This is a genomic window from Sphingomonas prati (assembly GCF_014643515.1).
Taxonomy (GTDB): Bacteria; Pseudomonadota; Alphaproteobacteria; order Sphingomonadales; family Sphingomonadaceae; genus Sphingomonas_R; species Sphingomonas_R prati.
Window position 1 is genome coordinate 114,693 of the sequence record NZ_BMJP01000003.1, and the last position, 56,564, is coordinate 171,256.

A 56,564-nucleotide genomic window follows, 5' to 3' on the forward strand; every position below is an offset into this window, starting at 1 on the left:
TGCCGCGGACCTGGTCGACCTCGTCGTAGCTGATCTCCGGGAAGATCAGCTGTTCCTTCAGGCCGGTGGCATAGTTGCCGCGGCCGTCGAACGACTTGTCGGACAGGCCACGGAAATCGCGGACGCGCGGGAGCGCGATCGTGACGAACCGGTCGAGGAACTCGTACATCCGCTCGCGGCGCAGGGTGACCTTGCAACCGATCGGCATATGCTCGCGCAGCTTGAACTGGGCGATCGACTTCTTGGCCTTGGTCACGACGGCCTTCTGGCCGGCGATCTTGGTCATTTCGACCGCGGCCTTCTCGACCTTCTTCTTGTCCTGCGTGGCTTCGCCGACGCCCATGTTGAGCACGATCTTGCTCAGCCGGGGCACCTGCATCGGGTTGGTGTAACCGAACTTCTCGGTCATCGCCTTGACGATGCGGGCTTCGTAATCCGCCTTGAGGCGCGGCGTATAACGCTCGCTATTGGCTTCAGCCACCGATCTTCTCCCCGGACTTCACGGCCACGCGGACCTTCTTGCCGTCGTGCATCTCGAACCGGACGCGCGTGGGCTTGCCCGTCTTGGGATCCTCCAGCGCGACCTTCGACACGTGCAGCGGCGCTTCGAACCGATCGAGACCGCCCTCGGGCTGCCCCTGCGTCGGCTTGCGATGACGCGTGGCGATGTTGACGCCGGCGACGATCACTTTCGAATCCTTGGGCATCGCCTTGGTGATCTCACCATGCTTGCCCTTGTCCTTGCCGGACAGGATGACGACCTTGTCGCCCTTCTTGACCTTCATTCCGCTCATCACAGCACCTCGGGGGCGAGCGAGATGATCTTCATGTGGTTCTTCGCGCGCAACTCGCGGACCACCGGGCCGAAGATACGAGTGCCGATCGGCTCCTCGTTCTTGTTGACCAGGACCGCAGCGTTGCCGTCGAAGCGGATCGTGGAACCGTCGGGACGATGAATGTCCTTTGCGGTCCGCACGATCACCGCACGGTGAACGTCGCCCTTCTTAACCTTGCCGCGGGGAGCGGCTTCCTTAATCGATACGACGATGATGTCGCCGACCGTCGCGAAACGACGCTTCGAGCCACCCAGCACCTTGATGCACTGGACGCGCTTGGCACCGCTGTTATCCGCAACGTCGAGATTGGACTGCATCTGGATCATGTGTCAGTCCTCCTTCAGGCGGCTGCGACGGGCGTGGCATGGACATCGACACGGTCGAGCACCTTCCACGTCTTCAGTTTGGAAATCGGTGCGCACTCTTCGATCCGGACCGTCTCGCCTTCGCGGAACGTATTCGTCTCGTCATGCGCATGGTACTTCTTCGAACGACGCATGATCTTGCCGTACACAGGGTGCTTCACCTTGCGTTCGACCGAGACCACGATCGTCTTGTCGGTCTTGTCGGAGACCACCGTTCCGGTCAGCACGCGCTTCGGCATGGCTGGCGCTCCTTACTTGGCAGCCGAGCGGTTACGCTCGGTCTGGAGGGTCTTGATCTGCGCGATCGTCCGGCGGACCACACGAACCCGACTGGGCTTTTCCAGCTGGTTGGTGGCAGCCTGGAAGCGCAGGTTGAACTGTTCCCGCTTCAGCTCGGTGAGCTGCGTCGACAGCTGGTCGTCCGTAGCGGACTTCATGTCTTCAATCTTCGCCATGTCACTCGGCCTCGTGGACGGACTCGCCCAGACGGGCAACGACCTTGGTCTTGATGGGCAGCTTCTCCATCGCACGCTCGAAAGCGACGCGGGCGATCGGACCGGGGACACCGTCGAGCTCGAACAGGATGCGACCCGGCTTCACGCGGGCGGCCCAGAATTCGGGCGAACCCTTGCCCGAGCCCATGCGGACTTCGGCAGGCTTCGACGAGACCGGCACGTCGGGGAAGATGCGGATCCACAAACGCCCCTGGCGCTTGATGTGACGCGTGATCGCGCGGCGTGCCGCTTCGATCTGGCGTGCGGTGATCCGATCGGGCTCCATGGCCTTGAGGCCGAAGGCACCGAAGTTGAGCGACGTTCCACCCTTGGCGTCGCCATGGATCCGGCCCTTGAAGGCCTTGCGGAATTTCGTGCGCTTTGGTTGCAGCATGTCTTGTACCTTCTGACACCGTAACGACGGTCGATCAGGCCAACTGGATAAGGGGAGGCGCGGCCCTACGCGATTATCGCGCGGTGCGCCACCCCCTCATGTTCAGCGTGCCGGACGAACCCCCGAGGTCTGTGCTTCCATCATGAGGCGGTCCTGCGCGAGCGGATCATGACCAAGGATCTCACCCTTGAAGATCCAGACCTTCACGCCGCACACGCCATAGGCGGTGTGGGCTTCGGCCTCGGCATAATCGACGTTCGCGCGCAGCGTGTGCAGCGGCACCCGGCCCTCGCGGTACCATTCGGTCCGCGCGATTTCCGCGCCGCCCAGACGGCCGGCGCAGGTGATCCGGATCCCCTCGGCGCCGAGACGCAGAGCGGACTGCACCGCACGCTTCATGGCACGACGGAACGCGATGCGGCGCTCGAGCTGATCGGCGACGCCCTGGGCCACGAGCTTCGAGTCGATCTCGGGCTTGCGGATCTCGACGATGTTCAGCGACACGTCGCTGGTGGTCATCTTGCCGAGCGTCCGGCGCAGCTTTTCGATGTCCGCACCCTTCTTGCCGATGATCACGCCGGGGCGTGCGGCATAGATGGAGATGCGCGCGAGCTTGGCGGGACGCTCGATCACGACCTTGGAGATCGCGGCCTGCGGCAGCGAGGTCATGATGTGCTTGCGGATCTTCAGATCCTCGAGCAGCAGACGACCATAGTCGGCGCCTTCGGCGTACCAGCGGCTGTCCCAGGTACGGTTGATCTGCAACCGCATCCCGATCGGGTTGGATTTCTGACCCATTATTCGGCCTCCTGCTCGCGCACGACGATCCGGACGCGCGAGAATGGCTTGATGATCTGGGTCGAACGACCGCGGGCGCGCGTGGCGAACCGCTTCATGACCAGGCCCTTGCCGACCGATGCTTCCTTCACGACGAGGGCGTCCACGTCGAGATTGTGATTGTTTTCCGCGTTGGCGATCGCGGACGCGAGGCACTTGCGCACATCGACGGCCATCGCCTTGGTGGAGAACTGGAGGATGTTGAGCGCGTCGCTGGCCTTGCGGTTGCGGATGAGCGCCGCCACTAGGTTCAGCTTCTGCGGCGAACCGCGAACGGAGGTGGCGACCGCGAGGGCCTCCTTCTCGCCGACGCGGCGCGGGCTAACGGACTTCGACATCAGCGCTTGCCCTTCTTGTCCGCGGCATGGCCGGGGAAGTAGCGCGTGGGCGCAAACTCACCGAGCTTCATGCCGACCATGTCCTCGTTCACCGAAACCGGCACGAACTTGCGACCGTTGTAGACGCTGAAAGTCAGGCCCACGAACTGCGGCAGGATGGTCGAACGACGCGACCACGTCTTGATGGCACCACGGGTGCCGCCGTCTGACGCCGCCTCGGCCTTCCGCAGAAGGTGGAGATCGACGAACGGACCTTTCCATACGGAGCGGGCCATGATTACCTCTTCTTCTTCGCGTGACGCGAACGGATGATCATCTTGTCCGTGGACTTGTTCGACCGGGTGCGTGCACCCTTGGTCGGCTTGCCCCACGGGGTGACCGGGTGACGACCGCCCGATGTCCGGCCTTCACCACCGCCATGCGGATGGTCGACCGGGTTCTTGGCGACGCCGCGGGTCAGCGGACGCTTGCCCAGCCAGCGGTTGCGGCCGGCCTTTGCAAGGTTGGTGTTGCCGTTGTCCGGGTTGGACACGGCACCGACAGTGGCCATGCAGTCGGACCGGATATAGCGCTGCTCGCCCGAATTGAGGCGAACCATCACCATGCCCTTGTCGCGACCGACAACCTGCACATAGGTGCCGGCGGCGCGAGCGATCTGGCCACCCTTGCCCGGCTTCATCTCCACATTGTGGACGATGGTGCCGACTGGAGCCTGGCCGATTTCCATGGCGTTGCCCGGCTTCACGTCGGTACGCTTGGCGGCGACGATGACGTCACCCGGTGCCAGGCGCTGCGGCGCGATCACATAGGATTGTTCGCCGTCCTCGTAGTTGACGAGGGCGATGAACGCCGAGCGGTTCGGATCATATTCCAGGCGCTCGACGGTCGCGGGCTGATCCCACTTCCGACGCTTGAAGTCGATATGGCGATAGGACTGCTTGTGACCGCCCGCGATACCGCGTGCCGTCGCATGGCCCTGGTTGTTACGCCCACCGGACTTGCTCTTGCCTTCGGTCAGCGCCTTGACGGGCTTCCCCTTCCAGAGCGACGACTTGTCGACGAGGATCAGGCCACGGCGGGCCGGGCTCGTCGGGTTATAATGCTTGAGTGCCATATCGCCCTCAGATCCCGGTGGTGACGTCGATGGTCTGGCCGGCGGCCAGCGTCACGATCGCCTTCTTCATGTCGGAACGGGTATAGTCCTTACCCTTCCACTTCTTGGTCTTGCCCTTGACCAGCATCGTGTTGACGCCCGTCACGGTGACCGAGAACAGTGCTTCGACGGCAGCCTTGATTTCAGGCTTCGTCGCACTGGTCGCGACCTTGAACACGACCGCATTATGCTCGGAGAGCAGGGTCGTCTTCTCGGTGATGTGCGGCGCGAGGACGACGTCGTAGTGACGATCCTCGACCGACTTGGCGGCTTGCTTAGCCATTGAACCGCGCCTCCAGCTTTTCGACGGCCGCGCGGGTCAGGACCAGCGTGTCGTGCTTCAGAATGTCGTAAACATTGGCGCCCATGGCGGGCATCACGTTGATCGACCGCAGGTTGCCGCTCGCCATCGCGAAGCTCTGCTCCACCATGTCGCCGTCGATCACCAGCGTGGTCCGGCCGAAACCGAGTTCCGACAGCGATGCCGCCAGCGTCTTGGTCTTGGCGTTCTCCAGGGACAGCGTGTCCATGACGATCAGCTTGCCGTCCTTCGCCTTCGACGACAGCGCCATGCGCAGGCCGAGCGAACGAACCTTCTTGTTCAGCGACGGATTGAAGTCGCGGACCCGCGGGCCGTGCGCCTTACCACCACCGATGAAGATCGGGGCGCGACGATCGCCGTGGCGAGCCGTACCGCCGCCCTTCTGGCGACCGAACTTCTTGCCGGTGCGGGCAACGTCGGAACGCTCGCGCGCGCCACGTGCCGTACCCCGGCGCTTTTCCAGCTGCCACGTCACGACGCGGTGCAGGATGTCGGCGCGCGGATCGAGCCCGAAGACGTCGTCGGCGAGATCGATATCCCCGCCGGCTTCGCTGAGCGATGAGATCTGAACCTTCATGATCAGCCCTCCTGGCCATCAGTGGTGGTCGCAGGTGCTTCGGCCGGAGCCTCGGTCTGCTGAATGTTCGCGGTCGAAGCCTTGGGCTTCACCGAACCCGGCGTGGGGGAATCGGCATGCGCCGAAACCTTGACCGCGTCCTTCACCAGCAGCCAGCCGCCCTTCGAGCCCGGCACGGAGCCCTTCACGAAGATCAGGCCACGCTCGACGTCCGTCTGGACGATCTCGAGGTTCTGCTGGGTCCGGCGCTTGTCACCCATGTGACCGGCCATCTTCTTGTTCTTGAAGACCTTGCCCGGATCCTGGCGCTGACCGGTCGAACCGAGCGAACGGTGGGAGACGGACACACCGTGGGTTGCGCGCAGACCACCGAAGTTCCAGCGCTTCATGCCGCCGGCAAAGCCCTTGCCCTGCGTACGGCCGGCGATGTCGACCAGCTGGCCAACGGCGAAATGGTCGGCGGAGATTTCCGCGCCCACTTCGAGGAGGCTGTCCGCGTCGACGCGGAATTCGGCGACATACGCCTTGGGCTCAACTTCAGCCTTGCCGTAATGGCCACGCTGCGGCTTCGCCACATTCTTCGCCTTCGCGGTGCCCGCGCCCATCTGGACTGCGGTGTAGCCGTCGCGGTCGGCTTCGCGGTGCGAGATGACCTGCGCGCCTTCCAGGCTCAACACGGTCACGGGCACATGCCGGCCGTCGTCCTGGAACAGGCGGGTCATGCCCATCTTCTTCGCGATCACGCCACTGCGCATGATCTTGTCCTTCCCTTCAGAGGCTCCCAACTGCGCGGGAGCGTGATTACGAAAAAAGCCCCGCGCTGCTGCACGGAGCCCACCCTGGTCGTACCGATTATGCCCCCGTCCGGGCTGCTGTCCTGATCCGCCGGCAAACCGGTATCACAGAAGACGGGGACTCGGTCACCGGCAAGCCGGTCGGTATCCCTGCTCTTCCACCACGATCGACGAATCGATCATGAAAAAGCGACAGCGGGGTGAATCACCCCGCTGCGATGCGCATGCCTTAGGCGAGTTTGATCTCGACATCAACACCTGCGGCAAGATCGAGCTTCATCAGTGCGTCGACCGTCTGCGGGGTCGGCTGCACGATGTCGAGGAGACGCTTGTAGGTCCGGACCTCGAACTGCTCGCGCGACTTCTTGTCGACGTGCGGGCCACGGTTGACCGTGAACTTGTCGATGTGCGTCGGAAGCGGGATCGGACCCCGGATGAGTGCGCCGGTGCGACGGGCGGTGTCGGCGATTTCGCCGGTCGCCTGATCGAGCACGCGGTGATCGAACGCCTTGAGGCGAATGCGGATATTGGTGTCCATGTCCCTACCGATGCGAAAGAGCCTGCCCACGTGCCACGTTCCTGCCGGAACGGACGGGGCTTCCATTAAACGCGAACCGGCCGACTCCCCTGTTCGGGGGAGCCGGCCGGCTCGTTGAGGCAGTCTATATTACTTCGTGATCGAAGCGACAACCCCTGCACCGACAGTGCGGCCACCTTCGCGGATCGAGAAGCGCAGGCCCTCTTCCATGGCGATCGGTGCGATCAGCTTGACGCTGAGCTGCACGTTGTCGCCCGGCATCACCATTTCGGTGCCCTCGGGAAGCACGACTTCACCGGTGACGTCCGTGGTGCGGAAGTAGAACTGCGGGCGGTAGTTGGCGAAGAACGGCGTGTGACGGCCACCCTCTTCCTTCGACAGCACGTAGACTTCCGAGGTGAACTCGGTGTGCGGCTTGATCGAGCCGGGCTTGCAGAGGACCTGGCCGCGCTCGACCTCTTCACGACCAACGCCGCGAACCAGCGCGCCGATGTTGTCGCCGGCCTGACCGGAGTCGAGCAGCTTGCGGAACATCTCGACGCCCGTGACCGTGGTCTTGCGGGTGTCCTTGATTCCGACGATCTCGACTTCCTCGCCGACCTTGACGATGCCGGTCTCGACGCGGCCGGTGACGACCGTACCGCGACCCGAGATCGAGAACACGTCCTCGATCGGCATCAGGAACGGACGGTCCAGCGGACGCTCCGGCTGCGGGATGAACGTGTCGACGGCTTCCATCAGCTTGAGGACGGCCGAGCGGCCGATCTCTTCGTTGGTGCCGTTGAGCGCGCAGACGGCCGAACCCGGAATGACGGGGATGTTGTCGCCGTCGAAGTCGTAGGACGACAGCAGCTCGCGGATTTCCAGCTCGACGAGCTCGAGGATCTCGGCGTCGTCGACCAGGTCGACCTTGTTCATGAACACGACGAGCTGCGGCACGCCGACCTGGCGTGCGAGCAGGATGTGCTCGCGGGTCTGCGGCATCGGGCCGTCGGTCGCGGAGACGACGAGGATGCCGCCGTCCATCTGCGCGGCGCCGGTGATCATGTTCTTCACATAATCGGCGTGGCCCGGGCAATCGACGTGCGCGTAGTGACGAGCCTGCGTTTCGTACTCGACGTGGGCGGTCGAGATGGTGATGCCGCGCTCGCGCTCTTCCGGCGCCTTGTCGATGTTGTCGTAGCTGGTGAAGGTGGCGCCGCCGGTCTCGGCCAGCACCTTGGTGATCGCTGCGGTCAGCGAGGTCTTACCGTGGTCGACGTGACCGATGGTGCCGATATTGCAGTGCGGCTTGGTCCGCTCGAACTTAGCTTTCGCCATGATGTCCTACCTTCTTACGTTTGATGTCGGGCGCTTGCCCTTGGCTCATTTCCGGGGCGCGCCCACCCGCCGTGGACGCGCCCTTAGCGATGTTTTCCGGCTTAAGCCAGCTTAGCCTTCAGCTCTTCGGCGACGTTCGAGGGAACTTCGTCATAATGCGAGAACTGCATGCTGTACTGTGCCCGGCCCTGGGTGAACGAGCGGAGCTGGTTCACATAACCGAACATGTTCGCCAGCGGCACCATCGCCTCGACCACCTGGGCGTTGCCCCGGCTGTCGGTGCCCTGGATCTGACCGCGGCGGCTGTTCATGTCGCCGATGACGTCGCCCAGATAATCCTCCGGGGTGACGACCTCGACCTTCATGATCGGCTCGAGCAGCTTGATGCCCGACTTGACGGCCGCTTCGCGCATGCCGGCCCGGCCCGTGATTTCGAACGCCAGCGCGCTGGAGTCGACGTCATGGTAGGCACCGTCATACAGCGTCGCGGTGAAATCGATGATCGGGAAGCCGATCAGCGATCCGGTCGCCGCGATCTCGCGGATACCCTTCTCGACCGAGGGGATATATTCCTTCGGGACGTTGCCGCCCTTCACCTCGTCCTTGAAGATCACGCCCTGGCCGCGCTCGCCCGGCTCCACCGTGAACTTGATGCGGCCGAACTGGCCGGAGCCGCCCGACTGCTTCTTGTGGGTGTAGTCGACGTCGACCTTCTTCGCGAGCGACTCGCGATAGGCCACCTGCGGCGCACCGATGTTCGCCTCGACCTTGAACTCGCGCTTCATGCGATCGACCAGGATCTCGAGGTGGAGCTCGCCCATCCCCTTGATGATGGTCTGGCCGCTCTCGTTGTCCGAAGACACGCGGAACGACGGATCTTCGCGTGCCAGGCGATTGAGCGCGACGCCCATCTTCTCCTGGTCGGCCTTGGTCTTCGGCTCCACCGACAGCTCGATGACGGGCTCCGGGAATTCCATCCGCTCAAGGATGATCGGCGCATTGAGCGAACAGAGCGTCTCGCCCGTCGTGGTATCCTTGAGGCCCGCCAGTGCGACGATGTCGCCGGCATAGGCCACCTGGATGTCCTCGCGGTCGTTGGCATGCATCAGCAGCATGCGGCCGACCTTTTCCTTCTTGTCCTTGACCGAGTTCATCACGACCGTGGCCGTGTCGAGCTTACCCGAATAGATGCGGGCGAAGGTCAGGGTACCGACAAACGGATCGTTCATGATCTTGAACGCCAGTGCGGCGAAGGGGGCATCATCGGCCGGCGGACGCGTCTCGACGGTGACGCCGTCGAGCTTCAGGCCTTCGACCGGGGGAATGTCGAGCGGGCTCGGCAGATAGTCGACCACGCCGTCGAGCAGGGGCTGGACACCCTTGTTCTTGAACGCGGAGCCGCAGAGGACCGGCACGAACGAGAAGTTCAGCGTGCCCTTGCGGATCAGCGCCTTCAGCTGCGCGGTGGTCGGCTCGGTGCCTTCCAGATACGCGGTCATCAGCTCGTCGTCCTGCTCGACCGCCATCTCGATCAGCTCGGACCGGGCGGTGGCAGCGGCATCGGCGAGATCAGCCGGGATGTCCTGATATTCGAACTTCGCGCCCAGCGACTCTTCGAGCCAGATGATCGCACGGTTCTCGACCAGATCGACCAGACCCTTGAAGCCGCCCTCGATGCCGATCGGCAAGTAGAGCACGGCCGGACGCGCACCGAGGCGGTCCTTGATCATGTCGACGCAACGCTCGAACGACGCACCGGTACGATCCAGCTTGTTGATGAAGCACATGCGCGGAACCTTGTACTTCTCCGCCTGGCGCCACACCGTCTCGGACTGCGGCTCCACGCCGGCAACGCCGTCGAAGCACGCGACCGCGCCATCGAGCACGCGCAGCGAACGCTCGACTTCGATCGTGAAGTCGACGTGCCCGGGGGTGTCGATGATGTTGATGCGGTGGTCGTTCCAGAAGCAGGTCGTGGCAGCGGACGTGATCGTGATCCCGCGCTCCTGCTCCTGCTCCATCCAATCCATCGTCGCGGTGCCTTCATGCACTTCGCCGATCTTGTAGGACTTGCCGGTGTAATACAGGATGCGTTCGGTCGTCGTCGTCTTGCCGGCATCGATGTGCGCCATGATGCCGATGTTGCGATACTTGTCGAGCGGATGGCTGCGGGCCATGATGGTATCTCCGATGTCGGGGTTCGGAGCCCGAGGCCCCTCGCACAGACGATATAAGTAGGAACCGTGACGCTTTCGAGTCCCGGCCGCCGTCGCCGACGAGCCGGGGCGCGTGGGTCAGAAACGTGTCGCCGCGATGGACGACACCCCCCTGCCCGGCCGCTATTTTACCAGCGGTAGTGCGAGAAGGCGCGGTTCGCTTCCGCCATGCGGTGCGTGTCTTCGCGCTTCTTCACCGCGTTGCCGCGGTTGTTGGCGGCATCGAGCAGTTCGCCCGACAGGCGGCCCGACATCGTGTTCTCGCTGCGCGCGCGCGCGGCCGAGATCAGCCAGCGGATCGCCAGTGCCTGGGACCGTTCCGGCGGCACTTCGACGGGCACCTGGTAGGTGGCACCACCGACGCGACGCGAACGGACTTCGATGCCCGGTGCGATGTTGACCAGCGCATCGTGGAACACGGCGAGCGGCTCGCGCTTGGCGCGGGTCTCGACGGTTTCGAGCGCCGAATAGACGATGCCCTCTGCGGTCGACTTCTTGCCGTCATACATGACGGAATTCATGAACTTCGAGAGGATCACGTCACCGAACTTGGGATCGGGGAGGATGATGCGCTTCTCGGGACGACGACGACGTGCCATCAATTTTTCCTTTTAACTTCAGCCTGGGAGATCGAACATGCGCCCCGGCGGTGTGCCGGGGCATAAGGCGATCGGCTTACTTCGGACGCTTGGCGCCGTACTTGGAGCGGGACTGCTTGCGGTTCTTCACACCCTGTGTGTCGAGCACGCCGCGCAGGACATGATAGCGCACGCCAGGAAGATCGCGCACACGCCCGCCGCGGATCAGCACGACGCTGTGCTCCTGCAGGTTGTGGCCCTCGCCCGGGATGTAGCTGATGACTTCGCGGCTGTTGGTCAGGCGAACCTTCGCAACCTTGCGCAGCGCCGAGTTCGGCTTCTTCGGAGTCGTCGTATAGACACGGGTGCAGACACCGCGCTTCTGCGGGTTCTTTTCCATTGCCGGGACCTTCGACTTCTCCTTCTGGAGAACGCGTCCGTGGCGCACGAGCTGGTTGATCGTTGGCATGAAGCCCTTCACCTTTTAAAGTTACTTTACCGTGCCTGTTCGTGCGGGAATGCACGAAGGCCCCGGCGGTCATCACGACCGTTCCGAAGCCCTACACACATCGGCAATGTTCAAGCTGATCCGGATAAACCGAGCACGAAACCGCACCCGACCCGGTTCGGATCGCCGCGCGCTATACCGCGCAGGGCCGCACGGGTCAACGGGCGGGAACCTTTTGGCCCCTACCCTTGCCGACGATCAGGACGAGACAGGCTTGATGTAGATCGCCGCCAGCACCGGCCAGTCGCGGCGCAGGTCCGTCTCCACCTCCGCGATCAGCGCCTCGACGCGCCCGACCGCGACCGTGTCGTCGAAATCGACGTCCATGCCGAGGAACACGATCTCCGGCGCCAGGTGGACCGTCGTCACCTTCACCACGCGCACGACCTCCGAACGGCCGTCCACCGACGCGCGCACCGCGGCGATCAACGCGGGGTTCGCGCGCTCGCCGATCAGCAGGTCCTTCGATTCGCGGGCCAGCACGATCGCGACGAGCCCCAGCACCACGCCGATCGCGATCGACGCCACCCCGTCCCAGCGCGCATCGCCGGTCGCGTGGCTGATCGCCACGCCGAATCCCGCAAGCAGCAGCCCGACGATCGCGGCGCTGTCCTCGAACAGCACGATGAACGTCGTGGGATCCTTCGACCGGCGCACCGCCTGCCACCAGCTGAGGTCGCCCTGCGCCGCGACGAATTCGCGCCGCGCGACGAACCAGCTGCTCCCCTCCAGCGCCAGCGAGACCGCGAGCACGACATAGTTGATCGTCGGATCGCGCATCTCCTCCGGTTCGGAGATGTGCAGCACGCCTTCGTAGACCGAGAAGCCGGCGCCCACCGCGAAAATCAGGATCGCCACGACGAACGACCAGAAGTACAGCTCGCGGCCGTAGCCCAGCGGATGCAGGTCGTCCGCCGGCTGCTCCGACCGCTTGCGGCCGTAGAGCAGCAGCACCTGATTTGCCGAGTCGACGACCGAGTGGAAACCCTCGGTCAGCATCGCCGACGACCCGGTGATCCCGGCCGCCACGAACTTGGCCACCGCGATCCCCATGTTCGCGGCCAGCGCGGCGTACAGCACCAGATTGCCGCCTTTGCCCTCCTGCGATGCGCTCATGCCCTCGACCGTCCTTCCCTGTTACGTGAGCAGCGGATCCCGCACAGGCTGGACGTTCAGACGTCCCGTCCTATCTGCGATGCCATGCGCGCCGCCCTCCTCGCCCTGCTGCTCGGATCGGCGTGCCTCGGCGGCTGCTCCGATCTGATCCGCGACAAGATCTATCTCGCCCCCGACACCCCCGTAACCATCGGCAACTTCACAAGGTCCGCGCCGCAGGAAGTGCGCGTCGCGCTGCCCGGCACTGGGTCGTTGCAGGGCTTCTACTGGCCGGGCGAACGGACCGACCCGGACATCGTGGTGTTCTTCCACGGCCGGCGTGCCAGCCAGGGCGTCGGCGCGAAATATGCCGAGTATCTGTCCGGTCACGGCGATTCGGTGCTGGTCGCCTCCTATCCCGGTTTCGCCGGCAATCCGGGCCGGCCGAGCGAGACGTCGATGCGCGCGACGGCCCACGCGTTCGCGACCGAAGCCCGCCGCCTGAAGGGACCGCAGGCGCGGCTGTGGTTCGTCGGCCATTCGCTGGGCGCCGCCGTCGCGATCGAGGCCGCCGCGGACGAGGGCGCGGCGGGGGTCGTCGCGCTGTCACCCTTTACCCGGCTGTCGGCCGCGGCGCCGTGGGCGACGCGCGCGTTCGTCGTCGATCGGTGGGACAATCTCGCCGCGGTCCGTCGCCTGCGCGTGCCGCTCCTGCTGATCCACGGGCGGGAGGACACGATCGTGCCGGCCGAACAGTCGGCGGCGCTGCTCGATGCGGCCGCCGGGCCCGCCGTCCTCGTCGAAATGGCCGATCGCGCGCACAAGCCGCAGATGCACGAACTGGGACCGTTCATCACCGAGGGGATCGCGGCGATGGGATCGGGCGCTTTCGCCGGATGGCCGCAGACGACGACGCCCGGCTGGACCGTGCGGCGCCACGACCCATAACCGTATCCCGTCGCGGCTAGAGCGTCCGAACCGCCGGCCCGACCGGACGGGGTCTGGCGAACGCCGTGCAGAGCAGCATCCAGCCCGTCCCCACGCACCAGCCGGCGATGACGTCGCTTGGCCAGTGGACGCCGAGCACGACTCGCGACACGCCGACGAGCAGCACGAACAGGATCGCGACCGGCCACACCCGCTTCGGGCGCATGCCGTGCCGCACGAGCAGCCAGCCGATGCACAGGAACACCGCCGACGCGTTCGACGCGTGGCCGCTCGGGAAGCTGAGCGAGGTTTCGACCGCGAGATGGTTCAGGATGTCCGGCCGCGCGCGCCCGACGATCTGTTTCAGCCAGGCATTACCGACCAGCACGCCGATCGTGGTGGCGGCCAGCACGGCCGCCCCGGTCCAGTCGCGCCGCCACGCCAGCACGACGCCGACCGCGGCCGCGATGGGCAACCGCACCGCCGCCGACCCCGCGACGGTCGCGAACAGCAGCACCGCCACCGGCCACCCCGCCGCCCGCGCGGGCCCCGCCAGCCCGAGCAGCACCGCGGCATCGAACTGACGCAGGCCGCCCGCCTCCACCGCGAAACCGATCGCTGCGGCGACGAGCCACAGCGCCAGCACCATAAGCAGTCGCACCGGCAGCGTCACCGCCCGTGACCCCGGCGAACGGGGCAGCGCGTGCGCGTCCACCCTAGAAATGGATCGCCCGACCGTAGGCGCCCAGCACGCTCTCGTGCATCATCTCGCTCAGCGTCGGGTGGGCGAACACGGTCTGCATCAGCTCGGTCTCGGTCGTTTCCAGCTGGCGTGCGACGACATAGCCCTGGATCAGCTCGGTCACTTCCGCGCCGATCATGTGCGCGCCAAGCAACTCACCGGTTTTCGCATCGAACACCGTCTTCACGAAACCCTCGGCCTCGCCCAGCGCGATCGCCTTACCGTTGCCGATGAAGGGGAACTTGCCGACCTTCACCTCGTGGCCCAGCTCCTTCGCCTTGGCTTCGGTGAAGCCCACCGACGCGACCTGCGGCCGGCTGTAGGTGCAGCCCGGGATGTTCGCCTTGTCCATCGGATGGACGCCGGCATAGCCCGCGATCGCTTCGGCTGCGATCACGCCCTCGTGGCTCGCCTTGTGCGCCAGCCACGGTGCGCCGGTGACGTCGCCGATCGCCCAGATGCCCGCAACGTTGGTGCGGCCATACGGATCGGTTTCGATGTTGCCGCCCTTGGCGGTCGCGACGCCCAGCGCCTCCAGCCCGATATTCTCGGTGTTCGGCGCAATTCCGATCGCGACGATGACGTGGCTGTAGTCGCGGACCTCGTCGGTGCCGTTCACCTTGACGGTCGCCTTGATCCCGTCGGCGGACGACTCGATCTTCGACACGCCCGAGTTCGTCAGGATCGTCATCTTCTGCTTGGTCAGCGCCTTCAGCATGAAGTCGGACACATCGGCATCCTCGACCGGCAGGATCCGGTCGAGCATCTCCACGATCGTCACATCGACGCCCATGTCGCTGTAGAAGCTGGCGAACTCCACCCCGATCGCGCCCGAACCGATGACGAGCAGCTTGGTCGGCAGCACGGTCGGCGTCATGGCGTGGCGATAGGTCCAGATCCGCTCCCCGTCCGCCTTGGCGAACGGCAGGTCGCGGGCGCGCGCGCCGGTCGCGACGATGATGTCCTTGGCGGCCAGTTCGACCGTCTCGTCGCCGCGCTTCACGCTCAGCTTGCCCGGTGCGGTGATCGTGCCGACGCCTTCGACGACCGCGATCTTGTTCTTCTTCATCAGGCCCTTCACGCCTGCGTTCAGCTGCCCGGCCACCTTGCGGCTGCGCTCGACGACTTTGGCCAGGTCGAACGCGACATTTTCCGCGGACAGGCCGTAGGAGCCGGCATTCTGCATGTAGTGATAGATTTCGGACGTGCGGAGCAGCGCTTTGGTCGGGATGCAGCCCCAGTTGAGGCAGATCCCGCCGAGCCGTTCACGCTCGACGATGGCGACCTTCAGCCCCAGCTGCGCACCGCGGATCGCGGCGACATAGCCACCGGGGCCGGAACCCAGGACGATAAGGTCATATTGGTCGGCCACAAGCTGCTCCTACGGGTCGAATACGGGACGGACGGGCCGTCGTCGTAGTGCATCTAACGTCGCGAAGCTGACTTTGGAAGGTTGCGCCCCACGCCGCGCAGGGATAGCGCGAAATCCATGAAGGCCGCCCGTTACCTGCTCGCGCCCTGGTGGGCGATCCAGCTGTTCACCGGCGCGAAGTCGTTCGGCGACAATCCGCTGATCGGATCGCCCGCGCTCAACGCCCGCGGGCTCCACGTCCTGCGCATCCGGGCCGCCGCGGCGATGGCGACGCGGCGCCGCAAGCGGCTGGCGCACCTGCTGTCGGCGGAGGACCGCGCGGCGTTCGATCGCGACGGGTTCGTGCTGAAGCGCGATTTCCTGCCGCCTGCCCTGTTCGCGCAGCTCCGCGATCAGGCGCTCGGCTTTGCCGGCCCGACGCGCGAGATGGTGCAGGGCGACACGATCACCCGCCGTATCGCGCTCGATCCCGAAGCGCTCGCGGCCATCCCCGCCGCCCGCGCGCTGCTCGCCGATCCGGTCTGGCGCGGACTGCTGCGCTATGTCGGCAGCGCAGATGCCGAACCCGTCACCTACATCCAGACGATCCTGGCGCAGGTGAACGATGCGGAACCCGATCCGCAGACCAACCTGCACGCCGACACCTTCCACGCCACCGTCAAGGCCTGGCTGTTCCTGACCGATGTGGCGGAGGACGAGGGTCCGTTCGCCTATGTCCCCGGATCGCACCGCGATACGCCCGCGCGGCTCGCGTGGGAAAAGGCGATGAGCCAGCGCGTCACGTCCGGCGGCGACCGGCTGTCGTCGCGCGGGTCGTTCCGGATCAAGGCGGACGAACTGCCCGCGCTCGGCCTGCCGCCGGTCCAGCTGTTCGCCGTGCCGGCGAACACCTTGGTCGTGGCCGACACGCACGGCTTCCACGCCCGCGGGCCGTCGCTGCGCCCCTCGATCCGGGTGGAAATCTGGGCCTATGGCCGCCGCAATCCCTATCTGCCCTGGACCGGGTTGGATCTGCTCGGCCGCCCGGGCATCGCCGAACGGCGCGTGCCGTTGATGTGGGCCGCGCGCGACCGGCTGAAGAAAATCATCGGACAGCCGTGGCGCGATGTCGGCCGCAAACGCCCGGCCGATCCCGCCGCCTGATCCGTTACGGGACGGAGATGCAACTTATAAAGGCTTCATGCGATCCGTTCCGTCATAACCGTACGTAACTCGATCGCAGGCTGCGGCGACCGCGGCCCTCAACACCGGCTCGTCGGAGTCGAAAACGTCAGGAAGCTCGTTTCGCATGTTATCGTCGCTGCCCGTTCTGCGCGCGCCACCCTTTCCGGGGATCCGGCCGCAGGTGGCCAGCGTCAGCGCGATCCGCGTCGACCGCCGTCCGGAGAGCGTCACCGCCGACCGGGCCGACACGGATGCGCTGATCACCGCAGTCCGCACCGCGCGGGTCGGCGGCACCTTCTGGGGGCCGACGCCGCCGGTGCCCGACGGTCCCGCCACCGTGCTGCGCCCACGATCGGGCGACGATGCGCAAAAGCTGGCGACCGAGGCGCTGGACGTCGGTCCGGCCGGGCAGGTCGTGGCACTTCTACCGAAGGAAAGCTGGGCGCCCCGCGCGCAGCGTCGCCTCCGCAAGGACGGGATCGCCAGCACCATCGGCGACGTCGATCCCTGGCCGTTGCTGCGCCCCGACGTGCGGGTCATCGCGCACGGCGACGACGAACTCGTGCTGCTCGCGCAGATCGCCGGCGCGCAGGTCAGCGTGCGGTCGCCCGGCCGATTCGCGCCCGCCTCCCCGCGCCGCGCGCCGACGATCGCCGACCGGGTGTTCGCCGACATGGTCGCCGCGACCGTCTACCGCGATCCGATGACCGGCGACGCGACGGAGGCGATCGATGCGGTCGCAATGCTGGCCGACTGGCGCCGCGCGATCGATGCGAATCGCGGGATCGCGGTCGCCACCGGCATGGCACGCTGGAAACGCCGCGAGATCGAACGCTTCCTCTGGTCGGGCAGCCACCGGCCGCTGCGCTTCGTCCGCTCGGCCGCGACGGCGGTTCGGATCGCGAAACGCACCGGCGGCGTGATCGCCACCTGGCCCTCGCGCAGCCCGCCCGGCCTGACCGACGCCGCCGCGGCCGCCGGTGTGCCGGTCTGCATGGTGGAGGACGGCTTCATCCGCTCCGTCGGGCTCGGCGCCGCCTGCGTTCCTCCGCTGTCCGTCGCGCTCGACATGCATGGCATCCATTATGATCCGTCGCGCCCGTCGGACCTCGAATCGCTGCTCGCCGAAACGGAGTTTGACGACGCGATGCTCGACCGCGCCCGCGCGCTGATCGACTATGTCGTCGATCACGGCATCGGCAAATATGGCGCGGGCCGCAACGACGAGGCCGAGGAACGACCGTCCGGCGCCCGCCGCCGCGTGCTGGTGACCGGCCAGGTGGAGGACGATCTGTCGGTTCGGCTGGGCGGCGGCGATGTGCGCGGCAATTTCGACCTGCTGGCGCGCGCACGGGCCGCCGAGCTCGACGCCGACCTCTGGTACCGCCCGCATCCCGATGTCGATGCCGGCCTGCGCCGCGGTGCCGTGCCAGACGATCAGGCGCTGCTGCACGCCGATCGCGTCGTGCGCGGCGGATCGATGGCGACGCTGCTCGATCAGGTTGACGGGGTGCATGTGCTCACCTCGCTCGCCGGGTTCGAGGCGTTGTTGCGCGGCCGCGACGTGACCGTTCACGGACAGCCTTTCTTTGCAGGCTGGGGACTTACGCGCGACCTTGCGCCGCCAATCGTGCGTCGGAAACGACGATTGACTATCGTAGAACTGGTCGCGGGGGTTCTGATACTCTATCCCCGCTATCTCGACCCGCAAACCGGGTTGCCTTGTAGAGCGGAACGGATGACCGAAAGACTGGCCCATCAGAACCGCCCCGCCGGGACGCTGCTGACGCGCGTTCGGGGCATCCAGGGCCGGATCAGCCGACTGTGGCAAAAGGGATGATGGCATGAAGCATATCAAACCGGCGCCACGCAGCTTCCTGTTCCTGCAGGGGCCGCCCGGTCCGTTCTTCGCGCGGCTGGGTGATGCGCTCGCCGCGCTCGGACACGGCGTCCACCGCATCAACTTCAACGGTGGGGACCGGCGGTCCTGGCCGTCCGGCGCGGCGGATTTCCGCGGGTCGCTCGACGACTGGCCGCGCTTCTTCGAGGATTTCGTCCAAGCCAACGCGGTGACGGACCTGATCCTGTTCGGCGATTGCCGCCCGCTGCACAGCGCGGCGCACGGCATCGCGAAGCTCAACCACCTGCGCATCCACGTGTTCGAGGAAGGCTATATCCGGCCCGACTGGGTCACGCTCGAAGTCGACGGCGTGAACGGCAATTCGACGCTGTCGAAGGATCCCGACTGGTATCTGGAGGCGGCGCGCACGCTGCCGCCGCTGCCGACCTATCCCGGTGTCGCCTCGAGCTTCAAACGGCGCGCGAGCGAGGCGTTGTCCTATTACACGCAGAGCGTGCTGCAGAGCTGGCGTTTCCGGCAATATCGCTCGCATCGCGAAGGTATGGTGATCGTCGAGGGGCTGGGCTGGCTCAAGCGGTTCGGCACCGCAAAGACCGCGCGCGAACGGTCCGCGCAAATGCTCGCCCGGGTCGGCGAGAAACCCTATTTCGTCTTCCCGCTCCAGCTCAATTCCGATCACCAGATCCGCATCCACTCGCCGTTCGGCAACATGCGCGTCGCGATGGATTATGTGATCGAAAGCTTCGCGCGCGCGGCGCCGGCCGACGTCACGTTGGTCGTCAAGCAGCACCCGCTCGACAACGGGCTGATCGCCTGGCGGAAGCTCGCGCTCGCCGCGGCGAAGCGGCTCGGCATTTCGGACCGGCTGCTGTTCCTTGAGGAAGGCGACATCGCGCAACTCGTCGATGGCGCGCGCGGTCTGGTGACGATCAACAGCACGACCGGCACTCTGTCGCTCGGGGTCGGCGTGCCGACGATCGTGCTGGGCCATGCGGTCTACGACGTGCCGGGGATCACCCACCAGGGGTCGCTCGACGGGTTCTGGTGCGAACCGCTCGCGCCCGATCCGGAAATCTGGGACGCGTTCTGCCGCGTTCTGCTCGACCGGTGCCTCATCCGCGGTGGCTTCCTAAGCGAGGAAGGGCTGCAATTGCTGATCAGCGGTTCCGTCGCGCGGCTCACCCGCCGGACGTTGCCGGACGCCGCGGCGGTCGATGCCGCCACGCTGGTCGGATAATCACGGCTTACCCTATTGCCTGACTTGCCCAAGATCATTCTCGACATGTCGCGGCTGTTGTCGCGGGTGCTGCACGTCACCCCGACGGGGGTGGACCGCGTGGAAATGGCCTATGCCCGCGGGCTGGTCGAGACCGCAGGCGACCGGCTGGACTTCGCCGCGGTCCACCCGACCGGGATCTACGGCCGGTTGCCGGCAGACGCCGTCCTGCGCTTTCTGGACCGGACGGAGACGCGCTGGGAAACCGAGGGACGCGTCGGCCCCTGGGCGATGCGGCGGTCCGCGGTCGACGTGCTCAATCTCCTCCGCCCGCGCCCCGTACCGTCGCCCGCCCCGGGCGCGCCTGCGGTCTACGTCCAGTCCTCGCCCCATCACCTGACCAATCCGAAGCTGGTCCAGACGATCCTGCGCCGTGAAAATGCGCGCTTCGTCTGCTTGGTCCATGACCTGATCCCGCTCGAATATCCGGAATATGCGCGGGCGGGCGGCGCGGAGCAGCATCGTCAGCGGATCGAGACGATCCTGCGTCATGCGCACGGCATCATGTCGAACTCGCATGCGACGCTCGCTTCTCTGCGCCCGTGGATCGCGCGGCTCGGCGTCGATCCGGTCTGCCGCGTGGCGCATCTCGGCACGCATGACGGGCACCGGCCGGTCCGCCGGGCGAACGGGGAGGACGCACGGCCCTATTTCGTGTCGATGGGGACGATCGAGCCGCGCAAGAATCACCTGCTGCTGCTCAACCTGTGGCGGCAGATGTCGGAACGCCACGGCGCCGCCGCGATCCCGAAGCTCGTGCTGATCGGCCGACGCGGCTGGGAAAACGAACAGATCGTCGACATGCTCGAACGCTGCCCCGCGCTGGTCGGCTGCGTCGAGGAACATGGCGGCCTGTCGGACCAGGCGGCGCGCGCGCTGCTGGCGAACGCGAATGCGCTCTTGATGCCGTCCTTTGCTGAGGGGTACGGCATGCCGGTGGCCGAGGCGCTCGACCTGGGCGTCGCGGTGGTGTGCAGCAATCTGCCCTCGCTCCGCGAAGCCGGCGGCGGCGTGCCGACCTTCCTCGATCCGCTCGACGGACCGGCGTGGCACCGGGCTATCCTGGCCTATGCGGACCTCCAGAGCCCGGAGGCGGAGGCGCAACGCGAGCGCCTGACGACATGGCAAAGGCCCGGTTGGAAAGATCATATCGCGCGGCTTCACGATCTGATATCGGCGGTTTCGATATGAGCACCACGTTCAACAGCATGCCCCGCCCGTCGCTCTGGACCGGGCTCGCCATCCAGCTTCGCGTCATTGGCGCGCTCGTTCTGCGTGAAATGCACACGCGTTATGGGCGCGACAATATCGGCTACCTCTGGCTGATCGCCGAACCCCTGATGCTGGGCAGCGTGATCGCGTTGTTGCACAGCGGGGCGGCATCGCACGACGGGTTCAATCCCGTCGCGTTCACCGTCACCGGCTACTGTATCTTCATCATGTTTCGCGGCATCGTGAACCGGTCCGAAGGCGCTTTTGAGAGCAACGTCCCGCTGTTGTACCATCAGCAGGTCACGATGCTGGATGTCACGATTGCACGCGCCGTCCTGGAATTTGCCGGAACGTTCCTGTCATTCGTCATTCTGCTGTCGCTGATCATTGCGCTTGGTTACACCACCTTTCCTCCACGACCACTCTGGCTGATCCTGGCGATCGGGTACATGTTCTGGATCTCGCTGGCGGTATCGCTGGTGATTGTCGCGGGTACCTACGAAAATTCCGCTCTCGAAAAGATCGTGCATCCTTTCACTTACTTCATGATCCCGTTGTCCGGATCATTCTACCAGATGGTTTGGCTCCCACCCTTCTATCGCGATATTCTCCTGTGGGTTCCGCTGCCGCACATCTTCGAAATGGCGCGTTACGGCATGTTCCGCGGGACCAACCTTGAATTTGTCGATATCGTCTACTTGACCGGCTTCTGTATGGTTACCACGTTGATCGGGCTGTTGCTGATGAACACGTCGCGTCAGCGGATTCATCTGAGCTGATCGGGCAATCGGCCCGAGAGGTCCAAGCCGCCAGCCGGTGGCAATTCGCTGCAACTCGAGGTACTCATCCGTTTATGAACATGCATGGTTTCATCGCCCCCGTCGCGGACCGTAGCGACCATCGAAATGAATCGCGTTTTGCCGGGCTTCGGCACTGGGTGATCGCGCATCGTATGTTCGTGCTGGTCGTGCTGTTGCCGGCGCTGCTTGTGTCCGGCTACTATTACGGCATCGCATCCGACCAGTATGAATCCGAGGCGGATTTCGTGATCCGCTCGTCGGATAATGCCGGGGCGTCCGCGGGTGGCCTTGGTGCGATGCTCGGCATGGCCGGCGGCATCACGTCGTCCCAGTCCGAGGCCATGGGCGTATCGGACTATCTGAAGTCGCATGAGGTCGTGGACATCCTTCGCAAGCGCCTCGGCCTTGTCGAGCGGTTCCGCCGGCCGGAAATCGACGTGATCTCGAAATTGCATCCGGCGAACCCGTCGCCGGAGAAGCTCGAGAAATATTACAATGGGAAGGTCAAGGTCGAGTTCGATCGTGACACCGGCATTTCCCGGCTCCGGGTCCGGAGCTTCCGTCCGGAGGACTCCTACGCGATTATTCGCAGCCTCCTCACGCTCGGGGAACAGCAGGTCAACCAACTGAACCAGCGGACGTACCGCGATGCGGTCTCGTCCGCCCGCGCGCAGCTGGCGGAGGCCGAAACCGGCGTTGCGACGATCCAGAACCGGATCACGGGGTTCCGCCAGACCCGCCAGGACATCGACCCGGCCGGCACCGGTGCGGCGCAGATCCAGATGGTCTCGACGATGACCGCCAGCCTCAGCGCCGCGCGTGCGCAGCTGTCGGCGATGCGGAGCATGATCAGCACGACCAGTCCGCAATATCAGGCAATGGCACAGCGGGTCAGCTCGCTGGAACGGGAGCTGGCGTTGCAGTCGGGCAAGCTGACCGGCGGTAACTCGACGATCGCGAGCAGCCTCGGCAGCTATGAGGATCTCAAGGTCCGGCAGGACTTCGCCGCCAAGCGCTATGAAGCAGCCGCCGCAAACCTGGAGAAGGCGCGCGAGCAGGCGTCGCGCCAGCAGCTTTACCTCGTCCGCATCGTCGAGCCGAACCGTCCGGTGAAGTCGGAATATCCCGAGCGTGGCCGCATCGTGTTGACCGTAATCCTCGGCCTGTTGATCGCCTACGGCATCGGCTGGTTGCTGGCAGCGGGTGTTCGCGAGCACGTTGCCTGAGGCACAACTGCCGGGACGGCGGTCAAAAGTCGTCGTCCCGGCAGTGCAGATCAGCTTCCCATAACGCTGGCGTACAGCCCCGCGAGCCGCGCTCGATAGGCCACGTCAGAGAAAATCTGCGCACGCATCGTCCCCCTGGAGGCAAGATCTGTGCGGAGGACCTCGTCCCCGTCGATCCGCTTCAGCCCATCCGCGATCGCGCCAATATCGTGCGGATCGACCAGCAGGGCCGCCTCGCCCGTGACTTCCGGGATCGCGCCGGCAGTCGAGGACAGCACGGGCGTCCCGAGCGCCATCGCCTCCAGTACCGGGAGACCAAACCCTTCGTAAAGCGACGGAAACGTCACCGCCCGCGCGCCGCGGATCAGGCGGAGCAGCATCCGTTGCGGCAGATAGTCGATCTGCATCACCGCGGGGCTCGCCTGAACGCCCGGGATCGAACCGTTCGGCACCTGCCGCGCGGACTCGTGCCCCCAGGGTCGCCCGACGATCAGCAGCGGCGTCGCAGAGCGGGTCGACAGATAGGCCTCGATCAGGCGTTGAACGTTCTTCTTGGGCTCGACCGCGCCGTAGAACAGGAAATAACCGCGGTGACGAAGGCCAAAGCTGCCCTCGACGATGGCGGCGTCTTCCGCCGGATCGGCCGCGGGTGTGCGGAACGCGGGCGGCAACGCCTGATAGGTGTTGGTGACGCGCGCCGGGTCGAGCGGGAACCAGTCGAGCAGATCGCGGCGACTGGCGTCCGACACGGTGCAAATATGATCCGCCCGTGCAATGCAGTCGCGAAGCAGCGCCTGATAATGCGCCTTGTGGTCCAGCGTCGCATGCGGGAACTTCAGCGGCACGATATCGTGGATGGTGTAGACGTTCCGGGCACCCTCCAGCGTGATCGGCACCGGATAGGTCCAGTGCATGATCTGCGGCGGATCGGCCATCCGCACCGTCACGAACCGGCCGGTCCGCGCATAATGGCGATGCGCGATACCGAACAACCGGGCGCGCGACACCAGCCGGTCGAACCGTGGAAAACTGTCGGCGAACGCGGCCTTGTCGACGCGGTCGGTCAGCGGCACCGGATCGAGCGCGATCGGCGCGAACGGACGGATCGCCTCCCGCGTCCAGCGCGCGGCGGAAGCGAGGCCCTTCCGACGATCGGTCGGCGGTCGTTGCAGCGTATCGAAGAACCGGACCTCGCGCCCGTCGACCGGGCCGCGCACGTCGAGCCCGAACACTCCGACCGTCTCATGCCCCATCGCCCGCAGCGCATGGGCGAGCGTCAGGCCGTATGTCGCCACCCCGGTCCCGCCCGGCAGCGCGAGGTTATAGCCGTCAATCCCGATGCTAAGCGTCATATCGTTCCATTCCGGCCGCGCCGGACGGCACCGCGACCCTGCTGCGCGGGCCAGCGCGGCGGATCAGTGGCCGGCGGATCGCGCGATGCAATCCGCATACACAGCGCGCAACCGGGCGGCAAACCGCGCGCGGGAGAAGCGTTCGGCGCGTAGCCGGCCCGCCCCTGCCAACCGCACCCGTAGTCCGGCGTCACCGGCCAGTCGCGCGATCCCTGCGGCGATGGCACTCGCGTCGGTCGGATTCACGCCGAGTGCGGCCCCGCCCGTCACTTCCGCCAGCGCGCCGGTCGACGAGGTCAGCACGGGCGTGCCGGCCGCCATCGCCTCCACCGCCGGCAGCCCGAACCCCTCGTCCAGTGACGGGAACAGCAGAGCGGTGGCGTGGGCGACCAGATCCGCCAGCCGGTCCGCGGGAAGATAGGGCAGCCGGACGATGCCTGCCCCGTCCGCCCCCGCGGTGTTCGAAAAGTCCGGGCCAACCAGCACGAGCGGTTGCGCGACGCCGCTGCCCCGGTACGCCTCGATCAGCCGGGGCAGGTTCTTGCGCGGCTCGTCCAGCCCGCAATACAGGAAATAGCCGTCCGGCAGGACGCCGCCGGCAAGCGGTTGGGTCGCGGACGCCGGGGTCGCCTCGACAGCTTGGTAGCAATTGACGACCTGACCCGCGGGACAGCCGAGCTGCGCCAAAATGCGGGCGCGCGCATCCTCCGACACCGTCACGATCCGGTCACCCGCCTGCACGATCCGCGTCAGGACCGCCCGCAAACGTTTAGGATCGGTCCGGGCGAGATCCGGTCGATCGAGCGGGATGACGTCGTGTACGGTGTAGATATTGATCCAGCCCGCCAACCGGATCGGCACCGGATAGGTCCAATGCATGAGCCCGGGCCCGACGGTCGCCCTTAATCGCAACATCCGGCGATACAGACCGAAATGCACCTGCGCGGCCCGGAACACATGGCGGGCGTAAAGCGTCTCCAGGCTGCCCCCTTGCTGCACTTCGTGGACGCGCACCGCGACTTCGCGCGGCGATGCGGCCGTCAGCCAGCGTCCCACCGGTCCGTCGTCGTTGTCGCGCAGGATCATCGGCCGCCCACCGACCACCGGCAGCGTCGCCGCCAGCGACGCAGCATAGCGCGAAACCCCGGTTCCGCCGCCGACCAGCATGCGCCCGTCGACGCACAGCGGAAAGGACGGAGGGACGCGGTACATCGGCCATGTCATCTACGGCTTGGCGCGATGCGTCCATAGCCTTAAGACGGTGCTGAGTTGCCTCGACGGCACCGGTTTCCGAAGTGGCCAGGCGCAATGATCCAGTTCCAGAATGTCTCCAAGACCTACCATGTCCGCAAGTTCGAGAAGCTCGTCCTCTCGGACCTCAGCTTCGTGCTCCAAAAGGGGGAGTCGCTCGGTATCTGCGGCGCGAACGGTGCGGGCAAATCGACGCTGCTGCGGCTGATGTCGGGCGTCGAACCGCCGACCACGGGCACCGTGACGCGCCGGATGAGCACGTCATGGCCGCTCGGCTATGGCAGCACGTTCCAGTCCAGCCTGACGGGCGCCGACAACGCACGGTTCATCGCGCGCATCTACAACCGCGATGCCGACGAACTGCTCGCCTATGTCGAGGACTTCGCACAGCTCGGACCATATTTCCGTCAACCGGTCTCGACCTATTCGGCCGGCATGGGTGCGCGGCTGGCGTTCGGCATTTCGCTGGCCATCGATTTCGACTGTTACCTGATCGACGAAGTGACGGCGGCCGGCGACGAGCGGTTCCGCGCGCGCTCGCAGGCCGAACTGATGGACCGCCGCGACCGCGCATCGTTGGTGATGACGTCACACGACACCGGAACGCTCCTGACCTATACGACTCGCGGCGCCGTCGTGTACGGCGGCAGCCTGGTCATGTACGACACGATCGGAGAGGCCGTGGAAGTTCATCAGCGGTTGCAGGCACGCACGTCTTGACAGGTTCGTCCCGCTCGTCCTTTCCGGTCCGGATCGATTTTTGAGGTTTCCGACAGACATGCCGAATTCCCCGTTTCCGCGTTGCGGCTCCGTTTTCTCCTCGATTGCGATGGCATCGATGCTGGCGGGGTGCGCGACCCTGCCCTCCAGCGGCCCGACCGAACGGCAGATCCGGCGCGGCGCGGAGGCATCGAGCGGGCTTATTAAGTTCGCGATCGTCCCGCTCGACGCGGCGACGGTAGACCGGTTGCGGCGCGAGGAGACGACGCGTCGGACCAGCGTTGCAACGCTGGCGCAACTCGCACAGGACGCGCGCACCGATACGATCGGGCCCGGTGACGTGCTGACGATCAGTATCTACGAAGTCGGCGTCGCGCTCTTCGGCGGTTCCGTCACGCGCGTGGCGGGTGAGGGTTTCGACCCGTCCGCGCGTAGCGAAACCTTCCCGACGATGGTCGTCGACCGTGAAGGTACGATCCGCCTGCCGTATATCGGCCGGCTCGGCGTCGCGGGCCTGACGCCGTTCGAGGTGCAGCGCCTGATCGAACAGGGGTTGAAGGGCAAGTCGCAGAGCCCGCAGGCGCTGGTGTCGATCAGGACGAACATCGCCAACACCGTCTACGTCTCGGGCGACGTCCGGCGACCCGGTCGCCTCGAACTGTCGCTGGGACGTGAACGGCTGCTCGATGCGATCGCCGCATCGGGTGGCTCGGTCGGCACGTCCGAGGACACGCTCATCCGTTTTTCGCGCAACGGGCGCATCGTGGAACAGCGGCTCGGCTTCATCCGGTCGGGCACGCCGGACGACCTGTTCCTGATCCCCGGTGACCGGGTCGAACTGATCCGCCGCCCCCGTACGTTCGACGTGTTTGGCGCCACCGCCAAGGTCTCGCAGGTCAATTTCGAAACCGGCGAAGTCTCGCTGGCCGAGGCGCTGGCCCGTGTCGGCGGACCGAACGACGTCCAGGCCGATCCGGCCGCGGTGTTCCTGTTCCGCTACGACGGTATCCCCGACGCCCCCGACGCCGGGCCGCCTCAGGTGTATCAGCTGAACATGCTGAAGCCAGAAAGCTACTTTGTGGCTCAACGCTTCGCCATGCGCGACCGCGACGTGATCTACATCGCCAACGCCGCTGCGAACCAGCCGGCGAAGCTCGTCAACATCATCAACCAACTGTTCTCGCCGCTGGTCACCGCACGCGCCGTCACGCGCTGATCCGGACGACCGGGCGGGATCGGCACGACGCCGCCCGCCCGGTCCGTAACGCCGGCCGCGGCCGGCGCCCGGTCACTCCGCCTGCGCCGCCGCGACGATCCGCGAAGTGGAATGACCCTTTGACAGGTCGATCAGGATCACACGTCCACCACGCGCCTTGACGATGTCGGCGCCGACGACCTGATCCTCGGTATAGTCCGACCCCTTGACGATGATGTCCGGCTGCAACGCGGTGATCAGCTCCAGCGGGGTATCCTCGCCGAACAGCACCACCGCCGACACGCCCTTGATTGCGCCCATCACTGCGGCGCGCGCCGCCTCGTCCTGGATCGGGCGGGTCGGCCCTTTCAGCCGGCGGACCGAATCGTCGGTGTTGAGCGCCATGATCAGCCGGTCGCAGCCGGCCGCGGCCTGGCGGATCAGCGAGACATGGCCCGGATGGAGCAGGTCGAAGCACCCGTTGGCGAACCCGACGGTCAGCTTCTCCTTCGCCCAGCTCCAGCGCAGTGCCACCGCGCCGTCGAGATCGACGAACCGCCCGTCATTGACCGAAGCCGAAACCGTATCGGCGGCAAGCGAAGCGATCAGCTCGTCGCGCGTCACGGTGGCGGTGCCCATGTGCGACACGACGATGCCCGCCGCATGGTTGGCCAACCGCATGCCTTCCGCAATCGGCAGGTCGGCCGCGATCGACGCCGCAAGCACCGCCATCACGGTATCGCCGGCGCCCGACACGTCGAACACGTCCTGCGCAACGGTTGCCATGTGCGACGGGGTTCCATCCACTGGATAGAAGGACATGCCCTTTTCCGAGCGGGTCAACAGGACCGCCGCGCCGCACGCCGCCTGCGCCTGCGCCACCGCTGCTGCGGCCTCCTCGTCGGTCTCGCACGGCAAGCCGGTCGCGTCCGACAATTCCTTGCGGTTCGGCGTCAGGATCGATGCACCGCGATAGACGGTCAGGTCGCGCCGCTTCGGATCGATCAGCACGGGCTTGCCCGCCGCATTGGCGTGATCGATCACCGCGCGCACCAGCCGGTCCGAACAGACGCCCTTGTTGTAGTCCGACAGGATCACGACGTCGGCCGCATCAATCGCGGTGCGCGCCGCCGCGATGCAGACTTCGTCCAGCGCCGGATCGTCGATGCCGACATCCTCGTGATCGATGCGCACGATCTGCTGATGCGCGCCGATGATGCGCAGCTTCTGCGTCGTCCGGCGATCGCCGGCCGCGACCAACCCGCCGCATTCGATATCGCCCATTCCGCACAGCTTGGCGATCAACTGGTCGCGCGCCACGTCCTCCCCCGTGATCCCGACCAGGCGAACATGCACGTCCAGTGCCGCAAGGTTGGCGGCCACGTTGGCCGCCCCGCCCGGTACCATCCGCTCCGACCGCGCACGCACGACCGGTACCGGAGCCTCCGGCGAGATCCGGTTTACGTCCCCGGTGATGTAGCAGTCGAGCATGACGTCGCCGACCACGGCGATTTTGCAATTGGTAAAGAGATCCAGAAGCGTCTGCATGCTGCGCCAATCATGTTGAGGAGAAGGACGAACGAAGAAATCGACAGCGACCGATCAGGCCGCCATCCGTACAGCGTAGAAGAAGCCGTTGGAATGCGGCGGACTCTGATCGAACACCAGGAAACCGCGCCGCAGCAGCGGGGCGACCAGATCAGCCTGCGTCTTGCTGTCGAAGATCCGGTGCCATTCAACCATGAACGCCGAAATCTGCTCAAGCAGACCTGCCTTCTCGAGCGATTCGAACACCGCGAACTCCGACCCCTCGCAATCGACCTTCAGCACGACTGTCCGCCCGGCGGCGCGCGCCTGCTCGATCACCGGGCGCAGCATCGTGGCCGTATCGCGCACCGACACCCGGACCGGCGTCCCGCCGGGCATCGGGACGATACACATCGATCCGGACGCGTCGACGTCGGATACCGCGATGGTCCCGTCCCGGTCGTGATCGGACAGGCCGATATTGTGCGCGATGATCTTTTCCGACAATTCGGGATTCAGCGCGAAATTGGCGAGCGCGCGGTCGAATGTCGCACGGAACGGTTCAAAGGAATGGACCTCCTGCACATTGGGCTTGGCCGCGAACATCATCGACACCAGCCCGATGTTCATGCCGATATCGACCACACACAGCTCGGCATCGGCGAAGATGTTGTACGCGTTGCGAAAAAAGACCTCGCCCACAAAGTTGAAATCGTCGCGCGTCCGGGCGAAGAACGAGACATCGTCGACGCGCAGCACGACGTTGTCGCCCAGGATCCGCACTGCCGCCCCGTCGCGGTGCAACTGGCGCAGCTCCTCGCGGTGGGTGACGAAGAATTCCGGTGCGTTCCGATCGTCCGGCTCGGGAAAGCGTGCCTCCGCCACCAGTTGCGCAGGATCGGCGTCGGGCGATGGCACCAGGACGACAGGCCGCTCGTCCGCGACCAGCAGCGGCGCCTTGCCGTTTACCCAGACGCGAAACTCCAGCCGCTGCGTCTCTTTCAACACGAACGGCAGGACGAACCGCGCCATCCCCTGTTGCAGGTTGGACAGCCGGATTTCGCGGCGCGCCAGCTGTTTCGTGCCCGTGCCGGCCACGACATCAATCACCGCACAGCGAAAATCCCTGTTGAACTGTTGATGATCGAGCGGGGCGAGCGCGAATTCGACGACATAACGGCCCGGCTCGAACTGGAGATAGGGTCCGTAGACGGCATGCCCCCTGTCGGTCGAAGTCTGGATCCAGTCACGGCCGTCGATCTGGACCGGCGAACCAACCGCGGAATTAAGCACGTCCACTCACCTTCGCATGACCGGCGATCGCCGGTTCCTTGCCCACAAGACGCGGGTGAACGACAAACCGTTCCGCCGCGCGATCGCTTCCGGCGCCCCCCTCCGCCCGAATGGCCGCAGTCCCTACGCCAAGGGTGCGCGTCTTTCCAGCACCGCGGTGACGCGCCGCCGCTGGACGGACCCGGACCGGCCCGGTATCCGGCATCGGATATGTTCCACGCCCCGCCATACCCCACCCTGCCCTCGCACCCGGTGGCGCCCCGCCACGGGACGGACCGCCGGTGGTGACGCGGTTCGGTTCGGCGCGGCTCTGGCGGGCCGCACGTTTCGTCATCCCGGCCGGGTCCTCCGCAAAGATCGCACACCGGCTCTACAAACGCGGGACCGAGGCGCGCAACGCGGGGCACTATCTTGCCGCCGCCATCCTGTACGAGGAAGCGATCAAGTTCACGCCGGGGCTGCCCGGTATCCACATCCAGACCGGGCATATGTACAAGGAAGCCGGCGATTTCGACGCGGCGGAGGCGCATTACACCACCGCCGACCGCCTTGGTCCGGGCAATGCGGACCTCGCGCTGCAATTCGGCCATTTCTACAAATTGTCCGGCCGCCCGGACCAGGCGATCGAAAGCTACGCCAAGGCGCTCGATATGCGTCCGGGCTGGTCGGACGCCGCCGACGAACTGGCTGCGCTGCGCAGCGCCTATGACGATCGCCGCGCACGCAGCGACGGCGGGGCCGCCCCGGCGGACCAGTCCGTCGATTTCGACCGGATGGCGCCCGAGCTACTGCCGCGCAGCGAACCCGAGGTGCGCCGCACGTTTCGCGACGGGCTGCAGGTGCGCCATTTCGGCGCGCGCCGCGAACGCAGCCGCTGGGGCACGATGCGCACGCTGCGCGGGGTGGAGGCGATCCGCGGCCACGTGATCTCACCCGTCCCGATCGTGGAGGTGCGGATCGTCGTCGACGGCACGGTGGTGCGGACGGAGCCGCCGACGGCGCATGACATGCGCGGCGGGGCACCCAGCCAGCGCAAATATGTTTTCAACATCTGGCACGACTTCTCCGGTTTCGCGCATGGCCGGTACGAGGTGGAGGTGCGCTGCATCGATGTCGGCAATCGCACGCTGTTCCACCGCCTTCAGGTCGTGATCGCGGCGCCGCAGGCCGAGGCCGATCTGCCGCGGTCGGACGGGCTGGTGTCGATCGACCCGAACGACCTGCGCAGCGTCGACGATCAGGTCAACGCGCGGCCCAGCGCCGTCCGTGCCGCTACCCGCACGCTGCTGCCGCACCCGCCGCGCGCGATCCTGGTGCAGCGTGTCGACCAGCTCGGCGATCTGGTGGTATCGGTCCCGGCGATCCGCCGCCTGCGCGCGCTGTTCCCGGACGCGCGGCTCGTGGGCCTGCTGTCGGCCGCCAATGCGGGGCTTGGCGCGACGCTCGGCCTGTTCGATGCGATCGAAATCGCGACATTCCCGGAGGATCCGTCCGAGGGTCGCCGCGTGATGGCGTTCGGCGATCAGCAGGCGCTGCGCGAACGGCTGCGGCCCTACGCGTTCGACGTCGCGATCGACCTGTCGGAAAGCGCCGCCTCGCGGCCGCTGCTGCTGCTGTCCGGCGCGCCGTTCATCTACGGATTCCGCTCGCAACAGGCGGTGTGGCTGTCGGCGGACGCGACCGGAGCGACGCATGATCCGGTCAACGGACATGAAACCGCGGCGCATTCGGCGCGTCTGGTCGCGATGGTCGACTGGCTGGGCGGCATCCTGTCGGGCCATGCCGCGGTCGCGCCCAACCCGGCGCTCCGCCGCGACATGCTCGCCGGGCATGGGCTGGGTGACAACACGCCGTTCATCGTGCTCCACGCCGGCGCGCGGCTCGCGTTCAGCCGGTGGCGGCACTACGCCGAACTCGCGGAGCGGCTTGTGACGGAAACACGCCACCATGTCGTGCTGCTGTCCGACGACCCGATCGCCGCCGGCGACCTGCCGCCCGGTCTGATGGCGTCCGAACGGTTCCACGCGGTCAGCGGGCGGATGCCGTTCGAGACGTTCGACGCGCTCCTGTCGTTCTGCGCGGTCTTCGTCGGCAATGATTCGGGGCCAAAGCATCTCGCGGCGCTGCGCGGTACAAAGGTCGTCAGCCTCCACATGGCGCGGTTGAACTGGAACGAGTGGGGCCAGGAAGGCGATGGCGTCGTCATCAGCCGCCGCGTGCCATGCGCCGGCTGCGGCATCCACGACGCGCCGGAGGAATGCGGCAAGGACTTCGTCTGCCTGAGCGGAATCGGCGTGGAAGAAGTCTTCACCGCGGTGACGGACCTGCTGTGATCGCGGCGGATCACATGCAGAAGGCCCCGGACCCGACGGTGGCGCTGCGCAAGGCGCTGATCGACTGTACTGCGGATTTCGACCGGATTGCCAATCACGTCGCCATCGCCAACCTTGCGGCGGACGCGGACATGCCGGAGGTCGGCAGCGTCTTCGCTGCGCTCGCCACGTTGCTCGACGGCTTTTCCGACGATTTGGCCGCGCCGGTGGACGCGCCGCTGAACGTGCCGGCCGCGATCGACGATCTCGCGAGCCTCCCGCTCGTCGATCCGGGTGCGACCGACCTTCCGTCACCCGCCGATCGCGCAGATCATGCCGCCCTTATCCAACTCTGCCGCACGCTGATCGACGTGCTGAACGATCCCGCGGGCGACCCCGGCGCACAACTTGCGGCCGCCCATGCCTCGGTCATCTCGCACCTGCCCTACTGCCTTGCGGAACATGTCACGGATCCCCTTCCCGCGCTTGCCGAGCGCGTGGCGTTCAACGCGGTGCGGTACTTTTTTCGATTACGGTATGACCTCGCCTACGCGCCGCTTGGATCGTCGGGGCTGTTCCATGCGGTGGCGCGCCTCAGCCGCTCGGGTCTCGGCCCCTATCTCGGCAATGCGGCCCGCTGTTCGGGGCTGGCGCTGCTCGATCTCGTCCAGCGCGTGGCACGTGATCGGCTGGAGGCGGATGGCGACGCGCACCTGCTGTGGGCGGTGCGGATGGCGCCCCATCTCGGTGCGACGCAACGCTTCTGGCTCGTCGATGCGCTCGGCGATGCAGGCGCACTGCCGGCTCTGCGCGCGCTGTTTCGATCGGAGATACGCCGCACCGCGCTCCGCCTGCACACGCCGATCTTCTGGTCGCTGCGCGATGCGGCGATCGATCTAGGCGACCCGGTCTTTGCCGCCGACGTGCAGCGGCACGTCGCCGAAGGCGTCGCGGACAACGCCGTCGAATGGATCGTCCTGGCCGAGGTGGAAGCGACGGTCGGGCGGGCCACTGCGGCGATCGGCGCTCTCGGACGTGCGCTGTCGATCGATCCGGACAATCATGCTGCGCGCGACAAGCTGGCCGCGATCGAGGCCGGTCGCATTGGGGATCTGGCCGTCGCCGGTGGTTTCGGATCGAGCAAGGACCGCCGGCTGGTTCGGTTCATGCAACGCCGGGCCAGTTCGCAACGGAGCGTCATGGTACCCCCAAAAGGATGAAAGCCGGCTGACGGCAACACTATCGACCCACTGATTCCCATCGGTTAGACGATGGATCGAAACGTCTCGCCCGCATTCAAGGACTATCGCCGTTGCAGCGTCCCACGCTTGGTTCCGAACATGAAACTGCACGTCGCGGGGGATCGCCGGAGACATATCGGCACGGCCCACTGGCACCTTGGCTGGGTTCCGGCGACATCGTCGCGGTCGGCGCCGCGCCCCTTCCCCGGAACGAGGATGGCCATGCCATCGTGTTCGCCGGCTACCGGCTGCAGGATGTCGGCGACTTTCGCGCCGCGATCCGTGACTGGATGGGGGCCGTGCGGATCGGCGGGCATCTCGTCATCGTGGTCCCGCACGCGTTCCTGTTCGAACGCAGCAATGCGCTGCCGTCGCGCTGGCGGCCGGAACAACGCCGGCTCTACACCCCCGCCGCGCTGCTGGACGAGGTCGAGGAAGCTTTGATCCCGAACAGCTACCGCGTCCGCTGGCTCGGCGATCTGGACAACGGTTACAACTACCGGCTCGAACGGAGCGTACCGCCGGTCGGGCGGCATGACATTGCGCTGGTGCTGGAACGGACGCCGATCCCCGACTGGGACCTGACCGAGCGTCAGGTCCTGACCGCGACCGGCCCCGACTTCGCGTTCGAACCCGGCCACACCCGGCTGGAACGCCCCGCCGTGTCCCACCCGACCCGCATCCTCGTGCTGAAGCTCGACCATCTCGGCGACTTCATCATGGGTCTGCCCGCGCTTGAGAGATTGCGCACCGGTTTCCCCGATGCCGAAATCACGCTGGTCGTGGGGTCGTGGAACGTCGGCATGGCGGAGGAGACCGGGCTGTTCGAACGGGTCGTCGCGTTCGACGTGTTCCCGCGCAACTCGACCGAGGAAAAGGTCGATGTCCACGGCAAGACGACGCTGTTCCGCGAAACCGTGACCGGCGAATATGATATCGCGATCGACCTGCGAAACGACGACGATACGCGCTTCCTGCTACCACTGGTCCGCGCGGACATCCGGGCCGGCATGGGCAACCGTGCCAAATTTCCCTATCTCGACATCTTCCTGCCGGTCGATGCGACGCGCCACGGCTGGGAAGCGGTGCGGATCGAAGAGCTGTCGGCACGCGAGTTCGACTGTCGCGGCGTGTTCCGTCGGACGCATCACCAGATCGCCGCGCGCGGCGATCTGATCCGGCAGGACGGCAACGCCGTCGTCTGGGGCCCCTATCGCCACCTGCTGCCCGGCCAATATCTGTTCGAACCGCATATCGACATCGATCCGCGCACGCCGGGCCTCGTCGCCTACGACATCGCGGTGGACGAGAAGGTTCTCCACCGCGGCGTGTTCGGCGGGGCCGAGACGCCGCCGATGATCTTCCGCAACGAGACCGACGGGGGGCGGTTCGAATTCCGGCTCTGGCCGGTCGACGACGAACCATTGGCCGATTTCCAGTTCTTCGGCGGCCGGCTGGTGCGGCAGGGTGCCAGCAGCGTCCTGCATCAGTCCGAATACACCACGCTGCTCGTCGAACTGCTGCTGCTGCGCGTCACGCAGGCCGGCGTGCTGCGCGAGTGGACGCCGCCCGCATGACGATCATCGTCGCGCCATTTTCCAATAGCGACATCCGCGACTGGCCCGCCGAACATTTTGCGGCGGCGATCGGCCATCTGGCGGATGCGTGGCCCGGCCGGATTCGGGTGATCGGCACCGCGAACCAGCGGTTGCGCGCACGCGATATTGTCCGTCAGCACGACCCAGATCGGGTGTCGAACGAGTGCGGCCGGATCGCGTGGCCGCAGGTGGTGCGGGAGCTTGAGGCAGCGACCTGCGTGATCGGCAACAATTCCGGCGTTGCCCATCTGGCCGGGCGGTTCGGCGTTCCGACGCTGTGTGTGTTCAGCGGGTCGCACCAACGGCTGGAATGGCGGCCGCTGGGTACCAGCGTGGTCACGCTCACCCGCTCGATCGGTTGTTCGCCCTGCCATTTCGATCATGGCTCTAGCTGCCCGTTCGACAAGGCATGCCTGCGGCTGATCACGCCGCGCCTGGTGGCCGACACGGCATTGGCGCTCATCGCCGAACGGGCGCGCGCCACGGCCGCGGACGCGGCGACACCGGCGCAACAGGAGCTTGCATGACAGACGAGACGCAATCCGGCCCCGGCGGCCTGCGCGGCTGGCTGCTCGCCCCGCACAGCCCGGCGCTCGCCGCAATGGCAGAGCGGATCGCCGAACTCGACGCCCGCCTGACGGCGGCCAACCGACAGCGTGAGGAAGACGACCGGCAGCGTGCGGCGGCCGACCGCAGCCAGGCGGAACTCGTCGCGGCGATGACGGCGCTGCGCGACCGCGTCGGCGAGCTGACCGCGCGTGTCGATGCGATCGAGGACCGGATCGATCCCGTGCTGCGCAGCACCGATGCGTGGCTGATGCTGCGCGATACGGTTACGGAGGAGCGTGAACGGCTCGATCGGGTCCGCGCCGAGCTGACCCGCCTCGACAAGCACGTCGCGCTGGAAACGCGCACCAGCCGGACCGCGGAACAGGGCCTGTTCCAGCGGATCGAGCAGCTGCGCGCAGGCTCGCCGACCACCGCTCCGCCCGCGGCATCCCCGGCGCGGGGTGGCTAAACCGGCCCGGCGCAGATAGGGAGCGTGGCGCGCGACAATGGCACCACGGCGCCAGGCAACGGGTTCGAGACGACATGACGATGACCAGTGAAGCGGACGACGGCACGGGCGATCCGATGACCGAGGTGGTGCTGGATCCGTTCGGCTATCTCGGCGACGCGGTCAGCGCGGTGCGCGGGCTGAACCGCGACGAGGAACCGGCCGATCCGTTCTATGTCTTCCACACCTTCTACGTCGATTTCACGCCTGGCCTGGTCGAAGCGGACCTGACCTTTACCGGACTGCGGTCGCGCAAGGACCGGATGATGGTGTCGGTCCATTCGCTGGAGATCCGCACCGAAGCGCTCGGACTGGTGCTGAAGGACGATTTCTCGCTCCGCACGCTGGCGGCAAGCGGGGGCACGGCGTCGATCGCGTTCGAGGTGCAGGAGGGCTTCCGCTACGCGATCCTGGCGCGGACGGGCACGCCGTCGGAGGCGGTCGGTGAATCGCTGACGGTCACGTGCCGCAATTATCCGGGACGCGCGGGCAAGCCGGTGGTCGCGTCCGACCATAACGAGTACCGCGCGAAGGGCATGCGCGACGTCGCGACGCTCGTTACCAACCGCCCCGTCAAGCTGGCCAAGCCGATGTCGCAGGCCTGCACAACGGCGCAGTTGAGGGAACCGGCGTTCCGCGAATGGCAGAGCGTGCTGGGGTTCAGCGAACCGGCAGACCGGTTCCAGTGGGAACCCGTGTTCGTATTGAACGTCCTGAAGGCGTTCGGCGTCATCGATGCCGGCGGAACGGGACTTGGCTTCGGCCGCGATTATGATGCGATGGCCAAGGCGTTGAACGGGCTGGGTTGCACCACCGCCTCCGCCGAAGCGCTTGCCGCGGCCGCCGCGCCTGCTCCGACGTCCGAAGACGGCGTGGAAACGAAGGACGGGTATGAAAGCCCGGTCGCGTTGCCCCCGCCCACCGTCATGCGCAGCTACGACTTCCTCTGGTCGATGGGACTGTGCGACGTCCTGCCCAACCCGACCGACCTCATCTACCTGGTCGAGGATTCGATCGAATATCTGAAGCCGGGCGGCATGGCCGTCCATATGCTGACCGCGCAGATCGGGCGCGATCAGCTTGGTCTGGAACTCGCCCCCGGCACGTTCGATCGCAATCGGCTCGCGCAGCTGTCGCTCGCGATCGTCGGCGGCAAGCACGAAGTCGCGCAATTGAACATGCATACGGACCCGGGCGACGACGGCCCGCATTCGTTCGGTGTCATCGTCCGCAAGAACGGGACATAAGTTTTGGTCAAACAATCAAGCACCCGGACAGACTTGACAGTGGGTTCGCCAGACTGCGATCTGACCTTAACCATCGGCTGAAAAAGTCGAAGCCGCCGCCCGGCTGACGAAGGATATCGCTTGCCCGTTCTCAAAGCTCTCGGTCTGCGTAAGGCCAAGTCCTCCGACATCGCGGACGCCCTGCTGATCCGCGCGCGCGCCGCCCAGGGGGAAGAGCGCTTCGTCGATAGCGCCGTCCTGTACCAGGAGGCGTTGCTGCTCGCGCCGGGTAATCGAGGCGCACATGTTCAGTGCGGCCACATGCTGAAGGAATCCGGACGCTACGAAGAGGCGGAGGCGCATTATCTGGCCGCCCGCAATTTGCGTACCGGAGACGCGGATCTGGAGGTGCAGTTCGGGCACCTCTACAAGCTGTCCGGACGGATTGCCGACGCACAGGCCGCCTACAAACAAGCCCTGGCACTGAAGCCCGGCTGGGCCGTTCCAGAAGAAGAGTTGTCGCATCTTGCCAAAGCCGGATGGCGTGGGCGACGAACCGATGCGGCGCCGCTCGACACGCGACTGGTAACGGGTGACGGTCCGGACGCGGACGTCGTTATCGAATCGCTTCGCGTCGGTCCCGATCTATCGAATTTGGTCCCGGCCCTGGTCCCGCGAACCAGCGACACCATGCTTCACGAACATCGGGACCATATCGAGGTCCGCCGGCTCGGTCACACCGAACCCAGCTTCTGGGGCGATGCGCGGACCTTGCGCGGTGTGGAAGCAGTTCGCGGTTTCGTGATTTCCGGCAGACCGATCGACCATCTCCAGATCATCATGAGCGGCCTGACGCTTTATCGTGGTCCGGTGAAAGGCGGGTATAATCTGGCGTTCGAAATCGAACCGGATCTCCGCAAGAAGTACGTATTCAACGTCTGGCTTGACTTCGCCGTCTTTGCGAATGGTCGCTATGCGATCGAGCTGCGTTTTTTCGACATCGACGGGAACGCACGTTCTTTTCACGACCGGGTGGTGGTGGCGGACCCGCTGGTCGAGGCCGACTATCCGACGTCCGATGCAGTTGTGGAGATCGATCGGACGGAGCCGCGTACCGTGGTCGAAAAGGTCAACGCGCGCGGATCGATGGTTCGCCCCGCCGAACGCAGCCTGTTCCCCACCCCGCCGCGCAACATCCTCGTCATGCGGACCGACCAGCTCGGCGACATGGTGTCGTCGATCCCGGCCATGCTGCGCTTACGCGAACTGTTTCCGGACGCGAACATCGTCGGCTTGCTGACGATCGCGAACGAGGCCTTCGCCAAGACGCTGAACATCTTCGACGAGATCATCGTCGCCGATTTTCCCGACGATCCGGTCGAACGCCGCCGGCTGATGCCGCTCAACGTCCAGCAGGCGTTGCGCGCGCGGCTGGCGCCCTACGCCTTCGATATCGCGCTGGATCTGGCGCAATCAAGCGTGTCGCGGCCGTTGCTGCGGCTGGCCGGCGCACGCTTCACGCTGGGGGTCGGCGAATCTGAATGGCCATGGCTCTCCGCCAATTTCGTGTTCAACACGCATGATCCGCTCACCAATCTCGACATCGTTCCGCATTCGACGAAGGTCCTGGCGATGATCGAATCGCTCGGTGCGGTGACCCGGACGAGCGCGAAGGTAATGCGCCGCGCGGACCTGTCGCGCGCGCAACTGGCGGCGTACGGGATCGGTCCGGACGAACCCTATGTCGTGCTGCACGCCGGCGCGCGCGTGGTGTTCAGCCGCTGGCCGCACTATCCGGCGCTGGCCCGGATGATCCTCGACCGGACCGGTCACAAGGTCGTGATGCTGACCGAGGATGCCGGCGTCCGCGCGACGCTGCCAGCCGAACTGCTCGCGTCCGACCGGTTCGTTTTCCTCGACCAGCGGCTGCCGTTCGACGATTTCGACGCGATCATCTCGTTCTGCGACGCGATGGTCGGGAATGATTCCGGGCCGAAGCATCTCGCGTCGCTCCGCGGCGTCAACATCGTCACGCTGTTCACCAACCGCATCAACTGGACGGAATGGGGCCAGGAAATGGGCGGCAAGATCATGACGCGGCGCGTCCCCTGCGCGGGTTGCCTGATCTTTCACGACGAAGACGAATGCGGGGCGGACTTCGCCTGCATCGTCCTGATTTCCCCGGAGGAAGTGTTCGGCGCGATCGCTGAATATCTGGGGGTTTCCGCTGGCTGATCGGACAAGATCCTCGCAAGATCTGCCCGGGGCGGCCCCCGCATTGCGGCCCGGGATATGATCGACCCGCACACCGCGGACCGGACGACGGATGAGGACGAAGCGAACATGCTTGCCTTGCAACACGCCGCAGATGCCGCCGGCCTCGCTCCCGAACTCCTGCCCGGTCGCGCCCCCGTGCATCACGACAACCGGGAACGGGTTGAGATCATGCAGCTCGGACGGCAGGAGCGGAGCCATTGGGGTATGGTTGCGACGCTGCGCGGAATCGAGGCTGTTCGGGGGGCCTGCTTCGCGCGACGGAGCCTGCACCGTATGGACTTGCTGCTCGACGGGATCAGGATCTGCTGCGTCGCGCTCGATCGTGGGACCCATGTTCCAGGTTCGGATCGCCTGTCGCGCCACGTTTTCAACGTCTGGGTCGACTTCGGCGATCTGACATCCGGCCGCCACGATCTTGAACTGCGGTTTTTTGACGACGACGACACTGCCAGTGTGCGTACGCACCACGAACGGGTCGTCGTCGCGACCCCGCTGGATGAGGCGACGTTCGCGAACAGCGACGCCGTGCTCCATCTCCCTCCCGGAGACGGTCCGTTGGAGACGCGCGTCGCCGCCCGACCCACGATGGTCCGCCCAGCCCGGCGTCCGCCGCTCCTCCAACCGCCCCGCGCCGTTCTGGTTCAGCGAATGGACCAGCTTGGCGACCTTGCGATTTCGGTTCCGGCGCTTCTGCGGCTGCGGGCGCTGTTCCCGGACGCACGCATTGTCGGTCTCGTCACCCCGGCCAATGCGGACCTTGCGCGCACGATGACGGTGTTCGACGATATCGTGGTGGCCGAATTTCCGGACGGCACCGGGGCCGGACACCGGGTCATGACACTGACGGACCAGATCGCGTTACGCGACCGACTGGCCGGTTTCGCGTTCGAGATCGCCATCGATCTTTCGGAGAGCAGTGCCTCGCGCGCGCTGCTCCCGCTGTCCGGCGCGCCCTTCCTGTATGGCTTCGGCAGTGGCGAGTTCCGCTATCTGACCGCGCAGGTCGAAGGTTACACGCATGATCGATCGAACCGCCACGAAACCGTGCCGCATGGTCTCAAGCTGGTCGCGCTAGTCGAGTGGCTCGCGACGCTGCTCGGCGACCATGCTGTGGTCGTCCGTCGTCCTGAACTGGATCGTGCGCGGCTCGGGACGTTCGGGATCGGCGAGGCGGAGCGGTATGTCGTGTTGCACGACGGGGCCAGGCTGCCGTTCGCGCGCTGGCAGCACTATGCGGATTTGGCGACCATGGTGCAGGCGGAGACCGGGCTGCGGGTCGTGCTGATCACCGACGGCTCTGCCCATGATGCCGACGACGGCATCGTCCGGATCGGCGGACGCATCCCGTTCGATGATTTTGATGCGCTACTGTCGTTCTGCGATGCGTTCGTCGGCAACGATTCGGGGCCGAAGCATCTCGCGGCGCTGCGCGGCGTCCCCGTCATCAGCCTGCATATGGCGCGCACGAACTGGGGCGAGTGGGGTCAGGAAGGACGCGGTGTGATCCTGAGCCGCAAGGTGCCGTGCGCCGGTTGCCTGATCGCCCAAGACCCCGGCCTGTGCGGCAAGCAGTTTGCGTGCATTACCGACATCGCCCCGCGCGAAGTCCTCGCCGCCCTGCAGGACATCCTCGGTGCGTCGCTTGGTTGCGCCAATGCCGGGGCGAACCTATCGTGACACTCCCTGCAACCAGTTCGGTAGGACGGATTTTGTCAGAAAAAACGTTGGCTTTCGCCCAACCGGGCCGTTCCGGTCCGCCCGACGGGGGCGTCGTCAATCGCCTCGTCCACCGCGCACTGGTCGCGCTGGCTCACGGTGTGCCCTCGATCCAAGACGAAATCGACTGCGCCGACCTTCTTGTTGCGAGTGGTTACGAAGCAGAAGCCCGACGGCTTCACGACCTGATCGATCTGCGCCGTGGCCTGTGGCCCGCCGGGCCGGCGACCCGCGATGCCGGACGCCCGGGCGGGTCCGAGACATTCTCGCTGGAAATCGCAATCGCCGACCTGTCCCGCCTGATGATGATCGCCCCTCCTGTCATGACTTGCGAAGCCGGAGCGGAAGGCTTTGTCCTTCCGGTTTTGGGCATCGCCGAACCGGACGCCGCTCTCCTTTGCAGCGCATTGGTCTCGACGCTGTCCAGGCCGGAGGGTCCGGATACGCACCACGCGCTTGCGGCCATATTGGACGCGATCCGGGCCGAAATACTGGATCGTCCCGACACTCCGGCTGATCTGGTCGGCCAACCGGTGTCGACGCTCGTCTCCTACGCCGTTGTCGCCGGGTTGCGCGACTGGACTCTGGCGCATCATGACCTTGCCTATGCGCCGTTCGGGTCGGCCGCCCTGCTCCATGCCGCCGCGCGGTGCCGTGCGGGTGGGCTCGGACCCTGGCTGGACAATGTGCCGCTGCTGTTGCGCACCAGCCAGGACGTGTTCGCGCTGGCGCGGATCGCGCAGGAACGGGCCGGACAGCCAATCGACGACGACGCGCTGGAACGCTGGTCCGGCCTGCTCGCGCTCAGCCTCGATCCCGGAATGCAGCTCGACATCATCGACGATCTCGGAGACCGTGGGATGCAGCGCGCGTTGCGCCAGCTATTGTCCGACATCATCCGCGCGCCCGGCCGCGCCCTGGAACGCGAAATGCTCTGGCGAATCCGCGATGCCGGAATCGACAATGGAGATTACGACCTGGCGACGGGGGCCCAGCGACGGCTTGCGACGCGCGATCCGCACAGCCGTGTCGAATGGATGGTGCTGGGTGAAGTGCAGGCCAGCGGCGGTGACTATGACGGGGCCGAACGGTCATTGCGGACGGCGCTGTCGCTGGAACCCGACGACCGGCCGACCATAGAGCGGCTTGACGCAGTGCTGACGCGCAACTTCGCCGGCTTTGCGATCCGGACCGGGTTCGGTTCGTCGCGAGACCGCATCCTGCGCCGGACCGCAAGGCTCGAACGGTTCGCGGCGGCTTCCGGCAAGACGAAGTCGTGAGCGCGGACGAAGGAGCGCGGACCGTTCGCCAGATCGTTTTGCTCTGCCTCGATCGGGAGATGTCCTACCTCGCCCCGATCGACGATATCCCGTTGCTGCAACTGTTGGTGCAGGAAGCGGGTCGCTACCGCGTCGACGACGTCCTGCTGCTCGCTCAGCCCGGGATCGCCGGGCTGGATGCATTCGCAGCGGCCCTGCCCGCCCAACTGCACCGGCCGCTCTCGATCCGGGTGGAACGCAGCACCCTGCCCCCCCACGCTGCGTTGCAGGCCGCCTCACCGCTGCTGCACGACCGGTTCCATGTCATGGACGGCAGCCTGTGGGCCGAGGTCGATCTGGACCGCCTGAGCGCCCTGGCCCGGACCGGAAGCGCCATTGCGATGGCCCGGCGCGACGATGACAATTCCGCCGTTCCGGTTGCGGTCTGCCTGATGCGTCAGGATCTCGACCGTCTGACCCCCGCGTCGTCCGCCATTCCCGTACCGACGGACGGATCGGCGACGCTGGTCGTGAACGGTCCTGTCTGCGCGGTCGGTCCCGGCAGCCACCTGACGACACACCGGGCGCAGCGCCGGAAGCCCGCGGTGTTCCTCGATCGCGACGGCGTCCTCAACATCGACCATGGCTATATCGGCAGCATCGACCGGCTCGTCTGGATGCCGGGCGCAGCCGACGCCGTCCGGTTGCTCAACGAACGGGGCTATTATGTGTTCGTGGTCACCAACCAGTCGGGCATCGGCCGCGGTCTGTTCAGCGACGCGGCGTATTTCGAACTTCGCCGCGAGATGCATGATACGCTGGCTGCGGCCGGTGCGCGGATCGATGACGAGCGGCATTGCCCTTTTCATCCGGACGTCGCCGACCCCGCCTATCGCCGCGTGTCGTCCTGGCGGAAACCGGAACCCGGCATGCTGCTCGACCTGATGGACGCCTGGCCCGTCGACCGTGCGCGCAGTTTCATGATCGGCGACAAATCAAGCGACATGGCCGCGGCCCGCAACGCCGGCATCGCCGGGCACCTGTTCTCCGGCGACAACTTGCACGACTTCGTCGCCGGCATCCTGTCTCAATACTGAAGGACATTGCATGACGCTCTACTCGGACGCGTTCGCCGATCTGCGTGGCTGGCTGTTCGACGCCGCACTCCCGTTCGCGGTCGATGTCGGCGTCGATCCGGTTCATGGCGGCTTCTTCGAACGCTTCACCCCGACCGGTGAGCCGATCGGCGACCCGCGCCGCGCGCGCGTGGCCGGGCGCCAGGTCTATGTGTTCGCCACTGCCGAACGGCTCGGCTGGGGCAATCGTGCCCGTCCGATGATGCGGCACGCGTTGACGTTTCTCGACCGGCATCTGGTCGATCCGGACGGCATTGTGGTGCCGACCGTCGCCCCGGACGGCACGATCGTGAAGGCGGGGTTCGACCTGTACGACCAAGCATTCGTCCTGTTCGGCCTCGCCGCCGCGGCCGCTGTGGGCGAGGACCCGGACGGCTTGCGCCAGCGTGCCCGCACGCTGCGCGACCGGATGGTCGCCGGCTGGTCGCATCCAGACACCGGGTTCGAGGAAGCGATGCCGCGCACGCTGCCGCTGAAGGCCAATCCTCACATGCACATGTTCGAGGCGGCGCTGGCGTGGGCGGCGATCGATCCGGATGGTGGCTGGGACACGCTCGCCGATACGCTTGCCGAACTGGCGCTGGCGCGGTTCATCAACCCCGCGAACGGGTCGCTCCGCGAATATTATGACGGCGAATGGCGGTTCATCGACACGGCCGAGATGGACGTCGTGGAACCCGGTCATCAGTTCGAATGGGCGTGGTTGCTGATCCGCTGGGGCACGCTGCGCGACCGCGCGGATGCGATCGCCGCCGCACGCCGGCTGGTCGATCTGGCGGAGGCGCACGGCGTGTCGGCGGAACAGGCGCTGGCCGTCAACGAACTGACGCCCGATCTGCAGGTCCGCGATCCGCGTCTCCGCCTCTGGCCGCAGACCGAACGGATCAAGGCGCATGTGGCACTTGCCGGCATCGCGCGCGACGCGGCCGAGCGGGATCGTGCGGAGGCCTCTGCAGCCGCCGCGACTAGCGGACTGTTGCGGTTCTTCGATCACCCGGTGCGTGGATCGTGGTGGGAGCATCTGGACGTCGATGGCCGCCCCATGGTGGAACCGGCTCGTCTCAGCAGCCTTTACCATATCGTCTGTGCCGCGGCAGTCCTGGCGGGGCACGATTAAGATTTAAAGCCTACTGGCAATCGGTTGCTTGCTGCAATCGAAGTCGATAGGCGGCTGAGGCCAGAGGGCGCGATCGGGGAAAGCCGGGGAAACCTGGCGTACGGGGAGGTGCTTGAGTGGAACGAAGCAATCGATATCGGTGCACCGCCGCGCCGCGCAAGGCTGCGTCCCACGCTCGAGCCATATCATGACCGGTTCGCCTGTTCGCCTGATACACACGCGCCGGTTCGGCGATGACCGCGGCTGGTTCTCCGAAACCTACCGTGTGGATAAACTGGCCGCCGAGGGGATCACCGAAACGTTCGTGCAGGACAACCAGTCCTACTCGGTCCACACCGGCACGATCCGTGGCATCCATTTCCAGAAGCCACCGATGGCGCAGGGCAAGCTCGTCCGCTGCGTGCGCGGCAGCATCATGGACTATGCGGTCGACCTGCGGCGCGGATCGCCGACCTACGGCCAGCATCTTTCCGCGCGGCTCGATGCGCAGACCGGCGACCAGCTCTGGATCCCGGTCGGGTTCGGCCATGCGTTCGTGACACTCGAACCGGATGTCGAGGTCGCGTACAAGGTGACCCGCGTCTATGCGCCCGAAACCGAAGGCGGCATCCGCTGGGACTGCCCCGTCATCGGTATCGACTGGCCGCTGCCGCCTGCCGGCGCTGCGCTGTCTGCCAAGGACATGATCCTGCCGTCGCTTTCCGATTTCGACAGCCCCTTCGACTATGACGGCGTGCCGCTCGGCACCCTCAACGACTGATTGGATCCTTATGCGTATCTTGGTCACCGGTGGCGCTGGTTTCATCGGCTCTGCCCTCATCCGCCACCTCATCCGCGACAGCGATCATGAGGTCCTGAACTTCGACAAGCTGACCTATGCCGGCGTGCTGACGTCGCTCGAACCGATCGACGCCGACCCACGCTACAGCTTCATCCAGGGCGACATCTGCGACGCGGACGCCGTGCGCACCGCGATCACGGAGTTCCGCCCCGACGTCATCGCCCATCTGGCGGCCGAGAGCCATGTCGACCGCTCGATCGACGGCCCCGGCGAATTCATCCAGACCAACATCGTCGGCACGTTCAACATGCTGCAGCAGGCGCTCGGCTACTGGCGCGAGCTCGACGAAGCCGACCAGGCCGCATTCCGCTTCCACCACATCTCCACGGACGAGGTGTTCGGCTCGCTCGGCGACGAAGGCTATTTCACCGAGACGACGTCCTACGACCCGCGCTCGCCCTATTCCGCGTCGAAGGCGGCGTCCGACCATCTGGTCCGCGCGTGGCACGAAACCTACGGGCTGCCGACGCTGATCACCAATTGCTCGAACAATTACGGGCCGTATCACTTCCCAGAAAAGCTGATCCCGCTGATCATCATCCGCGCGCTCGCTGGCGATCCGCTGCCGGTCTACGGCGACGGCTCCAACGTCCGCGACTGGCTGTATGTCGAGGATCATGCCCGTGCATTGCGCCGCGTGTTCGAACAGGGCGCGCCGGGCGAGACGTACAATGTCGGCGGCAACAGCGAGCGCCGCAACATCGATGTGGTCCGCACGATCTGCGAGACGCTCGACCGCGAAAGCCCGCGCGCCGACGGCAAGCCCTATGCCGACCAGATCGGGTTCGTGACCGACCGGCTCGGCCACGACCACCGCTACGCGATCGACGCATCGAAGATCCGCGCCGAACTCGGCTGGGAACCGATCGAGACGTTCGAGGACGGCATCGCCAAGACGGTGCGCTGGTATCTCGACAATCGCAGCTGGTGGCAGGCGATCCTCGACCAGCGTTACGACACGGGCCGGCTCGGCAAGGGGAAATGAGCGCCATGCCCGGCGCGGTGCGTATCCTCGTCACCGGCGGTGCGGGACAGCTCGGCCTCGCTCTAGCGGCTGCCAAGTGGAGCCCGCAGGTCACCCTGCTATGCCCGACCCGCGCGGAGCTCGACCTAACCGACGCCGCGGGGATCGCGGCTTGGTTCGACAGGGAGAAGCCCGACGCCGTCGTCAACAGCGCGGCCTATACCGCGGTCGACAAGGCGGAACAGGATATTGCCGTCGCCTGGGCCGCCAACGCGACCGGCCCCGCCCTGCTCGCCGCCGCCAGTGCGGAGGCCGGCATCCCGATCGTCCAGGTGTCGACCGACTATGTCTTCGACGGCACGGTGGAGGGCGCCTACGCCGAAACCGATCCGGTGGCACCGCTCGGCGTCTACGGGTCGAGCAAGCTGGCCGGCGAGATCGCGGTCCGCACCGGTAACCCGCGCTCGGTCATCCTGCGCACCGCCTGGGTGGTCAGCGCCACGCGTGTGAACTTCGTCAAGACCATGCTGCGGCTGGGCGAGACGATGCCCGAACTGCGCGTGGTGTCGGATCAATATGGCTGCCCGACATCGGCCACCGACATCGCTTCCACGATCGTCACGATCGTGGAAGCGATGGTGGCCGACGCCGCCGCGCCGACCGGCACCTATCATTTCGTCAACGCCGGGTCGGCCAGCTGGTGCGACCTGGCGCGTGAGGTGTTCACCGTCGCGACCGGGATCACCGGACGGCCGGGTCCGCTGGTCCATGCGATCACCACCGCCGACTATCCCACGCCCGCCAGGCGCCCGGCCAATTCGCGGCTGTCGACCGCACGGCTGACGCGCGACTACGGCATCGAACCGCAACCTTGGCGTCCAGCAATCCGGGCAATCGTCCAGGATCTCGTAACCGCCCAACCCGCCGCAATGGAGACGAACCGATGAAGGGCATCATTTTGGCCGGGGGCTCGGGCACCCGCCTGCATCCGATGACGCGCGTCACCTCGAAGCAGCTGATGCCGATCTACGACAAGCCGATGATCTATTATCCGCTGTCGACGCTGATGCTGGCCGGCATCCGCGATATCCTGCTGATCTCCACGCCGCGCGACGTGCCGTCGTTCCAGTCGCTGCTCGGTGACGGGTCGCAATGGGGCATCAGCATCGAATATGCGGTTCAGCCTGAACCGAATGGTCTCGCCGAAGCCTATATCATCGGTGCCGATTTCGTCGGGTCGCAGCCTTCGGCACTGATCCTTGGCGACAACATCTTCTATGGTCACGGCCTGACGGCGATGTTCGAACGCGCGGTCAACCGGACAGATTGCGCCACCGTCTTCGCCTATCATGTCGACGATCCGCGGCGTTACGGCGTGGTCGAGTTCGACGCCGACATGCGCGCGCTGTCGATCGAGGAGAAGCCGAACAGCCCGCGCTCCGACTGGGCGGTGACCGGCGTCTATTTCTACGACGAGAAAGCCGTCGACATGGTCGCCGACCTGAAGCCGTCGGCGCGTGGCGAGCTGGAAATCACCGACCTCAACCAGATGTATCTCGAAAAGGGCAAGCTGTCGGTCGAGATCATGGGCCGCGGTTTTGCCTGGCTCGATACCGGGACGCCGGACAGTCTGCTGGAGGCGGCGGAGTTCGTCCGGACGCTGGAGAAGCGCCAGGGGTTCAAGATCGCGTGCCCGGAAGAAATCGCCTACGAAATGAAGTTCATCGATCTCGACGCGCTGACCCGGACCGCAGAGGCGTATGGCAAGAGTGACTACGGGGTCTATCTCCGGAAGGTCGCTCAGCGCGGCTGAACCCGACCGTGGGTCCGGTTGACGGGCCCACGGTCGGCGGCGTTTCGGGTATTCCGGATCAGGCGGACCGCCGTCCCTCGTTGTAACCGAACGTCATCCAGTGTTCGAGGCCTGACGCGTGACGCCCCTCGACGACGGCCGCCCGGACATCAGGGTTTGTCGCCAGATAACCTTGTTCGTTGAACTCATTGATCAACGCATCCAGCAAGGGTGGTAGTCGCGGTTGTGCCCGTTCAACTACGATCGGCACGTCGCTTCGCCGTTGCTCGTCCATCGACCGCCGCAGCAGCCGTTCGGTATCGAAGTAGATGTCGCGCAGCCTGTCGATATCGCCGTTGTTCGGTGCTTTGTCCTCGCATGCCGCGATCAGCCAGCCGTACAGAGCAGCGATCAGGCCGTTGTCGATCGGCTGCGCGGCGTCGGCGACATGGTGCCGCATGTCCTGTTCCAGGAACGCGCCCACCGCCTTGGTACGGCGGCGGTTGATACGGATGTCGAGCGCCGTCGCGATGCGACCGACCTCGCGCTTCCAGTCCGCCATCAGATGGGCGTAGCCGACGAACACGCGCGGGACCGAGCGCGACACCTGTTCCGCAAGCATCGTGTACTTTAACCAGAGCGCGAACGAGAATTCATGGCCGATGCCGTCACGCGCAGCCAGCGAGCGCGCAACCTCGATCGGATGGCGGACGGGCACGATCACCTTGATCGTCCAGCCGCCGCGCCGTGCCGCTTCGAACCAATATTCCGACAGTCCGGCGATCCGCGGTTCCTTGATTACCAACAGCGGCCGGTCGGCATAGCGTTGCAGGAATGCCTCGATCTGGACGATGAAGGCTTCGCGAAGCAACGGGTTCATTGTCGTATCGCGTTGCAGCCGCAGCGTGGGGTCGTACCAGGTCAACCCGAACTGCGCGAGGAACTGGCTGTTCAAGGCCAGCGCCTCCGCCGGCTCGAAATGGCCATGTGGGTTGCCAACGCTCGCACCGAGCAGGTCGTCGGGCAGATGCGCGCCGCACAAGGCCAGCACCTGCGTTAATGCTGACGTTCCGCAACGCCCCATGCCAAGGACAAAGACTAGGTCCCGCCGTACCGCCATGCCGCTCCCGCCTCTTAAAATTCTTGTTACAAACCCATCGTATCGGAATTTGATCAGATGAACGTCGCTTAAATACGAATCCTTAGTCTGCCCGGCGGGGGTTCGCCATGTTCGCTGCGTCCATTCCGCGCGACATCGTTTCACGTCGTACGGCGCTCGGTCCATCACGAATGACTTGCGACGATACTGCCACCCCAGCATAGCTGATGGTATGGGGACGCTAAAATACACACAGCGCAGTCGATGGCCGATCGCATGACTGCGGGCTTGTTTGCCGATCTTCGCACCGCGTCGTACCGCAAGCGCGGCGACCGGGCGCGCGATCGGCGGCACTGGCATCGCGCGGTCGTCGCCTACCGCCATTATCTGGACGAACGCCCCGACGACGTGGCGATCCGTATCCAACTCGGCCACGCACTGCGCGAAATGGGTGACCCGGCGGCGGCAGAAATCGCCTATGCCCGCGCGGACGCGGCCACGCCGCGAGACCCGAACCTCCTGATCTGCTGGGGCCATCTTCGCAAGTCGATCGGTGACATCGAAGGCGCGCGCCGCCTTTACGGCGACAGCGCCGCGATCAACGGCAACATGGCCGCCCTGAACGAGTTAGCGGCGCTCCCAGAAACCCGCCCACCCTTCGAACCACCACACGCCGAAGCGCCAGCGGTGGTGCAAGGGCCCGCCGCCGAGCCTACCGCGCCCGCCGTGCCGGAACCCGCGGCTGTTCCCCCGCCCGTCAGCGACGCACCGGCCTGGGCGACCGATCTTGCGTTTGCAAAACCGGTGGATGGCGCTTTCTTGGGCGAGACGGTATTGTTCCTGGCCTGCGCGACCGGCGGCAGGTTGCCGGCCCATGTCGCGCCGTTCGTCGATGCGCTGATCGATGGGGGCCACACCGTCATCCTCTTAGTCGTCACCGATCGGCCGGTCGCGTTGCCGCCCACGGTGGTCGACCGCGTCGCCGGCGCATTGGTCCGGCGCGACACCGGAAGCCGGTTCGCCGCCTGGGCGCATGCGTTGAAACTGCTCCCCGCGCTTTACGGTGCGCCTGGTTTGACCCTGATCGACGACGGACTGGCGGGCGACTTCGGCGATGACCGCTTCGCAACCGTAACCGCGCGAATGCGGACGAGCGAGGCCGATCTGGTCGCGCTGACCGGAACCATGAGCGACGGCTGGCATGTCGATTGCGGTTATGTCCGCCTGAGCCGCACGCTGCTCGCGTCTGAGGCCGTTCAGCTGTTCTTCGACGCGGTGAAGCTGCATGCGGACCCCGCCGCCCCGGCTGCCGACGACACCGCCTTTCTCGAACGGGTCCAGACCACAGGGCACCGGATCGAGACGCTGTTCCCCGATGCGGATCTCCGCACGCTCACCGGCTGGCGTCGCCTGTCTGCGCTTGGGCTGCCCTTCGTCCCGCCGGCACTCGGACAGATCACAGAAGCCCCTGACGTTCAGGATGCGCTCCGGGCGGCGGGGCTGGACCCATCGACAAGCGGGTACGTCGTGGACACCCCCCCGGCCGACGGCCCGCTCCTGGCCACCCCGCCCCGCCAGCCGCCGGCGGATATGTGGCCGACCGTTCGCTACTACGCACCGGTAAATTATGCGGGGGTCGACGGCGACGCGGCACGCGCGATGTTGTGTTCGCTCCGCCGGCTGCCCATCCGCCTGAATGTCCACCCGATCCAGCACGGCTATCGTGACGCGACCCCTATCGCCCCGCCCGCTGACGCCATTGATTTCGAAACACCGGCCGATATCGCGATCGTGCAGCTTGATCCGGACGACTGGCACCTGCTGACCGATCAGCAACGCGGGCTCATCGCCGACGCGCGTCGCACGATCGGTTACTGGACCGCCCCCTGCGATGACCGACTGGTCTCGCGCGTTCAGGATTTCCACGCGATCGACCGGATCTGGGTGACCGATCCGACCGGTGCTGCGCAACTGGATCGTCGCGATGGCGCGGCGGTCGCGGTGATTCCGGACCCCCAGGCGTGGGGCAGGGACGACGCGACCGATGAGGCGCTGCTTGCCGCCGTCCACGCGACGCTGGCCGATACGACGACCGATCGGCGCGTCCACCGCCCGGTGCCCAAACTCCGCGGCGGCATCCTCCTGGATGAGTCCACGGCGATCCACGATGCCATCCGGCTCGTCCTGCTGGCCGCGGATGGTGCGCCGCTGGACACCGCCTTGCCGGATCCCGCCGACGACCGCTGGATCCTGTTCGCGCCGACCGGTGCCTGCATCGCGCCGGATTTTGCGGACATCGTCATGGCGCACATCGCCGCGCGCCCGGACGCGTCCCTGTTCTACGCGGACGATATTGCGGCCGAGACCGAGTTCGCCGTTGATCACATCCGGCTAAAGCCGGAATATGACCGCACCCTGCTCGCGGCGCAGGATTATGTCGGCGCGCCGCTGCTGGTCCGGGCATCCGCGCTGGTCCAACTCGGGGGTTTGGCCGTCGGCCTGCGCACCGCGGCGATCGCGGACCTGCTGTTCCGCGCGGACTCTGCGGGGCTGGCGATCGCGCGTATCCCGCATGTCCTGCTCGGCCATCGCGGCCAGCGCGTTTGCACCGTACAGGCGGACCAGATCGCTATGCTGCACGCGCAGCCCAGCTTCGGCGGGTTCGATATCGTCCCGGGTGCGGCCGAGAGCGTCGCCATCCGGCGTCGGTTCGTGTCCGGTGCGGAGCCCGCCGTCACCCTGCTGATCCCGACCATGCGAACGCCCGTCCCATGGGGCGACATGACGCTGATCGAACAGTTGCTCATCGAGATCGCTCGGGCCGACTGGCCGATGGAGCGATTGACCGTCATCGTCGGCGACGACGGTGAAGGTGTACCGGACTGGGCGGAGCGGCGCTGGCCGTTCGCCCTGACGCGGATCGCCACCGCACGCGCGCCCGGCGAGCCGTTCAACTATGCCGCGAAGATGAACCGCCTGTGGCGCGCCGCCGAAACCGAACAGATCGTCATGATGAACGACGATCTTGTGCCCACCGGGTACGATTGGCTTAACGCACTTCTGACGTTCGCCGTCGATCCGACGGTCGGCGGTGTCGGTGCGCGGCTGCTGTTCACGGATGGCAGCATTCAGCACGCCGGCATCGGCCCGGTCGGAACGGGGGCGACGCATCTCTGGGTACGCCGCCGCCATGGGACTGGGGCGTATCAGGGCTGGACGGACGTCCAGCGTGAATGGTCGATGGTCACCGGTGCAGTGTTCGCGACGCGGCGGTCGGTGATGGCGCGGGTCGGCGGGTTCGATGAGCGCTTCTCGCTCGAATATAACGATACCGATCTGTGTCTGCGGCTGCGGACGCTCGGCTACCGGATCGTCTACACGCCGCTTGCGGAGATGATCCATTCCGAAAAGGCATCGCGCGGCCACGCCCTGCCGCCGGGCGACGAGACGGCGGCGTTCCGCTCCCGCTGGCGCGCATGGTTGGATCAGGATCCGTCCTGGCACCCCCGCCTGCACCGCGACCGCATCGACCTGACCCCGCAATATGCCGGCAGCGCCTGGTACGCCTGACCCCACCGGCCACCGCGGACGGAAAGCAAGGCGCCGCTTGCGCCCGCACGCAGCGGGCGATACGCCCGGTCGACAGCAAGCGGGCACAATAACCGGGCACCTCCGGTTCGTTCACCCACGTTCGAAAGAGGCATGATGACATCGACCGACGATTGCGGTTGCCGGACGAAGAAGCCGTCGCTGTTCAGCCATTCGACCGGGCGTGTCGTTACCGCACCCAACGGCCACCGGGAACTGATCAGCGAAACCGGCGACACCGGCCATCTGCTTTACGGCCCGTACGAACTGCGCCTCCCCGGCCGCTACCGCGTCGTGTTCGATCTCGCGGCTACGAACAGCCCGTTCTACCGGTCGAAGGATGCGATCTGCGCGGTCGTCGACGTCGTGTCCGACGACGGGCGGACCCGCCACGCCGAACGGGAGCTTCGGCTGTCCGAACTGAGCGAAGGGTCCGGCCCGGTGACGCTGGACTTCGTCGTCACGGAGGCCTGCCACCTGGAATATCGCGTCGCGACGACCGGTCGCGCCGGCCTGCGCGTCGGTGGTGCGGTCCGCATCGTGCCGTTGCCGGGCGATGGTCGGCTGCGTTCCGTGGCGTCCGCCGCGGCCCCCGCGCCCTGCTATATCGGCTGCGCCACCGATCCGGCGTTCGTCGGCCTCACCGCGACCATGCTCGCGTCGGTCGAGGAGTATGGTTGCGTGCCGGACGCGATCATCCTGGTCGCCGATTTCGACCTGTCGCCGATCGACCGCGCCGTCCTGCGCGCCAGTGCGGGGCGGATGGGCAAGGCCATGCGCTTCGTGCCGGTCGATCGCGCGTCGCCGCTGATCCCCGTCATCCCCGACCATCCCTTCCCGTTCCCGCTGATCGGCCGGTTCGTCCTGCCCAAGATCATCGATACGGCCGAAGCGCGATTGATCCTGATCGATTCCGACATGATCCTGACCGACAGCCTGCGGCCGCTGTTCGACATGCATATGAACGGTCACGCGGTCGCCGCGGTTCGGGATCCTATGTCGGCATCCGAACTGCGCGCACGCGGCCGCGAAGTCGATCCGACTTACTTCAATGCCGGTCTGCTGGTGATCGATATTCCACGCTGGAACGCCGCAGGGGTCAGCGACGTGGCGATGCGGCGCTGGGCGGCCTACCCGGAACGTCCCCAGTTCCTCGATCAGGACGCGCTCAACGATGTCATCGGCGACGACTGGCTAAGGCTCGATCGCTGCTGGAATTTCTTTTACGCCGGCGAATCGCGGCAGTTCGCCGCCGAATGGTATGAAAGCGCACCCGTCGTCCATTATGCGGGGGCCAAGCCGGATCTTGCGCGCGATCATCCAGCGGTGCCGCTCTATGATCGCCAGGTGGAACGCGTTTCCGCACGCACCGGCTGGCTTGGTTCGATTGACCAATCGGCCGACCGCAGCCTGATCAGCCTCCTTTACGAAATTTTTCTGGGCCGCGAGCCGGAGGCAGAACGCGTTGTCCAGGACCGCGTCGGGCAGACGATGTGGGACTGCGTCGTCACCGTGCTGCGGTCGGATGAATCCAGCGCCGCTATCCTCGCACCCTTGGTATCGGGTCATCCGTTCGCCCCGAACCTTTACCGTACGCCGCCCGTACTCAGCCAGCGTTACTGGATGGCCGATCGGCTCCCGCTGTTCCGCGAGACCGCGGACGCGCTGCCTGCGATGCAGTCCTGGCGGGACCTGCTCGATGCGGTCATGGCCGACGATTGCTTCCGCGAGGCCGCCACATTGCCCGCGGCGACCCGACATGCAGACGACGACGCCACTGCCCGGGCCCAGGTTGCCGCTGCCCGCTGAACTTAGACCGGCGGCCCGACCCCCTACCGTTCGGCCAGCATCGCAGCCTGCACCATCGATGCGGAGTTGGCCGACGTCATGATCTGCTGGGGGATCGCCTGTCCGCCCCCGGCGCCGTCGTTCGCCTTGGCGGCCTGCTCCTCGTAGCTGCGATTGCCGTTCGCATTGGGGGTGGCCAGTATCCCGCCCCAGTTGCCGCCGTAGAAGCCGCCCTCCACACGCTGTGCCAGGATCGACCGCGCGGTGCGACCCAGCGCCGCCGCCCACGCACCGTCCGGGTCCGTGCCCGGCAACGGCAGCACTTCGGTCGCGAAGGCCGAGGCGAAGAACGCGTCGGTCCACGGATCAGATATGCTCAGGAATACCTTGCCGAACCCGTTGGTGCTGTCATGCAGGAAGATGCCGGGCTTCAGCATCCCCTTCGTGATCGTCGCGGCCTGCGCCGCGTATTCGCGCCGCCGGGTCACGCGGTACAGGCGCGCCGCCAGCACGCCCATCGCCATTGAACCCAGGATGTTGACGGCGCTCACCCCCTGTTGCGGCGGCCCGAAATAGGCCTGGGTCGAAACCAGATACGGTTTTCGACGTAGATCGATATTGATATTTCCCCAATAGACCCCGTCCGACTGCCGGAAATGCGCCTGCATCAGCGCGAAGATCGCGACCGCATATTGCAGGTAGCTGACGTCGCGCGTGGTTTCGAACACCGTGAGGGCCGCGATCGCCAGCGGGACTTCATAGACCGACGATGTGCCCTGCCCCGCCGGATCGCCGCCCGGCAGCGCGTACAGGATGCCGTAGCGCGAGTAGGAGAAGCCCGGCAACTTCACAGGATCTGTGAAGGGATCGCGAAACCGCTTCAGCGTCGCTGGAATCATCGTGCGCAGGGCGTTCAGCGCCGAACGGTCCTTGGTCACCTCGAACACCTGGGCGAGATATTGCGCAACCCAGCCGGCATCGTCGCTGGCATAGATCGTCGCGTCCCGGCCGTCGCCCGCCATCGTCGGCGCGCCGAATTGCGCGCGGGTGCAGTCCCATTGCGACGCGATCATCCGCGCAGTTTCGGCCGATCCAGTCGCCTTCCAGTGCCAGTAGAGGAAATTATGGTAGCTTTCCTCCATCCACAGCGCCGGCTGCTCGCCGATCGCGGGCAGGCCCCAGCGCTTCTGACCGCCGCTCGGCGGGATGACGCAGGCAAGCGTCCGCGCGGGCACGACCCGGCCCTTGCTGTCCCACCAGTTGGCGTACA

The 56,564-nt window shown here is 66.1% G+C and carries 54 protein-coding genes (2 of these 54 cut by a window edge); 26 read left to right on the plus strand and 28 right to left on the minus strand.

Annotation, left to right across the window (positions count from 1 at the left end; genetic code table 11):
* The 19 genes from rplE to IEX50_RS11150 all read right to left on the minus strand — a co-directional run.
* A protein-coding gene (gene rplE / locus IEX50_RS11060) for a 50S ribosomal protein L5 (protein WP_076072651.1) crosses the window boundary here: on the minus strand, positions 1 to 481 show its 5' portion. Its footprint begins 119 nt before the window's first position; the window shows 481 of its 600 coding nt (coding positions 1-481); the start codon lies at positions 479 to 481; the stop codon falls past the left edge of the window.
* The gene (gene rplX / locus IEX50_RS11065) at positions 474 to 794 is read right to left on the minus strand and encodes a 50S ribosomal protein L24 (RefSeq protein WP_076072652.1); all 321 of its coding nucleotides are present in this window, start codon (positions 792 to 794) and stop codon (positions 474 to 476) included. The genes rplE and rplX overlap by 8 nt, the downstream gene beginning before the upstream one ends.
* On the minus strand, positions 794 to 1,162 hold the full coding sequence (gene rplN / locus IEX50_RS11070; protein ID WP_076072653.1) for a 50S ribosomal protein L14: 369 nt from the start codon (positions 1,160 to 1,162) through the stop codon (positions 794 to 796). The genes rplX and rplN overlap by 1 nt, the downstream gene beginning before the upstream one ends.
* A gap of 14 nt (positions 1,163 to 1,176) precedes the next feature.
* Entirely contained in the window at positions 1,177 to 1,440 is a 264-nt protein-coding gene (gene rpsQ, locus IEX50_RS11075) for a 30S ribosomal protein S17 (protein WP_157175980.1), read from the minus strand.
* A 12-nt stretch (positions 1,441 to 1,452) separates the two neighbouring features.
* Positions 1,453 to 1,656, minus strand: coding sequence for a 50S ribosomal protein L29 (gene rpmC, locus IEX50_RS11080; protein ID WP_157175981.1), 204 nt, complete (start codon positions 1,654 to 1,656; stop codon positions 1,453 to 1,455).
* Between the two features lies 1 nt (position 1,657).
* On the minus strand, positions 1,658 to 2,089 hold the full coding sequence (rplP, locus tag IEX50_RS11085; RefSeq protein WP_076072657.1) for a 50S ribosomal protein L16: 432 nt from the start codon (positions 2,087 to 2,089) through the stop codon (positions 1,658 to 1,660).
* A gap of 102 nt (positions 2,090 to 2,191) precedes the next feature.
* Positions 2,192 to 2,887, minus strand: coding sequence for a 30S ribosomal protein S3 (gene rpsC, locus IEX50_RS11090; RefSeq protein ID WP_076072659.1), 696 nt, complete (start codon positions 2,885 to 2,887; stop codon positions 2,192 to 2,194).
* Positions 2,887 to 3,264 carry a 50S ribosomal protein L22 gene (rplV, locus tag IEX50_RS11095; protein ID WP_076072661.1) on the minus strand — a complete coding sequence of 126 codons (378 nt, stop codon included), beginning with the start codon at positions 3,262 to 3,264 and terminating at the stop codon, positions 2,887 to 2,889. The genes rpsC and rplV overlap by 1 nt, the downstream gene beginning before the upstream one ends.
* Positions 3,264 to 3,539, minus strand: a complete 276-nt coding sequence (gene rpsS, locus IEX50_RS11100; RefSeq protein WP_076072662.1) for a 30S ribosomal protein S19 — start codon at positions 3,537 to 3,539, stop codon at positions 3,264 to 3,266. The genes rplV and rpsS overlap by 1 nt, the downstream gene beginning before the upstream one ends.
* Before the next feature lie 2 nt (positions 3,540 to 3,541).
* On the minus strand, positions 3,542 to 4,378 hold the full coding sequence (rplB, locus tag IEX50_RS11105) for a 50S ribosomal protein L2 (protein ID WP_076072664.1): 837 nt from the start codon (positions 4,376 to 4,378) through the stop codon (positions 3,542 to 3,544).
* 7 nt (positions 4,379 to 4,385) lie between these two features.
* Positions 4,386 to 4,700 (minus strand): 50S ribosomal protein L23, encoded by a 315-nt coding sequence (locus tag IEX50_RS11110; RefSeq protein WP_157175982.1) that lies wholly within the window; start codon positions 4,698 to 4,700, stop codon positions 4,386 to 4,388.
* Positions 4,693 to 5,316, minus strand: a complete 624-nt coding sequence (rplD, locus tag IEX50_RS11115) for a 50S ribosomal protein L4 (RefSeq protein ID WP_157175983.1) — start codon at positions 5,314 to 5,316, stop codon at positions 4,693 to 4,695. Before rplD ends, IEX50_RS11110 begins: the two co-directional genes overlap by 8 nt.
* Before the next feature lie 2 nt (positions 5,317 to 5,318).
* Entirely contained in the window at positions 5,319 to 6,071 is a 753-nt protein-coding gene (rplC, locus tag IEX50_RS11120; protein ID WP_157175984.1) for a 50S ribosomal protein L3, read from the minus strand.
* A 268-nt stretch (positions 6,072 to 6,339) separates the two neighbouring features.
* Complete coding sequence (gene rpsJ / locus IEX50_RS11125; RefSeq protein ID WP_076072670.1) at positions 6,340 to 6,648, minus strand: 30S ribosomal protein S10; 309 nt, start codon at positions 6,646 to 6,648, stop codon at positions 6,340 to 6,342.
* A gap of 129 nt (positions 6,649 to 6,777) precedes the next feature.
* Positions 6,778 to 7,968 carry an elongation factor Tu gene (gene tuf, locus IEX50_RS11130; protein WP_076072672.1) on the minus strand — a complete coding sequence of 397 codons (1,191 nt, stop codon included), beginning with the start codon at positions 7,966 to 7,968 and terminating at the stop codon, positions 6,778 to 6,780.
* Between the two features lie 101 nt (positions 7,969 to 8,069).
* Positions 8,070 to 10,145 carry an elongation factor G gene (gene fusA / locus IEX50_RS11135; RefSeq protein ID WP_157175985.1) on the minus strand — a complete coding sequence of 692 codons (2,076 nt, stop codon included), beginning with the start codon at positions 10,143 to 10,145 and terminating at the stop codon, positions 8,070 to 8,072.
* 167 nt (positions 10,146 to 10,312) lie between these two features.
* A complete protein-coding gene (gene rpsG, locus IEX50_RS11140; RefSeq protein ID WP_157175986.1) occupies positions 10,313 to 10,783 on the minus strand; it encodes a 30S ribosomal protein S7 in 471 nt (156 codons plus the stop codon).
* 76 nt (positions 10,784 to 10,859) lie between these two features.
* On the minus strand, positions 10,860 to 11,231 hold the full coding sequence (gene rpsL, locus IEX50_RS11145) for a 30S ribosomal protein S12 (protein ID WP_076072968.1): 372 nt from the start codon (positions 11,229 to 11,231) through the stop codon (positions 10,860 to 10,862).
* Between the two features lie 237 nt (positions 11,232 to 11,468).
* Positions 11,469 to 12,386: a cation diffusion facilitator family transporter gene (locus IEX50_RS11150; RefSeq protein ID WP_157175987.1), complete on the minus strand. Its 918-nt coding sequence runs from the start codon at positions 12,384 to 12,386 to the stop codon at positions 11,469 to 11,471.
* An 84-nt stretch (positions 12,387 to 12,470) separates the two neighbouring features.
* On the opposite strand from IEX50_RS11150, the gene IEX50_RS11155 reads away from it, so the two are divergent.
* The gene (locus tag IEX50_RS11155; RefSeq protein WP_157175988.1) at positions 12,471 to 13,313 is read left to right on the plus strand and encodes an alpha/beta hydrolase; all 843 of its coding nucleotides are present in this window, start codon (positions 12,471 to 12,473) and stop codon (positions 13,311 to 13,313) included.
* Between the two features lie 16 nt (positions 13,314 to 13,329).
* Here IEX50_RS11155 and IEX50_RS11160 read toward each other — a convergent pair whose 3' ends face one another.
* Entirely contained in the window at positions 13,330 to 13,953 is a 624-nt protein-coding gene (locus tag IEX50_RS11160; protein ID WP_184075231.1) for a phosphatase PAP2 family protein, read from the minus strand.
* Between the two features lie 55 nt (positions 13,954 to 14,008).
* Entirely contained in the window at positions 14,009 to 15,406 is a 1,398-nt protein-coding gene (gene lpdA / locus IEX50_RS11165; protein ID WP_157175990.1) for a dihydrolipoyl dehydrogenase, read from the minus strand.
* A gap of 117 nt (positions 15,407 to 15,523) precedes the next feature.
* Here lpdA and IEX50_RS11170 point away from each other — a divergent pair, with 117 nt between their 5' ends.
* The 6 genes from IEX50_RS11170 (at position 15,524) to IEX50_RS11195 (ending at position 22,945) form a co-directional block, all read left to right on the plus strand.
* The gene (locus IEX50_RS11170; protein WP_157175991.1) at positions 15,524 to 16,549 is read left to right on the plus strand and encodes a phytanoyl-CoA dioxygenase family protein; all 1,026 of its coding nucleotides are present in this window, start codon (positions 15,524 to 15,526) and stop codon (positions 16,547 to 16,549) included.
* A 145-nt stretch (positions 16,550 to 16,694) separates the two neighbouring features.
* A complete protein-coding gene (locus tag IEX50_RS11175) occupies positions 16,695 to 18,410 on the plus strand; it encodes a capsular polysaccharide export protein, LipB/KpsS family (protein WP_157175992.1) in 1,716 nt (571 codons plus the stop codon).
* Between the two features lie 4 nt (positions 18,411 to 18,414).
* A complete protein-coding gene (locus IEX50_RS11180; RefSeq protein WP_157175993.1) occupies positions 18,415 to 19,668 on the plus strand; it encodes a capsule polysaccharide biogenesis protein in 1,254 nt (417 codons plus the stop codon).
* Between the two features lie 24 nt (positions 19,669 to 19,692).
* Positions 19,693 to 20,898, plus strand: coding sequence for a glycosyltransferase family 4 protein (locus IEX50_RS11185; RefSeq protein WP_229673917.1), 1,206 nt, complete (start codon positions 19,693 to 19,695; stop codon positions 20,896 to 20,898).
* The gene (locus tag IEX50_RS11190) at positions 20,895 to 21,698 is read left to right on the plus strand and encodes an ABC transporter permease (RefSeq protein WP_157175994.1); all 804 of its coding nucleotides are present in this window, start codon (positions 20,895 to 20,897) and stop codon (positions 21,696 to 21,698) included. The genes IEX50_RS11185 and IEX50_RS11190 overlap by 4 nt, the downstream gene beginning before the upstream one ends.
* Positions 21,699 to 21,856: 158 nt before the next feature.
* The gene (locus IEX50_RS11195) at positions 21,857 to 22,945 is read left to right on the plus strand and encodes a KpsE/RkpR family capsule polysaccharide export protein (protein WP_229673919.1); all 1,089 of its coding nucleotides are present in this window, start codon (positions 21,857 to 21,859) and stop codon (positions 22,943 to 22,945) included.
* A gap of 50 nt (positions 22,946 to 22,995) precedes the next feature.
* Here the strand turns inward: IEX50_RS11195 and IEX50_RS11200 are convergent, their stop codons facing one another.
* Positions 22,996 to 24,297, minus strand: a complete 1,302-nt coding sequence (locus IEX50_RS11200) for a glycosyltransferase family 4 protein (RefSeq protein WP_157175996.1) — start codon at positions 24,295 to 24,297, stop codon at positions 22,996 to 22,998.
* Between the two features lie 63 nt (positions 24,298 to 24,360).
* Positions 24,361 to 25,509 (minus strand): glycosyltransferase family 4 protein, encoded by a 1,149-nt coding sequence (locus IEX50_RS11205; RefSeq protein ID WP_157175997.1) that lies wholly within the window; start codon positions 25,507 to 25,509, stop codon positions 24,361 to 24,363.
* Between the two features lie 96 nt (positions 25,510 to 25,605).
* Here IEX50_RS11205 and IEX50_RS11210 point away from each other — a divergent pair, with 96 nt between their 5' ends.
* Positions 25,606 to 26,268 (plus strand): ABC transporter ATP-binding protein, encoded by a 663-nt coding sequence (locus tag IEX50_RS11210; RefSeq protein ID WP_157175998.1) that lies wholly within the window; start codon positions 25,606 to 25,608, stop codon positions 26,266 to 26,268.
* 109 nt (positions 26,269 to 26,377) lie between these two features.
* Positions 26,378 to 27,484, plus strand: coding sequence for a polysaccharide biosynthesis/export family protein (locus IEX50_RS11215; RefSeq protein ID WP_157176180.1), 1,107 nt, complete (start codon positions 26,378 to 26,380; stop codon positions 27,482 to 27,484).
* Between the two features lie 72 nt (positions 27,485 to 27,556).
* Here the strand turns inward: IEX50_RS11215 and rfaE1 are convergent, their stop codons facing one another.
* Positions 27,557 to 29,011, minus strand: a complete 1,455-nt coding sequence (rfaE1, locus tag IEX50_RS11220; protein WP_157175999.1) for a D-glycero-beta-D-manno-heptose-7-phosphate kinase — start codon at positions 29,009 to 29,011, stop codon at positions 27,557 to 27,559.
* Positions 29,012 to 29,065: 54 nt separating this feature from the next.
* Entirely contained in the window at positions 29,066 to 30,283 is a 1,218-nt protein-coding gene (locus IEX50_RS11225) for an FkbM family methyltransferase (protein ID WP_157176000.1), read from the minus strand.
* Positions 30,284 to 30,567: 284 nt separating this feature from the next.
* Between IEX50_RS11225 and IEX50_RS11230 the strand changes: the two genes are divergently transcribed.
* From IEX50_RS11230 to IEX50_RS11265, 8 genes are all read left to right on the plus strand, one after another.
* Positions 30,568 to 32,616: a glycosyltransferase family 9 protein gene (locus IEX50_RS11230; RefSeq protein WP_157176001.1), complete on the plus strand. Its 2,049-nt coding sequence runs from the start codon at positions 30,568 to 30,570 to the stop codon at positions 32,614 to 32,616.
* A 14-nt stretch (positions 32,617 to 32,630) separates the two neighbouring features.
* A complete protein-coding gene (locus tag IEX50_RS11235) occupies positions 32,631 to 33,815 on the plus strand; it encodes a tetratricopeptide repeat protein (RefSeq protein WP_157176002.1) in 1,185 nt (394 codons plus the stop codon).
* Between the two features lie 92 nt (positions 33,816 to 33,907).
* Entirely contained in the window at positions 33,908 to 35,413 is a 1,506-nt protein-coding gene (locus IEX50_RS11240; RefSeq protein ID WP_184075229.1) for a glycosyltransferase family 9 protein, read from the plus strand.
* A complete protein-coding gene (locus tag IEX50_RS11245; protein WP_229673921.1) occupies positions 35,410 to 35,961 on the plus strand; it encodes a glycosyltransferase family 9 protein in 552 nt (183 codons plus the stop codon). The genes IEX50_RS11240 and IEX50_RS11245 overlap by 4 nt, the downstream gene beginning before the upstream one ends.
* On the plus strand, positions 35,958 to 36,452 hold the full coding sequence (locus IEX50_RS11250; protein ID WP_157176005.1) for a hypothetical protein: 495 nt from the start codon (positions 35,958 to 35,960) through the stop codon (positions 36,450 to 36,452). Before IEX50_RS11245 ends, IEX50_RS11250 begins: the two co-directional genes overlap by 4 nt.
* Positions 36,453 to 36,526: 74 nt before the next feature.
* Positions 36,527 to 37,738 carry a hypothetical protein gene (locus IEX50_RS11255; RefSeq protein WP_157176006.1) on the plus strand — a complete coding sequence of 404 codons (1,212 nt, stop codon included), beginning with the start codon at positions 36,527 to 36,529 and terminating at the stop codon, positions 37,736 to 37,738.
* A 120-nt stretch (positions 37,739 to 37,858) separates the two neighbouring features.
* Entirely contained in the window at positions 37,859 to 39,952 is a 2,094-nt protein-coding gene (locus IEX50_RS11260) for a glycosyltransferase family 9 protein (RefSeq protein ID WP_157176007.1), read from the plus strand.
* Between the two features lie 315 nt (positions 39,953 to 40,267).
* Positions 40,268 to 41,671: a glycosyltransferase family 9 protein gene (locus IEX50_RS11265; RefSeq protein ID WP_184075227.1), complete on the plus strand. Its 1,404-nt coding sequence runs from the start codon at positions 40,268 to 40,270 to the stop codon at positions 41,669 to 41,671.
* A gap of 35 nt (positions 41,672 to 41,706) precedes the next feature.
* On the opposite strand, the gene IEX50_RS11270 is transcribed toward IEX50_RS11265, so the two are convergent.
* Positions 41,707 to 42,240, minus strand: a complete 534-nt coding sequence (locus IEX50_RS11270; RefSeq protein WP_157176009.1) for a hypothetical protein — start codon at positions 42,238 to 42,240, stop codon at positions 41,707 to 41,709.
* A gap of 3 nt (positions 42,241 to 42,243) precedes the next feature.
* Between IEX50_RS11270 and IEX50_RS11275 the strand changes: the two genes are divergently transcribed.
* The 7 genes from IEX50_RS11275 to rfbA all read left to right on the plus strand — a co-directional run bounded on the left by IEX50_RS11275 (position 42,244) and on the right by rfbA (position 48,840).
* On the plus strand, positions 42,244 to 42,990 hold the full coding sequence (locus tag IEX50_RS11275) for a tetratricopeptide repeat protein (protein WP_157176010.1): 747 nt from the start codon (positions 42,244 to 42,246) through the stop codon (positions 42,988 to 42,990).
* The gene (locus IEX50_RS17460) at positions 42,987 to 44,066 is read left to right on the plus strand and encodes a D-glycero-alpha-D-manno-heptose-1,7-bisphosphate 7-phosphatase (RefSeq protein WP_198350634.1); all 1,080 of its coding nucleotides are present in this window, start codon (positions 42,987 to 42,989) and stop codon (positions 44,064 to 44,066) included. The genes IEX50_RS11275 and IEX50_RS17460 overlap by 4 nt, the downstream gene beginning before the upstream one ends.
* Before the next feature lie 10 nt (positions 44,067 to 44,076).
* Positions 44,077 to 45,222 (plus strand): AGE family epimerase/isomerase, encoded by a 1,146-nt coding sequence (locus tag IEX50_RS11285; protein ID WP_157176011.1) that lies wholly within the window; start codon positions 44,077 to 44,079, stop codon positions 45,220 to 45,222.
* Positions 45,223 to 45,409: 187 nt separating this feature from the next.
* Positions 45,410 to 45,982 (plus strand): dTDP-4-dehydrorhamnose 3,5-epimerase, encoded by a 573-nt coding sequence (gene rfbC, locus IEX50_RS11290; protein ID WP_157176012.1) that lies wholly within the window; start codon positions 45,410 to 45,412, stop codon positions 45,980 to 45,982.
* A 10-nt stretch (positions 45,983 to 45,992) separates the two neighbouring features.
* The gene (gene rfbB, locus IEX50_RS11295; RefSeq protein ID WP_157176013.1) at positions 45,993 to 47,048 is read left to right on the plus strand and encodes a dTDP-glucose 4,6-dehydratase; all 1,056 of its coding nucleotides are present in this window, start codon (positions 45,993 to 45,995) and stop codon (positions 47,046 to 47,048) included.
* The gene (gene rfbD, locus IEX50_RS11300; RefSeq protein ID WP_229673923.1) at positions 47,045 to 47,974 is read left to right on the plus strand and encodes a dTDP-4-dehydrorhamnose reductase; all 930 of its coding nucleotides are present in this window, start codon (positions 47,045 to 47,047) and stop codon (positions 47,972 to 47,974) included. The genes rfbB and rfbD overlap by 4 nt, the downstream gene beginning before the upstream one ends.
* Positions 47,971 to 48,840, plus strand: a complete 870-nt coding sequence (gene rfbA / locus IEX50_RS11305; protein WP_157176014.1) for a glucose-1-phosphate thymidylyltransferase RfbA — start codon at positions 47,971 to 47,973, stop codon at positions 48,838 to 48,840. The genes rfbD and rfbA overlap by 4 nt, the downstream gene beginning before the upstream one ends.
* Before the next feature lie 58 nt (positions 48,841 to 48,898).
* On the opposite strand, the gene IEX50_RS11310 is transcribed toward rfbA, so the two are convergent.
* Entirely contained in the window at positions 48,899 to 50,278 is a 1,380-nt protein-coding gene (locus IEX50_RS11310) for a sulfotransferase family protein (RefSeq protein ID WP_157176015.1), read from the minus strand.
* Here IEX50_RS11310 and IEX50_RS11315 point away from each other — a divergent pair.
* On the plus strand, positions 50,195 to 53,488 hold the full coding sequence (locus IEX50_RS11315) for a glycosyltransferase (RefSeq protein ID WP_188699465.1): 3,294 nt from the start codon (positions 50,195 to 50,197) through the stop codon (positions 53,486 to 53,488). The genes IEX50_RS11310 and IEX50_RS11315 overlap by 84 nt on opposite strands.
* A 135-nt stretch (positions 53,489 to 53,623) precedes the next feature.
* Entirely contained in the window at positions 53,624 to 55,315 is a 1,692-nt protein-coding gene (locus tag IEX50_RS11320; RefSeq protein WP_188699467.1) for a glycosyltransferase family 8 protein, read from the plus strand.
* A 23-nt stretch (positions 55,316 to 55,338) separates the two neighbouring features.
* Here the strand turns inward: IEX50_RS11320 and IEX50_RS11325 are convergent, their stop codons facing one another.
* Positions 55,339 to 56,564: the 3' portion of a hypothetical protein gene (locus IEX50_RS11325; RefSeq protein ID WP_157176018.1), read on the minus strand. Its footprint extends 178 nt past the window's final position; only the last 1,226 of its 1,404 coding nucleotides appear in the window; its start codon lies beyond the right edge, outside the window; the stop codon is at positions 55,339 to 55,341.

What these genes read in the sequence shown, in the direction of transcription:
- rplX (WP_076072652.1), bottom strand. Translation starts at nt 794, where the DNA reads ATGAGCGGAATGAAGGTCAAGAAGGGCGACAAGGTCGTCATCCTGTCC.
- rplN (WP_076072653.1), bottom strand. Translation starts at nt 1,162, where the DNA reads ATGATCCAGATGCAGTCCAATCTCGACGTTGCGGATAACAGCGGTGCC.
- rpsQ (WP_157175980.1), bottom strand. Translation starts at nt 1,440, where the DNA reads ATGCCGAAGCGCGTGCTGACCGGAACGGTGGTCTCCGACAAGACCGAC.
- rpmC (WP_157175981.1), bottom strand. Translation starts at nt 1,656, where the DNA reads ATGGCGAAGATTGAAGACATGAAGTCCGCTACGGACGACCAGCTGTCG.
- rplP (WP_076072657.1), bottom strand. Translation starts at nt 2,089, where the DNA reads ATGCTGCAACCAAAGCGCACGAAATTCCGCAAGGCCTTCAAGGGCCGG.
- rpsC (WP_076072659.1), bottom strand. Translation starts at nt 2,887, where the DNA reads ATGGGTCAGAAATCCAACCCGATCGGGATGCGGTTGCAGATCAACCGT.
- rplV (WP_076072661.1), bottom strand. Translation starts at nt 3,264, where the DNA reads ATGTCGAAGTCCGTTAGCCCGCGCCGCGTCGGCGAGAAGGAGGCCCTC.
- rpsS (WP_076072662.1), bottom strand. Translation starts at nt 3,539, where the DNA reads ATGGCCCGCTCCGTATGGAAAGGTCCGTTCGTCGATCTCCACCTTCTG.
- rplB (WP_076072664.1), bottom strand. Translation starts at nt 4,378, where the DNA reads ATGGCACTCAAGCATTATAACCCGACGAGCCCGGCCCGCCGTGGCCTG.
- IEX50_RS11110 (WP_157175982.1), bottom strand. Translation starts at nt 4,700, where the DNA reads ATGGCTAAGCAAGCCGCCAAGTCGGTCGAGGATCGTCACTACGACGTC.
- rplD (WP_157175983.1), bottom strand. Translation starts at nt 5,316, where the DNA reads ATGAAGGTTCAGATCTCATCGCTCAGCGAAGCCGGCGGGGATATCGAT.
- rplC (WP_157175984.1), bottom strand. Translation starts at nt 6,071, where the DNA reads ATGCGCAGTGGCGTGATCGCGAAGAAGATGGGCATGACCCGCCTGTTC.
- rpsJ (WP_076072670.1), bottom strand. Translation starts at nt 6,648, where the DNA reads ATGGACACCAATATCCGCATTCGCCTCAAGGCGTTCGATCACCGCGTG.
- tuf (WP_076072672.1), bottom strand. Translation starts at nt 7,968, where the DNA reads ATGGCGAAAGCTAAGTTCGAGCGGACCAAGCCGCACTGCAATATCGGC.
- fusA (WP_157175985.1), bottom strand. Translation starts at nt 10,145, where the DNA reads ATGGCCCGCAGCCATCCGCTCGACAAGTATCGCAACATCGGCATCATG.
- rpsG (WP_157175986.1), bottom strand. Translation starts at nt 10,783, where the DNA reads ATGGCACGTCGTCGTCGTCCCGAGAAGCGCATCATCCTCCCCGATCCC.
- rpsL (WP_076072968.1), bottom strand. Translation starts at nt 11,231, where the DNA reads ATGCCAACGATCAACCAGCTCGTGCGCCACGGACGCGTTCTCCAGAAG.
- IEX50_RS11150 (WP_157175987.1), bottom strand. Translation starts at nt 12,386, where the DNA reads ATGAGCGCATCGCAGGAGGGCAAAGGCGGCAATCTGGTGCTGTACGCC.
- IEX50_RS11155 (WP_157175988.1), top strand. Translation starts at nt 12,471, where the DNA reads ATGCGCGCCGCCCTCCTCGCCCTGCTGCTCGGATCGGCGTGCCTCGGC.
- IEX50_RS11170 (WP_157175991.1), top strand. Translation starts at nt 15,524, where the DNA reads ATGAAGGCCGCCCGTTACCTGCTCGCGCCCTGGTGGGCGATCCAGCTG.
- IEX50_RS11175 (WP_157175992.1), top strand. Translation starts at nt 16,695, where the DNA reads ATGTTATCGTCGCTGCCCGTTCTGCGCGCGCCACCCTTTCCGGGGATC.
- IEX50_RS11180 (WP_157175993.1), top strand. Translation starts at nt 18,415, where the DNA reads ATGAAGCATATCAAACCGGCGCCACGCAGCTTCCTGTTCCTGCAGGGG.
- IEX50_RS11190 (WP_157175994.1), top strand. Translation starts at nt 20,895, where the DNA reads ATGAGCACCACGTTCAACAGCATGCCCCGCCCGTCGCTCTGGACCGGG.
- IEX50_RS11200 (WP_157175996.1), bottom strand. Translation starts at nt 24,297, where the DNA reads ATGACGCTTAGCATCGGGATTGACGGCTATAACCTCGCGCTGCCGGGC.
- IEX50_RS11205 (WP_157175997.1), bottom strand. Translation starts at nt 25,509, where the DNA reads ATGTACCGCGTCCCTCCGTCCTTTCCGCTGTGCGTCGACGGGCGCATG.
- IEX50_RS11210 (WP_157175998.1), top strand. Translation starts at nt 25,606, where the DNA reads ATGATCCAGTTCCAGAATGTCTCCAAGACCTACCATGTCCGCAAGTTC.
- IEX50_RS11215 (WP_157176180.1), top strand. Translation starts at nt 26,378, where the DNA reads ATGGCATCGATGCTGGCGGGGTGCGCGACCCTGCCCTCCAGCGGCCCG.
- rfaE1 (WP_157175999.1), bottom strand. Translation starts at nt 29,011, where the DNA reads ATGCAGACGCTTCTGGATCTCTTTACCAATTGCAAAATCGCCGTGGTC.
- IEX50_RS11235 (WP_157176002.1), top strand. Translation starts at nt 32,631, where the DNA reads ATGCAGAAGGCCCCGGACCCGACGGTGGCGCTGCGCAAGGCGCTGATC.
- IEX50_RS11245 (WP_229673921.1), top strand. Translation starts at nt 35,410, where the DNA reads ATGACGATCATCGTCGCGCCATTTTCCAATAGCGACATCCGCGACTGG.
- IEX50_RS11250 (WP_157176005.1), top strand. Translation starts at nt 35,958, where the DNA reads ATGACAGACGAGACGCAATCCGGCCCCGGCGGCCTGCGCGGCTGGCTG.
- IEX50_RS11255 (WP_157176006.1), top strand. Translation starts at nt 36,527, where the DNA reads ATGACGATGACCAGTGAAGCGGACGACGGCACGGGCGATCCGATGACC.
- IEX50_RS11265 (WP_184075227.1), top strand. Translation starts at nt 40,268, where the DNA reads ATGGACTTGCTGCTCGACGGGATCAGGATCTGCTGCGTCGCGCTCGAT.
- IEX50_RS11285 (WP_157176011.1), top strand. Translation starts at nt 44,077, where the DNA reads ATGACGCTCTACTCGGACGCGTTCGCCGATCTGCGTGGCTGGCTGTTC.
- rfbC (WP_157176012.1), top strand. Translation starts at nt 45,410, where the DNA reads ATGACCGGTTCGCCTGTTCGCCTGATACACACGCGCCGGTTCGGCGAT.
- rfbB (WP_157176013.1), top strand. Translation starts at nt 45,993, where the DNA reads ATGCGTATCTTGGTCACCGGTGGCGCTGGTTTCATCGGCTCTGCCCTC.
- rfbD (WP_229673923.1), top strand. Translation starts at nt 47,045, where the DNA reads ATGAGCGCCATGCCCGGCGCGGTGCGTATCCTCGTCACCGGCGGTGCG.
- rfbA (WP_157176014.1), top strand. Translation starts at nt 47,971, where the DNA reads ATGAAGGGCATCATTTTGGCCGGGGGCTCGGGCACCCGCCTGCATCCG.
- IEX50_RS11315 (WP_188699465.1), top strand. Translation starts at nt 50,195, where the DNA reads ATGACTGCGGGCTTGTTTGCCGATCTTCGCACCGCGTCGTACCGCAAG.
- IEX50_RS11310 (WP_157176015.1), bottom strand. Translation starts at nt 50,278, where the DNA reads ATGCCAGTGCCGCCGATCGCGCGCCCGGTCGCCGCGCTTGCGGTACGA.
- IEX50_RS11320 (WP_188699467.1), top strand. Translation starts at nt 53,624, where the DNA reads ATGACATCGACCGACGATTGCGGTTGCCGGACGAAGAAGCCGTCGCTG.